This window comes from Streptomyces sp. NPDC006174 (genome assembly GCF_040614075.1).
GTDB lineage: Bacteria > Actinomycetota > Actinomycetes > Streptomycetales > Streptomycetaceae > Streptomyces.
In genome coordinates this window covers 114,403-169,178 of the sequence record NZ_JBEXTJ010000007.1, presented here as the reverse complement: position 1 = coordinate 169,178, position 54,776 = coordinate 114,403, and the positions used below count along the sequence as shown (strand labels likewise).

53 protein-coding genes, 1 tRNA gene and 2 pseudogenes are annotated in these 54,776 nt (G+C 71.4%); 27 read left to right on the top strand and 29 right to left on the bottom strand.

The window, feature by feature from the left end; translation table 11 throughout:
* Nucleotides 1–6: 6 nt before the first annotated feature.
* The 5 genes from ABZ267_RS17695 (at nucleotide 7) to ABZ267_RS17675 (ending at nucleotide 4,535) form a co-directional block, all read left to right on the top strand.
* Nucleotides 7–363, top strand: a complete 357-nt coding sequence (locus ABZ267_RS17695) for a hypothetical protein (RefSeq protein ID WP_356746436.1) — start codon at nucleotides 7–9, stop codon at nucleotides 361–363.
* Nucleotides 364–457: 94 nt separating this feature from the next.
* Entirely contained in the window at nucleotides 458–1,324 is an 867-nt protein-coding gene (locus ABZ267_RS17690; protein WP_356746435.1) for a TatD family hydrolase, read from the top strand.
* A 108-nt stretch (nucleotides 1,325–1,432) separates the two neighbouring features.
* Nucleotides 1,433–2,746, top strand: a complete 1,314-nt coding sequence (locus tag ABZ267_RS17685) for a ubiquitin-like domain-containing protein (protein WP_356746434.1) — start codon at nucleotides 1,433–1,435, stop codon at nucleotides 2,744–2,746.
* Nucleotides 2,743–3,618: a 16S rRNA (adenine(1518)-N(6)/adenine(1519)-N(6))-dimethyltransferase RsmA gene (gene rsmA / locus ABZ267_RS17680; protein ID WP_356746433.1), complete on the top strand. Its 876-nt coding sequence runs from the start codon at nucleotides 2,743–2,745 to the stop codon at nucleotides 3,616–3,618. Before ABZ267_RS17685 ends, rsmA begins: the two co-directional genes overlap by 4 nt.
* On the top strand, nucleotides 3,615–4,535 hold the full coding sequence (locus ABZ267_RS17675; RefSeq protein WP_356746432.1) for a 4-(cytidine 5'-diphospho)-2-C-methyl-D-erythritol kinase: 921 nt from the start codon (nucleotides 3,615–3,617) through the stop codon (nucleotides 4,533–4,535). The genes rsmA and ABZ267_RS17675 overlap by 4 nt, the downstream gene beginning before the upstream one ends.
* 14 nt (nucleotides 4,536–4,549) lie before the next feature.
* Here ABZ267_RS17675 and ABZ267_RS17670 read toward each other — a convergent pair whose 3' ends face one another.
* From ABZ267_RS17670 to ABZ267_RS17660, 3 genes are all read right to left on the bottom strand, one after another.
* Nucleotides 4,550–5,029, bottom strand: coding sequence for a DinB family protein (locus ABZ267_RS17670; protein WP_356746431.1), 480 nt, complete (start codon nucleotides 5,027–5,029; stop codon nucleotides 4,550–4,552).
* Nucleotides 5,030–5,055: 26 nt separating this feature from the next.
* Nucleotides 5,056–5,703 carry a class I SAM-dependent methyltransferase gene (locus ABZ267_RS17665; RefSeq protein ID WP_356746430.1) on the bottom strand — a complete coding sequence of 216 codons (648 nt, stop codon included), beginning with the start codon at nucleotides 5,701–5,703 and terminating at the stop codon, nucleotides 5,056–5,058.
* 112 nt (nucleotides 5,704–5,815) lie between these two features.
* Nucleotides 5,816–6,322, bottom strand: a complete 507-nt coding sequence (locus tag ABZ267_RS17660; protein WP_356363493.1) for a PASTA domain-containing protein — start codon at nucleotides 6,320–6,322, stop codon at nucleotides 5,816–5,818.
* A gap of 203 nt (nucleotides 6,323–6,525) precedes the next feature.
* Between ABZ267_RS17660 and ABZ267_RS17655 the strand changes: the two genes are divergently transcribed.
* Nucleotides 6,526–7,887: an acyltransferase gene (locus ABZ267_RS17655; RefSeq protein WP_356746429.1), complete on the top strand. Its 1,362-nt coding sequence runs from the start codon at nucleotides 6,526–6,528 to the stop codon at nucleotides 7,885–7,887.
* Here the strand turns inward: ABZ267_RS17655 and ABZ267_RS17650 are convergent.
* Together ABZ267_RS17650 and ABZ267_RS17645 are read right to left on the bottom strand one after the other, a co-directional pair.
* Nucleotides 7,875–8,135 (bottom strand): Txe/YoeB family addiction module toxin, encoded by a 261-nt coding sequence (locus ABZ267_RS17650; RefSeq protein ID WP_356746428.1) that lies wholly within the window; start codon nucleotides 8,133–8,135, stop codon nucleotides 7,875–7,877. The two genes, ABZ267_RS17655 and ABZ267_RS17650, sit on opposite strands and share 13 nt — an antisense overlap.
* Complete coding sequence (locus ABZ267_RS17645) at nucleotides 8,132–8,383, bottom strand: type II toxin-antitoxin system prevent-host-death family antitoxin (RefSeq protein ID WP_255239871.1); 252 nt, start codon at nucleotides 8,381–8,383, stop codon at nucleotides 8,132–8,134. The genes ABZ267_RS17650 and ABZ267_RS17645 overlap by 4 nt, the downstream gene beginning before the upstream one ends.
* 136 nt (nucleotides 8,384–8,519) lie before the next feature.
* On the opposite strand from ABZ267_RS17645, the gene ABZ267_RS17640 reads away from it, so the two are divergent.
* The 5 genes from ABZ267_RS17640 (at nucleotide 8,520) to ABZ267_RS17620 (ending at nucleotide 16,641) form a co-directional block, all read left to right on the top strand.
* Nucleotides 8,520–10,340: an ABC-F family ATP-binding cassette domain-containing protein gene (locus tag ABZ267_RS17640; protein WP_356746427.1), complete on the top strand. Its 1,821-nt coding sequence runs from the start codon at nucleotides 8,520–8,522 to the stop codon at nucleotides 10,338–10,340.
* Nucleotides 10,341–10,385: 45 nt separating this feature from the next.
* Nucleotides 10,386–11,702: a PQQ-binding-like beta-propeller repeat protein gene (locus tag ABZ267_RS17635; protein ID WP_356746426.1), complete on the top strand. Its 1,317-nt coding sequence runs from the start codon at nucleotides 10,386–10,388 to the stop codon at nucleotides 11,700–11,702.
* 63 nt (nucleotides 11,703–11,765) lie between these two features.
* Entirely contained in the window at nucleotides 11,766–13,721 is a 1,956-nt protein-coding gene (locus ABZ267_RS17630) for a PQQ-binding-like beta-propeller repeat protein (RefSeq protein WP_356746425.1), read from the top strand.
* Between the two features lie 61 nt (nucleotides 13,722–13,782).
* The gene (locus tag ABZ267_RS17625) at nucleotides 13,783–15,690 is read left to right on the top strand and encodes a PQQ-binding-like beta-propeller repeat protein (protein WP_356746424.1); all 1,908 of its coding nucleotides are present in this window, start codon (nucleotides 13,783–13,785) and stop codon (nucleotides 15,688–15,690) included.
* Between the two features lie 228 nt (nucleotides 15,691–15,918).
* Nucleotides 15,919–16,641 carry a LuxR C-terminal-related transcriptional regulator gene (locus tag ABZ267_RS17620; protein ID WP_356746423.1) on the top strand — a complete coding sequence of 241 codons (723 nt, stop codon included), beginning with the start codon at nucleotides 15,919–15,921 and terminating at the stop codon, nucleotides 16,639–16,641.
* Nucleotides 16,642–16,672: 31 nt separating this feature from the next.
* Here the strand turns inward: ABZ267_RS17620 and ABZ267_RS17615 are convergent, their stop codons facing one another.
* A complete protein-coding gene (locus ABZ267_RS17615; RefSeq protein WP_356746422.1) occupies nucleotides 16,673–16,963 on the bottom strand; it encodes a hypothetical protein in 291 nt (96 codons plus the stop codon).
* Between the two features lie 14 nt (nucleotides 16,964–16,977).
* The gene (locus ABZ267_RS17610) at nucleotides 16,978–18,648 is read right to left on the bottom strand and encodes a sodium:solute symporter family protein (RefSeq protein ID WP_356746421.1); all 1,671 of its coding nucleotides are present in this window, start codon (nucleotides 18,646–18,648) and stop codon (nucleotides 16,978–16,980) included.
* A 239-nt stretch (nucleotides 18,649–18,887) separates the two neighbouring features.
* Between ABZ267_RS17610 and galT the strand changes: the two genes are divergently transcribed.
* From galT to galK, 3 genes are read left to right on the top strand one after another with little or no spacing between them, the layout of a single operon-like run.
* The gene (galT, locus tag ABZ267_RS17605) at nucleotides 18,888–19,931 is read left to right on the top strand and encodes a galactose-1-phosphate uridylyltransferase (RefSeq protein WP_356746420.1); all 1,044 of its coding nucleotides are present in this window, start codon (nucleotides 18,888–18,890) and stop codon (nucleotides 19,929–19,931) included.
* Nucleotides 19,928–20,905 carry a UDP-glucose 4-epimerase GalE gene (galE, locus tag ABZ267_RS17600; protein ID WP_356746419.1) on the top strand — a complete coding sequence of 326 codons (978 nt, stop codon included), beginning with the start codon at nucleotides 19,928–19,930 and terminating at the stop codon, nucleotides 20,903–20,905. Before galT ends, galE begins: the two co-directional genes overlap by 4 nt.
* On the top strand, nucleotides 20,902–22,083 hold the full coding sequence (galK, locus tag ABZ267_RS17595) for a galactokinase (RefSeq protein ID WP_356746418.1): 1,182 nt from the start codon (nucleotides 20,902–20,904) through the stop codon (nucleotides 22,081–22,083). The genes galE and galK overlap by 4 nt, the downstream gene beginning before the upstream one ends.
* A 23-nt stretch (nucleotides 22,084–22,106) precedes the next feature.
* Here galK and ABZ267_RS17590 read toward each other — a convergent pair whose 3' ends face one another.
* On the bottom strand, nucleotides 22,107–22,547 hold the full coding sequence (locus ABZ267_RS17590) for a GNAT family N-acetyltransferase (RefSeq protein WP_356746417.1): 441 nt from the start codon (nucleotides 22,545–22,547) through the stop codon (nucleotides 22,107–22,109).
* Nucleotides 22,548–22,829: 282 nt separating this feature from the next.
* On the opposite strand from ABZ267_RS17590, the gene ABZ267_RS17585 reads away from it, so the two are divergent.
* Nucleotides 22,830–23,615: a response regulator transcription factor gene (locus ABZ267_RS17585; protein WP_356746416.1), complete on the top strand. Its 786-nt coding sequence runs from the start codon at nucleotides 22,830–22,832 to the stop codon at nucleotides 23,613–23,615.
* Here ABZ267_RS17585 and ABZ267_RS17580 read toward each other — a convergent pair.
* The gene (locus ABZ267_RS17580; protein ID WP_356363461.1) at nucleotides 23,574–24,071 is read right to left on the bottom strand and encodes a MarR family transcriptional regulator; all 498 of its coding nucleotides are present in this window, start codon (nucleotides 24,069–24,071) and stop codon (nucleotides 23,574–23,576) included. The genes ABZ267_RS17585 and ABZ267_RS17580 overlap by 42 nt on opposite strands.
* Before the next feature lie 89 nt (nucleotides 24,072–24,160).
* Here ABZ267_RS17580 and ABZ267_RS17575 point away from each other — a divergent pair, with 89 nt between their 5' ends.
* Both ABZ267_RS17575 and ABZ267_RS17570 read left to right on the top strand, forming a co-directional pair.
* Nucleotides 24,161–24,985, top strand: a complete 825-nt coding sequence (locus ABZ267_RS17575; RefSeq protein ID WP_356363458.1) for a trans-aconitate 2-methyltransferase — start codon at nucleotides 24,161–24,163, stop codon at nucleotides 24,983–24,985.
* On the top strand, nucleotides 24,982–25,362 hold the full coding sequence (locus tag ABZ267_RS17570) for a VOC family protein (RefSeq protein ID WP_356746415.1): 381 nt from the start codon (nucleotides 24,982–24,984) through the stop codon (nucleotides 25,360–25,362). The genes ABZ267_RS17575 and ABZ267_RS17570 overlap by 4 nt, the downstream gene beginning before the upstream one ends.
* Before the next feature lie 6 nt (nucleotides 25,363–25,368).
* Here the strand turns inward: ABZ267_RS17570 and ABZ267_RS17565 are convergent, their stop codons facing one another.
* The 3 genes from ABZ267_RS17565 to ABZ267_RS17555 form a co-directional block, all read right to left on the bottom strand.
* The gene (locus tag ABZ267_RS17565) at nucleotides 25,369–25,974 is read right to left on the bottom strand and encodes a Uma2 family endonuclease (RefSeq protein WP_356746730.1); all 606 of its coding nucleotides are present in this window, start codon (nucleotides 25,972–25,974) and stop codon (nucleotides 25,369–25,371) included.
* 102 nt (nucleotides 25,975–26,076) lie between these two features.
* Complete coding sequence (locus tag ABZ267_RS17560) at nucleotides 26,077–26,757, bottom strand: TetR/AcrR family transcriptional regulator (protein ID WP_356746414.1); 681 nt, start codon at nucleotides 26,755–26,757, stop codon at nucleotides 26,077–26,079.
* Complete coding sequence (locus ABZ267_RS17555; protein WP_356746413.1) at nucleotides 26,754–27,749, bottom strand: fatty acid desaturase; 996 nt, start codon at nucleotides 27,747–27,749, stop codon at nucleotides 26,754–26,756. Before ABZ267_RS17555 ends, ABZ267_RS17560 begins: the two co-directional genes overlap by 4 nt.
* Nucleotides 27,750–28,144: 395 nt before the next feature.
* Between ABZ267_RS17555 and ppc the strand changes: the two genes are divergently transcribed.
* Nucleotides 28,145–30,874 carry a phosphoenolpyruvate carboxylase gene (gene ppc / locus ABZ267_RS17550; RefSeq protein ID WP_356746412.1) on the top strand — a complete coding sequence of 910 codons (2,730 nt, stop codon included), beginning with the start codon at nucleotides 28,145–28,147 and terminating at the stop codon, nucleotides 30,872–30,874.
* A 51-nt stretch (nucleotides 30,875–30,925) separates the two neighbouring features.
* On the opposite strand, the gene ABZ267_RS17545 is transcribed toward ppc, so the two are convergent.
* From ABZ267_RS17545 to ABZ267_RS17515, 7 genes are all read right to left on the bottom strand, one after another.
* On the bottom strand, nucleotides 30,926–31,396 hold the full coding sequence (locus tag ABZ267_RS17545) for a hypothetical protein (RefSeq protein ID WP_356746411.1): 471 nt from the start codon (nucleotides 31,394–31,396) through the stop codon (nucleotides 30,926–30,928).
* A 117-nt stretch (nucleotides 31,397–31,513) separates the two neighbouring features.
* Nucleotides 31,514–32,107: an aminoacyl-tRNA hydrolase gene (gene pth / locus ABZ267_RS17540; protein ID WP_356746410.1), complete on the bottom strand. Its 594-nt coding sequence runs from the start codon at nucleotides 32,105–32,107 to the stop codon at nucleotides 31,514–31,516.
* 133 nt (nucleotides 32,108–32,240) lie between these two features.
* Complete coding sequence (locus ABZ267_RS17535; protein WP_356746409.1) at nucleotides 32,241–32,837, bottom strand: 50S ribosomal protein L25/general stress protein Ctc; 597 nt, start codon at nucleotides 32,835–32,837, stop codon at nucleotides 32,241–32,243.
* Between the two features lie 209 nt (nucleotides 32,838–33,046).
* On the bottom strand, nucleotides 33,047–34,024 hold the full coding sequence (locus ABZ267_RS17530) for a ribose-phosphate diphosphokinase (protein WP_356746408.1): 978 nt from the start codon (nucleotides 34,022–34,024) through the stop codon (nucleotides 33,047–33,049).
* 120 nt (nucleotides 34,025–34,144) lie between these two features.
* On the bottom strand, nucleotides 34,145–35,593 hold the full coding sequence (glmU, locus tag ABZ267_RS17525; protein WP_356746407.1) for a bifunctional UDP-N-acetylglucosamine diphosphorylase/glucosamine-1-phosphate N-acetyltransferase GlmU: 1,449 nt from the start codon (nucleotides 35,591–35,593) through the stop codon (nucleotides 34,145–34,147).
* Between the two features lie 107 nt (nucleotides 35,594–35,700).
* A tRNA-Gln gene (locus ABZ267_RS17520) sits at nucleotides 35,701–35,773 on the bottom strand.
* Nucleotides 35,774–35,780: 7 nt separating this feature from the next.
* Nucleotides 35,781–36,560, bottom strand: a complete 780-nt coding sequence (locus ABZ267_RS17515; protein WP_356746406.1) for a hypothetical protein — start codon at nucleotides 36,558–36,560, stop codon at nucleotides 35,781–35,783.
* Nucleotides 36,561–36,716: 156 nt separating this feature from the next.
* Between ABZ267_RS17515 and ABZ267_RS17510 the strand changes: the two genes are divergently transcribed.
* Nucleotides 36,717–38,054, top strand: coding sequence for a histidine kinase (locus ABZ267_RS17510; protein WP_356746405.1), 1,338 nt, complete (start codon nucleotides 36,717–36,719; stop codon nucleotides 38,052–38,054).
* Nucleotides 38,055–38,216: 162 nt separating this feature from the next.
* On the opposite strand, the gene ABZ267_RS17505 is transcribed toward ABZ267_RS17510, so the two are convergent.
* Both ABZ267_RS17505 and ABZ267_RS17500 read right to left on the bottom strand, forming a co-directional pair.
* Nucleotides 38,217–38,729: an SUKH-3 domain-containing protein gene (locus tag ABZ267_RS17505; protein ID WP_356746404.1), complete on the bottom strand. Its 513-nt coding sequence runs from the start codon at nucleotides 38,727–38,729 to the stop codon at nucleotides 38,217–38,219.
* A 10-nt stretch (nucleotides 38,730–38,739) separates the two neighbouring features.
* Nucleotides 38,740–39,252, bottom strand: coding sequence for a YwqJ-related putative deaminase (locus ABZ267_RS17500; protein ID WP_356746403.1), 513 nt, complete (start codon nucleotides 39,250–39,252; stop codon nucleotides 38,740–38,742).
* A 302-nt stretch (nucleotides 39,253–39,554) separates the two neighbouring features.
* Here ABZ267_RS17500 and ABZ267_RS17495 point away from each other — a divergent pair, with 302 nt between their 5' ends.
* From ABZ267_RS17495 to ABZ267_RS17485, 3 genes are all read left to right on the top strand, one after another.
* Entirely contained in the window at nucleotides 39,555–40,532 is a 978-nt protein-coding gene (locus tag ABZ267_RS17495) for an SMI1/KNR4 family protein (RefSeq protein WP_356746402.1), read from the top strand.
* Complete coding sequence (locus tag ABZ267_RS17490; protein WP_356746401.1) at nucleotides 40,529–42,991, top strand: SUKH-4 family immunity protein; 2,463 nt, start codon at nucleotides 40,529–40,531, stop codon at nucleotides 42,989–42,991. Before ABZ267_RS17495 ends, ABZ267_RS17490 begins: the two co-directional genes overlap by 4 nt.
* Before the next feature lie 214 nt (nucleotides 42,992–43,205).
* A complete protein-coding gene (locus tag ABZ267_RS17485; protein ID WP_356746400.1) occupies nucleotides 43,206–44,105 on the top strand; it encodes a cellulose-binding protein in 900 nt (299 codons plus the stop codon).
* Here the strand turns inward: ABZ267_RS17485 and ABZ267_RS17480 are convergent.
* From ABZ267_RS17480 to ABZ267_RS17465, 4 genes and pseudogenes are all read right to left on the bottom strand, one after another.
* Nucleotides 44,055–44,519 carry a toxin-antitoxin system, toxin component, PIN family protein gene (locus tag ABZ267_RS17480; protein WP_356746399.1) on the bottom strand — a complete coding sequence of 155 codons (465 nt, stop codon included), beginning with the start codon at nucleotides 44,517–44,519 and terminating at the stop codon, nucleotides 44,055–44,057. The two genes, ABZ267_RS17485 and ABZ267_RS17480, sit on opposite strands and share 51 nt — an antisense overlap.
* On the bottom strand, nucleotides 44,509–45,165 hold the full coding sequence (locus ABZ267_RS17475; protein ID WP_356746398.1) for a DUF433 domain-containing protein: 657 nt from the start codon (nucleotides 45,163–45,165) through the stop codon (nucleotides 44,509–44,511). Before ABZ267_RS17475 ends, ABZ267_RS17480 begins: the two co-directional genes overlap by 11 nt.
* A gap of 96 nt (nucleotides 45,166–45,261) precedes the next feature.
* Nucleotides 45,262–45,459: a DUF397 domain-containing protein gene (locus tag ABZ267_RS17470; RefSeq protein WP_356363849.1), complete on the bottom strand. Its 198-nt coding sequence runs from the start codon at nucleotides 45,457–45,459 to the stop codon at nucleotides 45,262–45,264.
* Nucleotides 45,442–45,627 (bottom strand): annotated as a pseudogene (locus ABZ267_RS17465) (helix-turn-helix transcriptional regulator); the annotation flags it as partial. The gene ABZ267_RS17470 and the pseudogene ABZ267_RS17465, both read right to left, overlap by 18 nt.
* Before the next feature lie 167 nt (nucleotides 45,628–45,794).
* On the opposite strand from ABZ267_RS17465, the gene ABZ267_RS17460 reads away from it, so the two are divergent.
* The gene (locus ABZ267_RS17460; RefSeq protein WP_356746397.1) at nucleotides 45,795–46,319 is read left to right on the top strand and encodes an ATP-binding protein; all 525 of its coding nucleotides are present in this window, start codon (nucleotides 45,795–45,797) and stop codon (nucleotides 46,317–46,319) included.
* Between the two features lie 187 nt (nucleotides 46,320–46,506).
* On the opposite strand, the gene ABZ267_RS17455 is transcribed toward ABZ267_RS17460, so the two are convergent.
* Nucleotides 46,507–46,740, bottom strand: coding sequence for a hypothetical protein (locus ABZ267_RS17455; RefSeq protein ID WP_356746743.1), 234 nt, complete (start codon nucleotides 46,738–46,740; stop codon nucleotides 46,507–46,509).
* Between ABZ267_RS17455 and ABZ267_RS17450 the strand changes: the two genes are divergently transcribed.
* Nucleotides 46,631–46,876, top strand: a complete 246-nt coding sequence (locus ABZ267_RS17450) for a 2Fe-2S iron-sulfur cluster binding domain-containing protein (protein WP_356746729.1) — start codon at nucleotides 46,631–46,633, stop codon at nucleotides 46,874–46,876. The two genes, ABZ267_RS17455 and ABZ267_RS17450, sit on opposite strands and share 110 nt — an antisense overlap.
* Here the strand turns inward: ABZ267_RS17450 and ABZ267_RS17445 are convergent.
* Together ABZ267_RS17445 and ABZ267_RS17440 are read right to left on the bottom strand one after the other, a co-directional pair.
* The gene (locus ABZ267_RS17445; RefSeq protein ID WP_356746728.1) at nucleotides 46,839–48,314 is read right to left on the bottom strand and encodes an MFS transporter; all 1,476 of its coding nucleotides are present in this window, start codon (nucleotides 48,312–48,314) and stop codon (nucleotides 46,839–46,841) included. The two genes, ABZ267_RS17450 and ABZ267_RS17445, sit on opposite strands and share 38 nt — an antisense overlap.
* A gap of 273 nt (nucleotides 48,315–48,587) precedes the next feature.
* Nucleotides 48,588–49,204, bottom strand: a pseudogene (locus ABZ267_RS17440) (histidine phosphatase family protein).
* A 429-nt stretch (nucleotides 49,205–49,633) separates the two neighbouring features.
* Between ABZ267_RS17440 and ABZ267_RS17435 the strand changes: the two are divergent.
* The 3 genes from ABZ267_RS17435 (at nucleotide 49,634) to ABZ267_RS17425 (ending at nucleotide 53,744) form a co-directional block, all read left to right on the top strand.
* The gene (locus ABZ267_RS17435) at nucleotides 49,634–50,422 is read left to right on the top strand and encodes an ABC transporter ATP-binding protein (protein ID WP_356746396.1); all 789 of its coding nucleotides are present in this window, start codon (nucleotides 49,634–49,636) and stop codon (nucleotides 50,420–50,422) included.
* Nucleotides 50,419–53,004 (top strand): FtsX-like permease family protein, encoded by a 2,586-nt coding sequence (locus ABZ267_RS17430; protein WP_356746395.1) that lies wholly within the window; start codon nucleotides 50,419–50,421, stop codon nucleotides 53,002–53,004. Before ABZ267_RS17435 ends, ABZ267_RS17430 begins: the two co-directional genes overlap by 4 nt.
* 476 nt (nucleotides 53,005–53,480) lie before the next feature.
* The gene (locus ABZ267_RS17425) at nucleotides 53,481–53,744 is read left to right on the top strand and encodes a hypothetical protein (RefSeq protein ID WP_356746394.1); all 264 of its coding nucleotides are present in this window, start codon (nucleotides 53,481–53,483) and stop codon (nucleotides 53,742–53,744) included.
* Between the two features lie 20 nt (nucleotides 53,745–53,764).
* On the opposite strand, the gene ABZ267_RS17420 is transcribed toward ABZ267_RS17425, so the two are convergent.
* A complete protein-coding gene (locus tag ABZ267_RS17420) occupies nucleotides 53,765–54,760 on the bottom strand; it encodes a LuxR C-terminal-related transcriptional regulator (RefSeq protein WP_356746393.1) in 996 nt (331 codons plus the stop codon).
* Nucleotides 54,761–54,776: the final 16 nt, after the last annotated feature.

The following is a 54,776-nucleotide window of genomic DNA, read 5'->3' as shown; positions in this document are numbered from 1 at the left end:
GCGGGTATGAGCGAGATCGCAGCGACCACCGTCCATGAGGCGTACGCCTTCGCCTGCATGCGGTGCGGGTACGGCTGGGAGCAGTCCTACGAGATAGAGCACCACGTGGACATCCACGGCCACGAGTTCGTCGTCTACACGGCCGACGGTGAGCGCGTGCCGTCCCCGCTCTCCACGCCCACCTGCACCAACTGCGGCGGACACGTGGTGCGCATCATGCGGGCCGGCCGGGTGGCGGGTGCGCAGCAGCTCCTGCACCCGTCGAAGAGCGCCGAGCGGGACCCGGAGAAGATCCCGGCGGCCCGCACCGCCGACCGCCACTGGCGGCTGTCCGACCTGCTGCACCCGTTCCACCGCAGGTGAGCCCCTAGGGCCCGGCGCCACCGGCGTACGCCTCCCCGCGTGAGGGCTTCGGCCCTCGTACGCCGGTGCACCGGGCCCTCGTAGAGTCGTGCGCATGAGCCGTACCGAAGCGCCTCCGCTGCCCGAACCTCTCCGGGTCCCGGTCGCCGACTCCCACACGCACCTGGACATGCAGGACGCCACCGTCGAGGAGGCCCTCGCCCGGGCCGCCGCGGTGAACGTCACGACGGTGGTCCAGGTGGGCTGCGACGTGGCCGGCTCCCGCTGGGCCGCCGAGACCGCCGCCGCCCACCCGGCCGTCCACGCCTCGGTGGCCCTGCATCCCAACGAGGCCCCGCGCATCGTCCACGGCGATCCGGACGGCACCGCGCGGCAAGGAGCCCGCGAGCCCGGCGGCAAGGCGGCGCTGGAGGACGCGCTGGCGGAGATCGACGCGCTCGCCGCGCTCGACCACGTACGCGGGGTCGGCGAGACGGGCCTGGACTTCTTCCGTACGGGCCCCGAAGGCATCGCCGCGCAGGAGGAGTCGTTCCGGGCCCACATCGAGATCGCCAAGCGGCACGGCAAGGCCCTGGTCATCCACGACCGGGACGCGCACGCCGATGTCCTGCGGGTCCTGCTCGACGCGGGAGCGCCCGAGCGGACCGTCTTCCACTGCTACTCCGGCGACGCCGAGATGGCCGCGCTCTGCGCGCGGGCCGGCTACTTCATGTCCTTCGCCGGCAACATGACCTTCAAGAACGCCCAGCCGCTGCGCGACGCGCTCGCCGTCGCTCCGACCGAGCTGGTCCTGGTCGAGACGGACGCGCCTTTCCTCACGCCGGCCCCGTACCGCGGACGGCCCAACGCTCCGTACCTCATCCCGGTCACGCTCCGCGCGATGGCCGCGGTGAAGGGGCTGGACAAGGACACACTGGCCGCCGCGATCTACGACAACACGGCACGCGCGTTCGACTTCTGAGCCCGGTCGTGCACGCTGCGTAGCCGTGTCGCTTTGGAGAGTCACCGCCGCTCCGCTATCGTCCCCGCGCACGACGGGGGCGGCAGCGGGCGGATCTTCAGGAGCGGCGTGAACGGCGTGAACACTTCGCAGGACAGGCGTCTCGACGCGTTCCACGAGCAGCTGACCCTGGCCGACAGACCGTGGTCACCGGACCCCGCCGCCCACGCCCCGACCGTCGTCGACACGCCGCTCACCGGCCCGCCGCCCGCGGTGCTCCGCCAGGGCCCCACCCGCGCCGAAGTCCGGCGGGCCGCCAAGCGCCGCCGTGTCCTCGTCGCCGGCTCCGAGAACCTGCGGCTGAGACGGCTCGTGCCGCGCGCCCTCGTCGTCGCCTTCCTGGCCGGCGGCACCACCGCGTTCGTCGCGCACGACAAGGCGGTCAGGCTGGACGTCGACGGCACGCCCCGCACCCTGCACACCTTCGCCGACGACGTCACCGAACTCCTGGCGGACGAAGGCGTCACCGTCGGCGCCCACGACCGCGTCTCCCCGGCGCCCGGCACCGACCTGGACCACGGCGACGAGGTCACCGTGCACTACGGCCGCCCGGTCGACCTCACGCTCGACGGCCACCACCGCCGGGTCTGGACGACCGCCGACACCGTGGCCGGGGCGCTGCGCGAGTTCGGGATCCGTGCCGAAGGCGCGTACCTCTCCGCCTCCCGCTCCACTCCGATCGCCCGCACCGGCCTCCTCCTCACCGTGCGCACCGAACGCACCGTGACCTTCATGGCCGACGGCCAGGAACGCACCCTGCGCACCAACGCCGCCACCGTCCACGAGGCCCTCGCCCAGGCGGGCATCACGCTGGAAGGCCTGGACGCCACCTCCGTCGACCCCGCGAGCTTCCCGCGCGACGGCCAGACGGTCTCCGTCCTGCGGATCACCGACACCCGCGAGGTGCACGAGGAGAGCGTCCCGTACGCCGTCGAACGGAGCGAGGACCCCGAGCTGTTCCGAGGCGTCGAGCGGGTGGAGCGGGCCGGGCGCAACGGCGTGCGCCGGGTCACGTACGCCGTCCGGACCGTCAACGGCGTACGGCAGACGCCGCGCAGGACCGGCGAGGAGCTGGTCCACCGGCCGGTCAGCCGCGTCGTCCGCACCGGCACCCGGCAGCGGCCCGCAGCCGTCACCGGCGCGGACGGGCTCAACTGGTCCGCGCTCGCCGCCTGCGAGTCCGGCGGCCGGGCGGGAGCGGTGGATCCGAGCGGGACGTACGGCGGGCTCTACCAGTTCGACACCCGGACCTGGCAGTCGCTCGGCGGCAGCGGCCGGCCCCAGGACGCGCCCGCCGCCGAGCAGACGTACCGGGCGAAGAAGCTCTACGTGCAGCGGGGGGCGAGTCCGTGGCCGCACTGCGGCCGTAGGCTTACCGGGTGAGCAGCACAGAGCCCGACGCCCTCCTGGGCCCCGCAGACATCCGCGACCTGGCAGCGAAGCTGGGCGTACGCCCGACCAAGCAGCGCGGTCAGAACTTCGTCATCGACGCCAACACGGTCCGCCGCATCGTGCGCACCGCCGAGGTCCGCCCGGACGACACCGTCGTCGAGGTCGGCCCCGGGCTCGGCTCGCTGACCCTGGCGCTGCTGGAGGCGGCGGACCGGGTGGTCGCGGTGGAGATCGACGACGTGCTCGCGGCCGCGCTGCCCGCCACGGTCCAGGCCCGGATGCCGGAGCGCGCCGACCGGTTCGCGCTGGTCCACTCCGACGCGATGCTGGTCACCGAGCTGCCGGGCCCCGCGCCCACCGCGCTCGTCGCCAACCTCCCGTACAACGTGGCCGTGCCCGTCCTGCTCACCATGCTGGAGCGCTTCCCGAGCATCGAGCGGACCCTGGTCATGGTCCAGGCCGAGGTGGCCGACCGGCTGGCCGCCCGGCCGGGCAACAAGGTCTACGGCGTGCCGTCGGTGAAGGCCAACTGGTACGCGGAGGTCAAGCGCGCCGGCTCGATCGGCCGTACGGTCTTCTGGCCCGCGCCGAACGTCGACTCCGGGCTCGTCTCGCTCGTCCGCCGCACGGAGCCCATCGCCACCACCGCCACCCGCGCCGAGGTCTTCGCCGTCGTCGACGCGGCCTTCGCGCAGCGCCGCAAGACGCTCCGGGCCGCGCTGTCCGGCTGGGCCGGCTCCGCGCCCGCCGCCGAGGCCGCGCTGGTCGCCGCCGGGATCTCGCCGCAGGCGCGCGGTGAGGCGCTGACGGTGGAGGAGTTCGCGGCGATCGCGGAGAACAAGCCGGAGGTGCCGTCCCTGTGAGTGCCGCGACCGCCGCAGTCACCGTCCGCGTCCCCGCCAAGGTCAACGTGCAGCTCGCCGTGGGCGCCGCCCGTGCCGACGGCTTCCACGACCTGGCCAACGTCTTCCTCGCCGTCGGCCTGTACGACGAGGTCACCGCGGTTCCCGCCGACGAGCTGCGCATCACCTGCTCCGGCCCGGACGCCGCCCAGGTCCCGCTGGACGCCACCAACCTCGCGGCCCGCGCAGCCGTGGCCCTGGCCGAGCGGTACGGCGTCACACCCGCCGTCCACCTCCACATCGCCAAGGACATCCCGGTCGCGGGCGGCATGGCGGGCGGCAGCGCCGACGGGGCCGCCGCGCTGGTCGCGTGCGACGCGCTGTGGGGGACGGGCGCGAGCCGCGACGAGCTGCTGGCCATCTGCGCGGAGCTGGGCAGCGATGTGCCGTTCAGCCTGGTCGGCGGGGCCGCGCTCGGCACCGGACGCGGTGAGAAGCTGACGCCGATCGAGGTGGGCGGAGCGTTCCACTGGGTGTTCGCGGTGGCGGACGGTGGGCTGTCGACGCCTGCGGTGTACGGGGAGTTCGACCGGCTCACGGCCGAGGCGGACATCCCCGAGCCGACCGCCTCGCCCGCGCTGCTGACCGCCTTGCGCTCCGGCGACTCCGGCGCACTCGCGGCGGCCCTGAGCAACGACCTCCAGCCCGCCGCGCTCTCCTTGCGCCCGTCCCTCGCGGAGACGCTGGCGGCGGGCACGGAGGCGGGCGCGCTGGCGGCGCTGGTCTCCGGGTCCGGGCCGACGACGGCGTTCCTGGTCGCGGACGAGCCGGCGGCGCGCAAGGTGGCCGACGCGCTGCTGGCGTCGGGGACCTGCCGGAACGCGCGGGTGGCTCCGGCTCCCGCGCGGGGCGCGCACGTGGTGACGGCGTCTTCGTGAGCCGCTGAGGCGGCTCAGCGGCCCGTCGAACCGTCGATCAGTTCGCGCAGGATGTCCGCGTGACCGGCGTGCCGGCCGGTCTCCTCGATCATGTGCGTGAGCGCCCACCGGACACCGGGCGCGGGCTTCCCGGGCTGCGGCCGGGGGACCGGTGCGGCGAGGTCGGTGCACGCGTCGAGGACCGCGTTCGCGCTCTCGACCGCCGTACGGTAGCGGGCCACGACCTCGGCCACGCTGTCCTCCGGCGCGGCCCGGAACGTCGCCTGCCAGTCGGCGACGTGCTCTCCGAGGAAGATCGCACGCTCGACGTACGTCAGGTGGTTGAGCAGGCCGAGCAGGTTCGTGCCCGAGCGCACGGCGGCCGTCCGGACCTCCGGCTCCGGAGCGCCGTCGACCTTCGCGGCGACCGAGGTCCGCAGGTAGTCGAGGAAGCCGCGCAGGGTCTCGGCCTCGCTGGTTCCGGTGCGGGGCGGCGGGGTGTCACGGGTGGCCATCGGGTCCTCCTTCGCGGGCGCGGGCGTCAGGCGGCGCGGCGGACGACGATCAGGACGTGGTCGGTGACCTCGGCGGTGGTGCCGTCCGGGCCGGTCGCGATCCGGCGAGGCGCGTCGGCGCGCTCGACCGTCCAGGTGGCCGGGTCGAGCGCGAGGCCTTCGGCGACCTCCTGCGGGCTCGGGTGGTGCACATCGGGGTCCTGGTTCCAGGACCACGGCGCGGTCGAGCCGTGGTCGACGACCAGCAGCCGGCCGCCGGGCCGCAGCGCGTGGGCGGCCCGGCGCAGGACGGCCGCGCGGTCCAAGGCGTGCGGCGTGTGCAGGTAGTGGGCGGTGACCAGGTCGAACCCGTGCTCAGAGCCGTCGCGGCTCTCCGGGAAGGTCGCGCCCAGGTCGTGCCGCTCGGCGGTGACCCGGTCGCCCAGGCCGAGCGAGCGGGCCAGGTCGGTGAGCCGCTCGACCGCCACGGCCGAGACGTCGACGGCGGTGACGCGCCACCCGCGGCGCGCGAGCCAGAGCGTGTCGCCGCCTTCGCCGCAGCCGAGCTCCAGCGCGTCGCCGGGCGGCAGGTCAAAGACCGTCTCGGTGAGCCGGACGTTCGGCCGGGGGTCGGTGGCGACGGGCCGGGCGGCGTACACGCCGTCCCAGGAGGCGGCGGCATCGGTGGTGGTCAACGAGGGCTCCTTCGGCCGGGACGCGCGCGGTGGAGCGCGCTGTCGGGTGCCCGTCCAGTGTGGTCACCGCCGGCCGCGATCCGCACGAGAAGTTGCCGTACCGGCAAACCGCTCAGGACGTGGAGGCCGGGTCGTTCTCCTCGTACAGGTAGCCGTTGAAGCTCGTCGTGCAGTCGCTGAAGTCCTGCGCGAGCTTGACGGTGACCGTGGTGGTGGCCGGGAGCGGGTCGCCTGGCCGGGGGCTGGTGTCGCAGATGTACCAGGCGTCGTGGTCGCGTGGGACGGTGACGTCCTTGTGCTGGGCGGCGGCCGTCAGGCGTGCGGGGGACAGGTCCTGGCGGGTGAACTCCGCCTGCGCCTGCTCGTAGGTCTTGCTGTGCAGGGCGGGCATGACCGGATCGGGTGTGGGCGTGGGGGCGGTCGAAGCGGTGGCCGTGGGTGTGGCTGTCGGGGGCTCGACGGTGGCCGACGGGGGCGAAGCGGTGGCCGTGGAGGGCTCAATGGTGGCGGGCGCGGTGACCGGAGTGCTGTCGTCGGTCTGCGTACCGCCCGAGCATCCGGCCAGCGCGAGCACGCCGACGAGGACCGACGGGGCGAGGCGGCGAGGATTCCGCACCATGGTGGTACTCCGATCCGGGAAAGCGATGAACGACGTCCGCACGCAACGGCGTTGACCGATCTGCGGCCTGCTCTGCCCTTATCTCCTACCCCGTACCGAGAAGGCCAACTTGGTGCACCGGCGGCGCCATCCGGCGTACTCAGGCGCCGAATTGAGTACCCGTACCCTCCCGCCGCACCACCGTCCGCCGGGAACGTATGCGCATGGGATCACCAGTTCGCGTACTCGCCGAGGCCACTCCCGCCACCAGGGACCGCTACGTCGACCTCCTCCGGGTCGCCTCGCTCGCCGCGGTCGTGCTCGGGCACTGGATGATGGCGGCCGTCACGCCGGACGGGGTCGGCAACCTGCTCGCCGTCGTGCCGGAGCTCCAGCCGCTGACCTGGCTGCTCCAGGTCATGCCGGTGTTCTTCTTCGTCGGCGGATTCGCCCACGCGCTGTCGTACCGCTCGCTGCTCCGCAAACGGCCCGAGGCCGCCACGGACTCCGTCTACGCGGCGTTCCTGCGGGCCCGGCTCCAGCGGCTGCTGCGCCCGACCATGGTCTTCGTCCTCGTCTGGGGCGCGGTCGCGCTCCTCGTCCAACTGCTCGGCGGAGGCGGCGGACTGGCCGGTGTCACGCTGCGGCTGGTGACCCAGCCGCTCTGGTTCATCGGGATCTACCTGGCGATGGTGGCGTTCACGCCGCCGCTGCTGAGGCTGCACGAGCGGTACGGGTGGGGCGCGTTCGCCGGTCTTGCGGGTGCGGCGGCGGCCGTGGACGTGCTGCGGTTCGCGGCCGGTGTCCCGTACGTCGAGTTCCTCAACTTCGCCTTCGTCTGGCTCGCGGTGCACCAGCTCGGCTTCCTGCGCGCCGACGGCCGCCTCGGCGTCGGCCCGAGCCTCGGCTCCCTCCGCCGGCCCGCGCTGCTCGCCGGCGGCGGCCTGGTCGGCGCGGTGGCCCTGGTGGCGTTCGGGCCCTATCCGCTCTCCATGGTCGGGATGCCCGGCGAGAAGGTCAGCAACATGGCCCCGCCGACCCTGGCCCTGCTCTGCCACGGCCTCTGGCTGGTCGGCGCGGTGGAGCTGCTCCGCGCCCCGGCCGCCCGGCTCCTGGCCCGCCCGCGCGCCTGGCGCACGGTGGTGGCCGCCAACGGGGTGGCGATGACCGCGTTCCTCTGGCACCTCACGGCCATGCTCGGCGTGTACGGAGCGATGCTCGTCCTGGACGTCCCGCTCCCCGAACCCGCCACCGCCGCCTGGTGGGCCCGGACCCCGCTGCGTCTGGCCGCCGCGGCCGCGCTCACCGCCGCTCTGGTCGCCACCTTCCGCACCTTCGAACGCCCGGCACCCACGGCCCTCCGCACGGGCTCCGGCCCGCTGGCGGCCCTCGGCGTGACGCTCTGCCTCCTCGGCGTCCTCGGCCTCTCCATGGTCGGCCTCGCCGGCCTGCTGGAGGGCCGCACGGCCCTGCTGATAGCGGTCCCGGTCTCCGCCCCGGCGGCCATCGCGATGACCTTGACCGGCTGGCTCCTGGTGGAGCGGGCGGGCCGGGGGCCTATGTGCGGCGGCGGTCAGCGGACGTAGTGGTAGCGGCAGGCGGCGACACGTACCTCGTCGTCGACCACCTTGTGGATGAGCCGATGCTCGTCGGTGATACGGCGGGACCAGTACCCGTTAAAGCCGTGCTTCAGAGGTTCCGGCTTGCCCATTCCTTCGTTGCCGTTCCGGGCGATGTCCTGGAGCAGTGTGTTGATCCTCTTGAGGATCTTGGGATCCTGGTTCTGCCACCAGACGTAGTCGTCCCAGGACGACTGGTCCCACACGAACTTCACTCCGCGAGCTCCCGTACCGTGCCGCCGCCGCTCTCCAGGCGTTCGATGGAGGCCAGCAGGCGGCGGGCGTTCTCCGGGCTTCGGAGCTGGTACGCGGTCTCCTTGAGGGACTCGTACTCGTCCAGCGCCACTATCACCACGGGCTCGTGGCCCGCGCGCGTGACCACGACCTCCTCACGGTCGTCCACGACCGCGCTCAGGGTCTCCGCGTACTTCGCCCGTGACTCGGTGTAGGTCATCGTCCGCATGCCGTGCTCCCTGTACGTGATTCTGTACGTACGGGAAACTGTACGCCTGTCGGTGTGCTGTGCCAAGGCCGTGCCGTCGAGCCCACTCCGCCGCCGTACCCTGGAAAGGTCGATCAACCCCCCGGACAGGAGTGAAATGGCCGTCAATCTGGTCAATGTCGAGCAGGTCAGCAAGGTGTACGGCACCCGTGCCCTGCTCGACGGTGTGTCCCTCGGGGTGTCCGAGGGCGACCGGATCGGTGTCGTGGGCCGTAACGGCGACGGCAAGACCACCCTCATCCGGATGCTCGCCAAGCTGGAGGAGGCGGACACCGGCCGCGTCACTCACAACGGCGGGCTGCGGCTCGGCGTGCTCACGCAGCACGACTCCCTCGACCCGGCGAAGACCATCCGCCAGGAGGTCATCGGCGATCTCGCCGACCACGAGTGGGCGGGCAGCGCCAAGATCCGGGACGTGCTCACCGGCCTCTTCGGCGGCCTCGCGCTCCCCGGCTTCGAGCACGGGCTCGACACCGTCATCGCCCCGCTCTCCGGTGGCGAGCGCCGCCGTATCGCGCTGGCGAAGCTCCTCATCGACGAGCAGGACCTGATCGTCCTCGACGAGCCCACCAACCACCTCGACGTCGAAGGCATCTCCTGGCTCGCCGGCCACCTGCGGACCCGGCGCTCGGCGCTCGTCTGCGTCACCCACGACCGGTGGTTCCTCGACCAGGTCTGCACCCGCATGTGGGACGTCCAGCGCGGCACGGTCCACGAGTACGAGGGCGGCTACAGCGACTACGTCTTCGCCCGCGCCGAGCGCGAGCGGATCGCCGCCACCGAGGAGTCCAAGCGGCAGAACCTCATGCGCAAGGAGCTGGCCTGGCTGCGCCGCGGCGCCCCGGCCCGTACCTCCAAGCCGCGCTACCGCATCGAGGCCGCCAACGAGCTCATCGCCGACGTGCCGCCGCCGCGCGACACCAGCGAGCTGATGAAGTTCGCCAACGCCCGCCTCGGCAAGACCGTCTTCGACCTGGAGGACGTGACCGTCCAGGCCGGGCCCAAGACCCTCCTCACCCACCTCACCTGGCAGCTCGGCCCCGGCGACCGCGTCGGCCTGGTCGGCGTCAACGGCGCCGGCAAGACCTCGCTGCTGCGCGCGCTGGCCGAGGCCGCCCGTACGCAGGGCGAGGAGCAGCCCGCAGCCGGGAAGGTCGTCGTCGGCAGGACCGTCAAGCTCGCCTACCTCTCCCAGGAGGTCTCCGAGCTGAACCCGAACCTCCGGGTCCTGGAGGCCGTCCAGCAGGTCCGTGACCGGGTCGACCTCGGCAAGGGCCGCGAGATGACGGCCGGCCAGCTCTGCGAGCAGTTCGGCTTCACCAAGGAGAAGCAGTGGACGCCCGTCGGCGACCTCTCCGGCGGTGAGCGCCGCCGGCTCCAGATCCTGCGGCTGCTGATGGACGAGCCCAACGTCCTCTTCCTCGACGAGCCGACCAACGACCTGGACATCGAGACCCTCACCCAGCTGGAGGACCTCCTCGACGGCTGGCCCGGATCGATGATCGTGATCTCCCACGACCGGTTCTTCATCGAGCGGACCACGGACAAGGTCATGGCCCTCCTCGGCGACCGCGCGCTGCGCATGCTGCCGCGCGGCATCGACGAGTACCTGGAGCGCAGGCAGCGCATGGAGGAGCAGGCCACGCCGTCCGCCGCTCCCGCACCCCGCTCGTCCGGAGTCACCGCCGCCGTCCCGGCCGTCTCCGCGCAGGAGGCCCGCGCCGCGAAGAAGGAGCTCCAGAAGGTCGAGCGCCAGCTCGACAAGCTCTCGACCCGGGAGACCGCGCTGCACAAGCAGATCGCGGAGAACGCCACCGACTTCGAGAAGGTCGCGAAGCTCGACGCCGAGCTCCGCGAACTCGTCACCGAGCGCGACGAGCTGGAGATGCGCTGGCTGGAACTGGCCGAGGACGCCTGAGGGCCCGGCCGAGAACGTAGGACTTCACGGGGGAGAGACGTACCGATGTCACAGCCACCCGGCCGGATACCGCACCAGGACGGCCAGGCGTCCCCGGACGTCTTCGGCGCGCCTTTCGAGCCGCGACCCGGCGTGTACGGGGAGCCGTACGCCGCTCCGTACGGTCCGCCCGCGCCGAATGTCCCGTACGGCCGCGGCCACGGCCACCCGCAGCCTCCCGGTGGTGGCCGGAAGGCCCGGCGGCGTACCGGCGTCATCGTCGCCGCCGTGCTCGCCGGGGTCCTCGTGATCGGTTCCGGCGTCTGGTACGCCACCGGTGACGGCGGCAGCGACGACAGCAGGACGCCCGTCGCCGAGGGCAGTGAGAGCGCCGTCCCGAAGCAGACCGACGACCCCGTGCCCGGCCGGACCCACACCGCCGCCCCGAGGCCCGGCGAACTCAACGCCGCACGCGAGGACGGCGAGAACAAGGTCCTCTGGGTCCAGGAGAACACCGTCGACCTGCCGGGCCGCGGCGGCTCGCAGTTCGGGCCCTGGTTCGCCGGGGACATCGTGGCCAAGGCCATGTACCGCACGGTGTACGGCTACTCGGCCGCGGACGGGACGCAGAAGTGGAGCCTCGACCTCCGGTCCAGGGTCTGTGCGACGCCCACCCTGCCCAGCCCGGACGGGAAGATCGTCGTCGCGATGGAGAGCGGACCGTCGGACTCGGGGGTGTGCGACCGGCTCCAGACGGTCGACCTGCGGACCGGCAAGGCGGGCTGGAACGCCACGTTCGAGCGGGTGGGCGTCTGGGACGGGCTCTCGGACGTCACCATGGCCATCAACGGTGACGTGGTCACCGTCGGCCGGACCGGCCGCACCGACGCCTACCGCATCAGCGACGGCAAGCACCTCTGGGACAGGCTGCCCGGCAACTGCCAGCCGTACGGCTTCGCCAGTGGCGCCGTACCCCTCGCCGCCACCAGCTGCCAGACCTCGGCCGACGACCACGCCATCCAGCACGTACGGCGCATCGACCCGGCCACCGGCAAGGAGCTCTGGGCCTACCCGGTCAAGAAGGGAGCACCTTCTCCGGCGCGCAGGTCGCCTACTCCGGCGGACGCGCGGTGCTCATGCAGCCGTACATCAGCGGGGGCGACGACGAGGAGGAGAAGGACATCGTGTCGATGCTCGTTCTCGGTGACTGACCGTCACGTTCCGCCGGTCGTAACGAGGGCATCACGACCCGGTTCTCCCTTGGGAACAGCGGGTGGACCGATCCGGTGTTCGATGGCTGGTGGGTGGTACAAAGAAGCCCCGCCCGACTGTCGTAACACCGCGGAAGCCATGCCCGATTCGCTCCTTTCCGGGGGGAATTGAACCGTCCCGGAATCGCGGGGGAGACCGGATCGGGCACCGGACCGCACGAAGGGGGACGTGCTGATGAGCCAGCCGCCCAGCCAGCAACCGCCGCAGGGGGGCTTCGGGGCTCCGCAGGAGCCGCCGCAGGGAACTCCTCAGCCGCCGCAGGACCAGCCGCAGCAGCCGCAGGACCAGCCGCCGTCCCTGGCCGAGCAGCCGGCGCAGCCGCCGCAGACGCCGCCGGGCGACCAGGCGTACGGCTACCCGCAGACGCCCCCGGCCCAGCAGCCCGGCTACGGCTACCCGCAGGCACCGGGCCAGGCACCTGGCCAGGCCCCGAACCAGGCCCCCGGCCCGTTCGGCCAGGCGCCCGGTCCTTACGGCCAGCAGCCCTCCGGTCCGTACGGTCAGCAGTCCGGCCCCTACGGCCGGCCGGCCACCGGTGGCTACGGTCAGCCCGCTCCCGGTCCCTACGGCCAGCCCGCGCAGCCCGGTCACGGCTACCCGCAGCATCAGTACCCCGGCGCACCGGCCCCGGGCGGACCCACCGGGAGCGGCGGTTCCGGTGGTCCCTTCAACGGCAAGACCGGCATCCTCGCCGCGGCGGCCGTCGCCGTCGTGCTGCTCGTCGGCGCGGGCGCCTGGTACGTGGTGAGCGACAGCGGCGACGACCCCAAGAAGCCGGTCGCGGGCCCCAGCAACGGCACCGACGACCCCAAGGCGCCCGAGACGCCCAGCGCGTCGCCCTCGGTCGACGAGGGCGACGGCACCGGCGGCGGGCGGGAGGGGAACGACGACCTCAACGCCGGGCGCAAGCCGGGTGAGGCCAAGGTCGCCTGGCTCCAGAAGAACGACGTCGACCTCCCGCGTAACGGTGGCGAGATCCGCGGCCCCTGGTTCGTCGGCGACACGATGATCACGGCCCTGTACCGCGGCGTCTCCGGCTACTCGGTCGCCGACGGCAAGAAGAAGTGGACCGTGGAACTCCCCGCGGACGTCTGCGCCACGCCCAACACGGCCTCTCCCGACGGCAAGCTCGTGATCGCCATCGAGAACGGCACCACGGACCGGTCCACCTGCTCCGTGATGCAGATGATCGACCTCAACACCGGCAAGGCCGGCTGGAAGTCCGAGGTCAAGAAGGCCGGCGCCTTCGACCTGATCTCCGACATCAGCGTCGCGATCAGCGGGAACACGGTCACCGCCGGCCGGACCAGCTACTCCAGCGCGTACCGCGTGAGCGACGGCAAGGAGCTGTTCGGCACCCCGACGGACAACTGCCGGACCTTCTCCTTCGCCGGCGGCCCGAAGCTGATCGCCGCCGCCAACTGCCGTAACGACGACGTCGACAACCCGCAGCACCAGCTGCAGGAGCTGGACCCGGCCACCGGCAAGGCCAGGTGGACCTACCGGCCGCCGCGCGGCTGGGAGATCACGAAGGTCTACTCGGTGAGCCCGCTCGTGGTCTCGCTCGACAACAAGAAGAAGAAGCAGTGGTCGATCGCCGCGTTCACCGACAGCGGCAAGCTCCGCTCGCAGATGAGCCCGGCCAAGGGTGACACGGTCGTCGCCAACTGCGGTGGCACGTTCGCCATCTTCGGCCAGAACCTCGAAGGCTGCTCCGGTGTCGTCGCCGACGCCGACACTCTCTACATGGCCACCAAGGCCGACTCGACCGGCTCCGCGCGGACGAACAAGGTCGTCGCCTTCGACCTGAACACGGGCAAGCCCAAGTGGACGGCGCCCGCCCCGGCCGAGCGCACCGTGACCCCGGTCCGCATGGACGGCGGCAAGCTGGTGCTCTACATGGAGCCGCGGTACGACAAGGCCGGCGCCATGCTCACGCTTCCGCCGACGGGTGGCTCCACCAGCGTCCTGCTCCAGCACCCGGAGGGCACGAACCGGATCGAGAACAGCCTCTTCGGCGGGCTGTCCGTCCGGTACGAGGACGGCCGCTCCTACATCCTCCCCAAGCGGCTCAGCGGCCGTGACGACGGGGAGATGGAGCAGGCGAAGGCGCTGGTGTTCTCCAAGTGACCGCCGTCCCGACGGCATCCGAAACCCCCACACAACTCCAGTCTTCCGAGGTACGAACGCGATGACCCAGCCGCCGCAGCCACCCAACGAGCCCCCGAACCAGCCGTCACAGGGCCAGCCTCCGGCCCAGGCTCCCGCCACCCCGCCCGCCGGCGGATTCGGCGCCCCGCAGGACCCGCCGCCCGGTGGGTTCGGTGAGCCGACCCCGCCGCCCGTGGACCCCTTCGCCAAGCAGCCCCCGCCCGCGAGCCCGCCGACCCCGCCCACACCCCCCGGCGGCTACGGCACCCCGCAGCCCGGCTATCCCACCCCGCCGGCCCCGCAGCCCAACGGCTACGGCTACCCGCAGGGACCGCAGCCCGGCTACGGCTACCCGCAGGGCGCACCCGGCCAGCCCGGCTACCCGGGCGGCCGGCCCGGTATGCCGCAGCAGGGCTACGGCTACCCCACCCAGCCGATGTACGGCGCTCCGCAGCCCGGCCCGGGCGGCAACGGCGGCGGCAAGAAGTTCTCCACCCAGCTGCAGATCATCGTCGCCGCGGCCGTCGCCGTGGTGCTGATCATCGGCGCGGCCGTCGTCTACTCCGCCACCAAGGACGACGGCGACACGGGCAACCAGGCGTCCACGTCCGGCTCCACCGGCGGCGGCGAAGGCGGCGAGGGCAAGGACGGTGAGGGCGACGGTCTGGCCGGCGGCGACGAGAAGGCGCCCGGCAACACCGCCTCCAAGGTCGCCTTCCAGCTCCCGCAGCCCGAGGTCACCGACGTCACCTCGGTCAAGGGCTCCTGGCTCACCGACAAGGCGTACGTGAAGTCCGGCGTCAACGAGGTCGTCGCCCACGACCGCGACAAGGGCACCAAGCTCTGGTCCGTGCCGGTCCCCGGCGAGGTCTGCGGCGCCTCCCGTCACATGACGAAGGACTTCAGGACGGCGATCCTCTTCAAGGAGAGCAAGCCGACCAAGGAGAACAAGTACCCGGCGTGCAACCAGGTCGGCGCCGTCGACCTGGCCGCCGGCAAGCTGCTCTGGAGCAAGTCCGTCACCTCCGCCACCGGCGGCGACCGGCCGGTCCAGTTCGACGAGGTCACGCTCAGCGGGACCACCGTGGCGGCGGGCGGCACCTCGGGCGGCGCGGCCTTCCAGCTTGCGAGCGGCGCCGAGCTCTGGAAGCCGAAGGTCAGCGCCGACCGCTGCTACGACACCGGGTACGCCGGCGGTGAGGCCCTCGCCGTGGTGCGCAAGTGCGGTTCGTACGACAGCCCGCAGCTCACCATCCAGTCGCTCAACCCCGCGACCGGCGCGCCGCTCTCCTCGTTCGAGATGCCCGCGGGCGTCGACTACGCGTCCATCGTCTCCACCAAGCCGCTGGTGGTCGCGGCCAACGTCGGCGACACCGCCGGTGACGGCAGCGGCATCTCCGACTTCTTCTCGGTCGACGCGGCGACCGGCAAGCTGATCGTGCGGATCTCCGCCGACGCCGAGAAGTACGCGGCGCGCTGCGGCTCCACCGACGTGGAGAGCTGCCGGGCGGCGGTCGTCGGCAACAACCGGCTCTACCTGCCGACCGAGGACCACGACGGTACGAGCGAGTACGGCGACACCAACGAGGTCGTCGCCTTCGACCTCACCACCGGCAAGCTGCTCGGCGGCCGGGCGGACGCGGGCGACCGCTACAGCCTGGTCCCGCTCCGGATGGACGGCACCAGCGTCATCGCGTACAAGCGGCCTCCGTACGACAAGGGCGGCCAGATCGTCTCGATCGACGGCGAGACCTTCAAGCAGACGCTGCTGATGGAGAACCCGAGCGACGAGTCGGTACGGGAGGCGGAGACCCGGTTCACCGTCGACCACTCCGAAGTCCTGTACGCCGAGGGCCGCTTCTTCCTCTCGAAGCAGCTGATCAGCGAGCGCCGCGACAGCCAGGCGGACGAGAAGCTCTACCTCGCGGTGGGCTTCCGCACCGACTGACGGTCCAACCCGCCGACCAGCCCTGCCAGTTGATCACCAACTGGCAGGGCTGATCGTTTTCCGTACCGTGTGCGGTCCTCAAGTGGCCCCGAATGCAGCAGAATTCGGCATTCCGGGCAGCTTCTGCCTCGTAAGGGGCCCACGGCGTCGAACAAGCGTGTACGTTGCCGGGTCAGGAGCGCGGGTGTCCGGTATCCATCGCGCAGACGGGCACTTGGAGCTTGATCGATGAGCGTGCGGCTCATGGTGGTCGATGACCACCGCCTGCTCGCCGAGGCACTCGCCTCGGCGCTGAAACTGCGCGGGCACCGGGTGCTCGCCGCGGCCGCTCCGACGTCCGGGTCGGCGGAGCTGGTGGTCGGCAGGGCTCCTGAGGTCTGCCTCTTCGGTACCGCCTCGCCCGCCGCGCCCGGCGTCTTCGACCCGATCGTGCGCATCGGCCAGGAGCGGCCGCAGGTGGCGGTGGTGGTGCTGGGGCCGGTGCCCAGTCCGCGCGGGATCGCCGCGGCCTTCGCGGCCGGCGCGGCGGGGTACGTCCGGCACGACGAGCGCATCGAGGGCGTGGAGCGGGCCATGCTGAAGGCGCGGGCCGGTGAGTGCGCCGTGGCGCCGCAGTTGTTGCGCGGCGCCTTCGCCGAACTGCTCAACCCGGCGGCCCAGCCCGACGACGAGGGCCGCCGCCTGCTCCAGATGCTGACCCCGCGCGAGGCGGAGGTCCTGGTCCGGGTCGCCGAGGGTGAGGACACCCGGCTGATCGCGGCCGGGATGCGGATCGCGCCGAGCACCGCCCGTACGCACGTCCAGCGGGTCCTGATGAAGCTCGGCGTCGGCTCCCGGCTGGAGGCGGCCGCACTCGCGGCCCGTACCGGACTGCTGGACCGCGCGGCGGACGGCCGGAGCGGCAACGGCAGTACGGCGCAGGGGCCGTACGCACCCGGGCTGAGCGGATGACGTACGGCCCCTACGGGCACGGCGGCCGGCCTCAGCCCGCGTCGGTCTCCTCGACCGGCGCGGCCGGAGCCTCGGCCGGGCGGAGCTTCATCCAGACCAGGAAGAACAGGCCGAGCGCCAGCATCGCCAGGCCGGTCCACAGGTTGATGTGGACGCCCTCGGCCTTCTTCAGGTCGGCGTCGGACGGGCTGATCCCGGCGATGGTGACGATCACGCCGTAGACGACGAACAGGCCGCCGATGATCCGCCGGATGTCGAAGAGCCGGGCCGCGGTCGCGGACTTGCGCTCCAGTTCGGAGACTTCCTTGTGCAGGTCGGACATGGTGGTTCCTCCGATCAGAACGAGTAGGGGATGTAGCACGCGGCGGCGAGCACGATCGCGCCCCAGCCGAGCAGCGCGGGCTTGCGGTACCAGGCCTTGTCGGCCTCCTCCAGCGCCTCGTCGGGGTCCGGCGACTCGGTCCCGTACACCAGGCCGGCCAGCTCCGCCTCGGGCTTCGGCGCGGTGAAGAGCGTGACGACGACCATGACGACCGCTCCGGCGACGAAGCCGACGATCGCGGAGACGAAGTTGGCGCCCTGGTCGGACGGGATGTCGATGACGCCGCCCTTGTAGATCCAGAAGTAGTTGACCATCGCGGCGCCGGTACCCGCGATCAGACCCCAGACACCGGACTTCATCGAAGCCCGCTTCCAGAACATACCGATGATGAAGACGACAAACATGGGCACATTGAAGAACGAGAACAGCGTCTGCAGGTAGCTCATGATGTTCGAGAAGCTCGCCGCGATGAACGCCGTACCGATCGAGGCCAGCACGCCGATCGCCGTGATCAGCCGGCCGAACTTCAGGTAGTACGTGTCCGGCTTGCCCTTCACCACGTACCGCTGCCAGATGTCCGTCGTGAACACCGTGTTGAACGAGGACACGTTGGCCGCCATGCCCGCCATGAACGCGGCGAGCAGACCGGTCACCGCGATGCCGAGCACGCCGTTGGGCAGCAGTTCCTGCATCAGGAGCGGGATCGCGTCGTTGTAGGTGAGGTCCGAGTCCGGCGTGCCGATCTGCGGCACGATCACGGCGGCGACCAGGCCCGGGATCATCACCGCGAAGACGATGAAGATCTTCGGGAAGGCGGCGATCAGCGGCGTGCGCTTGGCGGCGGAGAGGTTCTTCGCGGAGAGCGCGCGCTGCACCTCGGCGAAGTTCGTCGTCCAGTAGCCGAAGGAGAGCACGAAGCCGAGGCCGAGGATGATCGTCAGCCAGTTGGCGCCGAGCGGGTTGGCGTCGCCGATGCCGGTGCCGCCCCACGCCGTCATGAAGTCGCCGCCGTGCTGCTTGGTCAGCGAGTCGCTCATGGCGTCCCAGCCGCCGACCCGCTTGAGGCCGAGCACGGTGATCGGGATCAGCGCGGCGAGGATGACGAAGAACTGGAGCACCTCGTTGTAGATCGCCGAGGAGAGGCCGCCGATGGTGATGTAGACCAGCACGAAGAGGCCCGCGACGACGATCGCGACCCACTGCGGCCAGCCGAGGAGCGCCTCCACGACGATCGAGAGGGCGTAGAGGTTGACGCCCGCGATCAGGATCGCCGCGAAGGCGAAGAGTACGGAGCTCAGCAGGTGCGCGGACCGGTCGAACCGCTGGAGCAGGAACTCCGGTACGGAGCGCACCTTGGACCGGTAGTAGAACGGCATCATCACCAGGCCGAGGAAGACCATGGCCGGAATGGCGCCGATCCAGTACCAGTGGACCACCGCGACGCCGTACTGCGCGCCGGTCGCCGCCATGCCGAGGATCTCGGTGGCCCCGAGATTCGCCGCGACGAAGGCGAGACCGGTCACCCAGGCGGGCAGGGACCGTCCGGAGAGGAAGAAGTCGAGGCTCGTCTTCACACTCGCACGGGCCGCGAAGCCGATGCCGAGGACGACGACGAAGTAGATCGCCAGGATGGCGTAGTCGAGCCCGTTCGTGGGGAGACGGAGCCCTTCGGCCAGTGTCTGCATGGGGGTACTCGCTTCGTTGCGCGAACTGAACCTGAGGGAACTTACGCCTCTGTGTTCGTTAAATGAACAGTTTCCTTGGTGTTCTTTGTTCGATCGTGATCGGCTGCGATGAAGTGTGACGTAATGTCCGGGTCTGCCGTGCGTCCGCTGTGTAAGGGTGGCGGCCATTGACTGACGTGTTCGCTTGTGATTTGTTATGTGCGTTTATGTTGGTTGGAGGGAACGGGTGGAGGACCCTGGTGAAGAAGACGGTTACGCGCCTGGCCGACGGCCGTGAGCTGATCTACTACGACTCCGTCGACGGCACCGTCCGCGACGCCGTCGACCGGCGCCCGCTGGACGCCGTGTCCACCTCGTCCGAGATCCGCCGCGATCCGCTGCTCGGTGACGCGGTCGCCATCGCCTCGCACCGCCAGGCCCGCACCTACCACCCGCCGGCCGACGCCTGCCCGCTCTGCCCCACCCGCGAGGGCCGCCTCAGCGAGATCCCGGACAGCCACTACGACGTCGCCGTCTTCGAGAACCGCTTCCCGTCCCTCGCCGGCGACTCCGGCCGCTGCGAGGTGGTCTGCTTCACCTCCGACCACGACGCGTCCTTCGCCGACCTCACCGAGGAGCAGGCCGCGCTCGTCCTCGCCGCCTGGACCGACCGCACCGCCGCACTCTCCGTCCTCGACCAGGTCACCCAGGTCTTCTGCTTCGAGAACCGCGGCGCCGAGATCGGCGTCACCCTCGGCCACCCGCACGGCCAGATCTACGGCTATCCCTTCGTCACCCCGCGCACCGAGCTCATGCTCGCCTCGGCCGCCCGCCGCCGCGAGGAGACCGGCTCCAACCTCTTCGACGACGTGGTCGCCGGCGAGGAGAAGGACGGCACCCGGATCGTCCTCGCCACCGGTCACTGGATCGCCTACGTCCCGTACGCGGCGCACTGGCCCTACGAGGTCCACCTCCACCCACGCCGCCGCGTCCCCGACCTGACCGCGCTCGACGAGGCGGCACGGACAGAGTTCCCACAGGTCTATCTGGAACTCTTGAGGCGCTTCGACCGGATCTTCGGACCCGGTGAGCCGCCGACCCCGTACATCTCCGCCTGGCACCAGGCGCCGTTCGGGGTCGACGGCCGGGACGAGTTCGCGCTGCATCTGGAGCTTTTCACCATTCGCCGTACCTCCGGCAAGCTGAAGTTCCTCGCGGGTTCCGAATCCGGCATGAGTGTGTTCATCAACGACGTGCCGCCGGAAGCCGCGGCCCAGCGACTGCGAGAGGTAGCGAGCGAATGAGCGAGCCGAAGAAGTACCTGGTCACCGGCGGTGCCGGATACGTCGGCAGTGTCGTGGCCCAGCACCTGCTGGAGGCCGGCCACACCGTGACCGTCCTGGACGACCTCTCCACCGGCTTCCGCGTCGGCGTCCCGGCCGGCGCCACCTTCATCGAGGGCCGGATCCAGGACGCCGCCCGCCACCTGGACCCGTCCTACGACGGCGTCCTCCACTTCGCCGCGTACTCCCAGGTCGGCGAGTCCGTCGTGGACCCGGAGAAGTACTGGGTCAACAACGTCGGCGGCACCACCGCCCTCCTCGCCGCCATGCGCGAACACGGCGTCCGCACCCTGGTCTTCTCCTCCACCGCCGCCACCTACGGCGAACCGGTCTCCACTCCCATCACCGAGACCGACCCGACCGCTCCCACCAGCCCGTACGGTGCCTCCAAGCTCGCCGTCGACCACATGATCAGCGGCGAGGCGACGGCCCACGGCCTGGCCGCCGTCTCACTGCGGTACTTCAACGTGGCCGGTGCGTACGGCAGTTGCGGCGAGCGCCACACGCCCGAGTCCCACCTCATCCCGCTCGTCCTCCAAGTGGCCCTGGGCAAGCGGGAGTCGATCTCCGTCTACGGCGACGACTACCCGACCCCCGACGGCACCTGCGTCCGCGACTACATCCACGTCGCCGACCTCGCCGAGGCCCACCTCCTCGCTCTGGACGCGGCCGTCTCCGGCGAGCACCTCATCTGCAACCTCGGCAACGGCAACGGGTTCTCGGTCCGCGAGGTCATCGAGACCGTCCGCAAGGTCACCGGCCACGCGGTCCCCGAGACCCCGGCCCCGCGCCGCGGCGGCGACCCGGCCGTCCTCGTCGCCTCCGCCGCCACCGCCATCGAACGCCTCGGCTGGCAGCCGTCCCGCGCCGACCTGGCCGGAATCGTCGCCGACGCCTGGGAGTTCGCCCGCCGAGAGGAGACCACCACCCCATGACCGACACCGACGAGCGGACCGGACCCGACCCCGCCGCCACCTTCACCGAGCTGTACGGGGCCGAGCCCCACGGCGTATGGGCGGCACCCGGACGGGTGAACCTCATCGGCGAGTACACCGACTTCAACGACGGCTTCGTCATGCCGCTCGCCCTCCCGCACACCGCCGTCGCCGCCGTCTCGCCGCGCACCGACGGCGTCCTGCGGCTGCACTCCTCCGACGTACCCGGAGGCGTCGTCTCGCTCCGCGTGGAGGAGCTGACCCCGCACTCCGGCCACGGCTGGGCCGCCTACCCGGCGGGCGTGGTCTGGGCGCTGCGCGAGGCCGGCCATCCGGTCACCGGCGCCGACATCGCGCTGACCTCCACCGTCCCCACCGGCGCCGGGCTCTCCTCCTCCGCCGCCCTGGAGACCGTCACCGCACTCGCGCTCGACGACCTGTTCCAGCTCGGCCTGACCGGTCCCGAACTGGCCGTCATCGGCCGCCGGGCCGAGAACGACTTCGTCGGCGTGCCCTGCGGGATCATGGACCAGATGGCCTCGGCCTGCTGCACCGAGGGCCACGCCCTCCACCTGGACACCCGCGACCTCACCCTGCGCCAGGTCCCGTTCGACCTGGCCGCCCAGGGCCTCACGCTCCTGGTCGTCGACACCCGGGTCAAGCACGCGCTCGGCGACGGTGCGTACGCGGAGCGCCGGGCCGGCTGCGAGGAGGGCGCCCGGCTGCTGGGGATACCCACGCTGCGCGACCTTCCGTACGACGGTCTCGACGCGGCCCTGACCACGCTCGCGGACGCCGGGGCGGACGAGTCCGTGATCCGGTACGTCCGCCATGTCGTCGGCGACAACCGCCGGGTCGAGCAGGTCATCGCGCTGCTGGACGCGGGCGACGTACGGGCGGCGGGCCCGGTCCTGGACGAGGGACACCGTTCGCTCCGCGACGATCTGCGGGTCTCCTGCCCGGAGTTGGACCTCGCGGTCGCGGCCGCGCGGGAGGCCGGTGCGCTCGGGGCGCGGATGACCGGTGGCGGCTTCGGCGGCTCGGCGATCGTGCTGGCAAAGGCGGCGGAGGCCGACACGGTCGCGGAGGCCGTCACGAAGGCGTTCGCCGGCGCGGGCCACGCGGCGCCGGGCATCTTCGCGGCGGTCCCGTCGGCGGGAGCGCGTCGGCTGAGCTGAAATCCGTTACGGGCAGGGCTCGTTCAGAGTCTCTTGGTGAGGATGAACTCGGTGACGCCGGGCGGGTAGTCCTCGACCCGGCCGATCTCCTCGTACCCCTGCTTCCGGTAGAAGTCCGGGGCCTGGAAGTCCCAGGTCTCCAGCCGGGAGCGGGTGCAGGCCCGCTCCGTGCGGGCCACCCGCTCGGCCTCGGCGAGGAGTTGAGAGCCGAGGCCGGAGCCGCGGTGGCGCGCGTCGACCCAGAGCAGGTCGACATGGAGCCAGTACGCCCAGGTCCGCCCGGTCAGCCCGCCGGCGACCGCGCCCTGCTCGTCCAACGCCCAGACCTCCAGCGGGACTTCGTGCTCGGCGGAGGTGGAGAGCAGAGCGCGCAGGGCGGGCGAGACCGCCCTGTTGTCATCGCGCAGACGCCCACTCAGCAGAGTGCGACGTTCTCTGTCTACTTCTGTCTCAAGACGGAACATGAACCCCACCATAAACACCCTGGTATCCACCCCGGGCCACCAGTTCCGGGAATCGCCTTCCCGCTCCGGCCCCCGCCCGTACGCTGATCCCAGCACCGGTGGGGGCCGGTGCCGAATCAGGGGGCGAGAGAGTCGGGTACGGCGCTCGGAGCGGGGCGGCAGGCGGTGCATACGACGGCGGTCGGAGCACCGGAGGCCACCTGTGAAGGCGGGCCACGGGCCGGCCGGACGTTCCGGACGCCGTACCCGCAGCTGTCCGCCCCCGCCGATGGGGGTCTCTCTGTGGCTCGAATCCGGGTTCTGGTGGTCGACGACCACCGCATCTTCGCCGAATCGCTCGCGGCGGCCCTCGCGGCCGAACCGGACGTGGACGTGGCGGCGGCGGGCAGCGGCCCGGCCGCGCTGCGCGCACTGGAGCGCGCGGCCGCCGAGGCGCGCCCGTACGACGTGATCCTGGTCGACGCCGAGCTCGGCGCCCTCGCCGCCGGCGGCGGTGCCGCCGCGCTCCCGGCGCAGCGGCCGGAGGAACCGGCGGCCGTCGACGGCATCGCGCTGGTCGCCGGGGTCCGCGCGGCCCGGCCCGGCGTCCGCTCGGTGGTGCTCGCGGAGAAGGACGACCCGCGGTCCGCCGCCCGGGCGCTCCAGGCGGGCGCCTCGGGATGGGTGGCGAAGGACTGCTCGCTGCAGCGGCTGCTCACGGTGATCCGCGGTGTGCTGCGCGACGAGACGCATCTGCCGCCGGCGCTGCTGACCGGGGTCCTGCGGGAGCTGACGGCGACCCGTAAGCACCGCACCGAGAGCGAGCAGCTGGTGGAGTCGCTGACGCCGCGCGAGCGCGAGGTACTGCGCTGCATGGTGGCGGGTCTGGGCCGGAAGGCGGTGGCGGAGCGGCTGTTCCTCTCGCCGCACACGGTCCGTACGCACATGCAGAACGTGCTCGGCAAGCTCGGAGTGCACTCGACGCTGGCCGCCGTGGCGCTCGCCCGCCGGGCCGGGGTCGGCCCGGCGGAGCCCGTAACGCCTCGGTCAGCCGGGGATGTTGTCGAACGGGGCAGTCAACTGGCGTAGCAGATCGGCCAGTTCACCGCGCTGGTGACGGGAGAGCTCGCCGAGGATGGCCCGCTCCTGGTAGAGCAGTCCGGCCAGCGACTGGTCCGCCTTGTCACGGCCCTCGGCGGTGAGGCGGACGAGGACACCGCGTCGGTCGCTGGGGTCGGGAAGGCGCTCGACGAGGTTCTTCTTGGTGAGCCGGTCGATGCGGTTGGTCATCGTGCCCGAGGTGACCAGGGTCTGCGTCAGCAGCTGTCCGGGCGAGAGCTGGTACGGAGGGCCGGCCCGGCGCAGCGAGGTGAGCACGTCGAACTCCCACGGCTCCAGGTGGTGCTCGGCGAACGCTATGCGGCGGGCCCGGTCGAGGTGGCGTGCCAGGCGGGAGACGCGACTGAGCACCTCGAGTGGTTCCACGTCGAGGTCGGGGCGCTCTCGGCGCCATGCAGCGACCAGTCGGTCGACCTCGTCCTCCATGTGGATCAGTGTAGAGGGTCTGTCGACATGAAGTCTCTTGAATTCAAGTGTCTTGACATCAAGATATCGCGAGCGTGATCCTGTCTCCCATGACACCGACCACGCCGCCCACGACCGAACCCACCTGGGATCCGCAGCAGTACCTGCGCCACGCGGACCATCGCACCCGCCCGTTCCAGGACCTCCTGGCCCGGATCGGCGACCTCCCCGGCCACCCCGCACCTCGCCTCGCCGACCTCGGCTGCGGCGCCGGCAACGTCACCGCGCTCCTCGCCGACCGCTGGCCGCAGGCCCGCATCACCGGCTACGACACCTCGCCGCAGATGCTCGCCGAAGCCGCCGCCCACGCCCGCCCGCCCCTGCTCGACTTCGCCGAGGCCGACGCCGCCACCTGGACGCCCACCGAGACGTACGGCCTCATCGTCTCCACCTCCGCGCTCCAGTGGATCCCCGGCCACACCGCGTACTTCCCGCGCTGGATCGACGCCCTCGCCCCAGGCGGCACCTTCGCCTTCCAGGTCCCCGGCAACTTCACCGCGCCCAGCCACACGCTCCTGGCCGGCCTCCGCGACTCCGACCGCTGGCGTGCCCGCCTCCACTCCACCGGCGACCGCACCGCCTCGGTCCTGGAGCCCACGGACTACCTCACCCGCCTCCGCGACCTGGGCTGCACGGCGGACGTCTGGGAGACCACCTACCTCCAGACCCTGCACGGCGACGACGCCGTCCTCGACTGGGTCAAGGGCACCGCACTGCGCCCGGTCCTCACCGCGCTGGCCGACGACCCCGAGGCCCGCGACGCCTTCCTCACCGAATACCGCGACCTGCTCCGCGAGGCGTACCCGCCCGGCCCGTACGGCACGGTCTTCCCGTTCCGCCGCATCTTCGCCGTAGCGACCAAGGAGAACCGATGACCGCTTCTGTGGGCCTCGCCGCCGTCGACCACGTCCAGCTCGCCGCCCCGCCCGGCTCCGAGGACGCGCTGCGCGCCTTCTACGCCGACGCGCTCGGCATGGCCGAGATCCCGAAGCCTCCGGTGCTGGCGGCCCGCGGCGGCTGCTGGTTCGCCGCCGGTCCCGTCCAGCTCCACCTCGGCATCGAGAAGGACTTCCACCCGGCGAGGAAGGCGCACCCGGGCCTGCGCGTGACGGGGATCGTGGAGTACGCGGCCCGTCTGGAGGCCCACGGAGTGCGCACGGAATGGGACGACAACCTCCCGGGCCACCGCCGCTTCTACGCCCACGACCCGGCAGGCAACCGCCTGGAGTTCCTGGAGCCGGACGCGGCTTGAGGCGCCCTACAGCTCCTTGAGCGCGTCCGCCGAGACGTCGATGTCCACCGGGAACGGCACACCCGTCTTCAGCCGGTCGTGATGGATCCCGGTCAGCGCGTACGCCTTCGTCACCGGGTCCAGCTCGTAGACCCGTACGACGGGGTGCTGGTCGGTGCCGGTCATCTCCACCAGCCAGAAGTGCGGGATGCCGGCGGTCGCGTACTTGTGCGGCTTGGCCTCACGGTCGCGGGCCTCGGAGTCGGGGGAGACGACTTCTACGGCGAGGAGGACGTCGGCGGCGGCGTACGACGTCTGCTCCATCCCCTTGGTGTCAGCCTCGCTGCGAATGACGGAGACGTCGGGCTCCGGTCCATTGCGCCGGTCCAGCACCACGGTCATCTCCCGACGGATCTTCACCTCCGGCGGTGCTGTACTGCGCAGCCCCGCCACCAGCAGATCGATCACTGTGCTGTGGAACTTGCGCTGCGGACTCACGAAAACCAGGCTCCCGTCGATCAGCTCGGTGTGCGGCGGGAGATCGGGCAGTGTGAACAGATCGTCCACGGTGTATCCGTCCTGCGGGGGCACCGGCCAGCGGGAGCTGTGCGCGGTGGTCGGCTCGGCGGTCATGGTTCCTCCCATGGACGAATCCTCTGCCCTCCCGACCACACTACGGCGGGAAATCCGCACGCGTCATCACAACGGGTGACGGCGTGCGGAAGGGTTACGCGATCAGCTCTTCCGGTGCCCTATCAGCCGAGGCTTCGACTCCAGGTTCTCCAGCCCGTGCCAGCACAGGTTCACCAGGTGCGCCGCGACCTCCGCCTTCTTCGGCCTGCGGACGTCCAGCCACCACTGGCCGGTCAGCGCCACCATGCCCACCAGCGCCTGCGCGTACAGCGGGGCCAGCTTCGGGTCGAAGCCGCGGGCCTTGAACTCCAGGCCCAGGATGTCCTCCACCTGCGTGGCGATATCGCTGATCAGCGAGGCGAACGTGCCCGTCGACTGCGCGACCGGCGAGTCCCGGACCAGGATCCGGAAACCGTCCGTGTACGACTCGATGTAGTCCAGCAGCGCGAACGCCGCCTGTTCCAGCAGCTCGCGCGGATGGCCCGCCGTGAGCGCCCCCTGCACCATGTCCAGCAACCGGCGCATCTCGCGGTCGACCACCACCGCGTACAGGCCCTCCTTGCCGCCGAAGTGCTCGTACACCACCGGCTTGGAGACCCCGGCGCGGGCCGCGATCTCCTCCACCGACGTGCCTTCGAACCCCTTGTCGGCGAAGAGGGCCCGGCCGATGTCCAGCAGCTGCTCGCGGCGTTCCTTGCCGGTCATCCGGACCCGCCGGGCCCGCCGGGAGGACGGAGGTCTGCTCTTCTCGCTGCTGGAGTCGGTCGCCACGTCGTCAATCATGCCGGGTCGGCCGGTACGGACGTGCGCCGGGAGTCGATACGGGCCGCGTCCGGCCACCGCACGTCGTACGCCCAGCCGAGCTTCTCGAACCAGCGGATCAGCCGCGCGCTGGAGTCGACCTGGCCCCGCATCACACCGTGCCGCGCGCTCGTCGGGTCCGCGTGGTGCAGGTTGTGCCACGACTCGCCGCACGACAGCACCGCCAGCCACCACACGTTCCCCGAACGGTCACGGGACTTGAACGGGCGCTTGCCGACCGCGTGGCAGATCGAGTTGATCGACCACGTCACGTGGTGCAGCAGAGCGACCCGTACCAGCGAACCCCAGAAGAACGCCGTCGCCGCGCCCCACCACGACATCGTCACCAGGCCGCCCACCAGCGGCGGGATCGCCAGCGAGACGATCGTGAAGGTCAGGAAGTGGCGCGAGATACCGCGGATCGCCGGGTCCTTGATCAGATCGGGGGCGTACTTCTGCTGCGGGGTCTGCTCCTCGTCGAACATCCACGCGATGTGCGCCCACCACAGGCCCTTCATCAGCGCCGGCACCGTCTCACCGAACCGCCACGGCGAATGCGGGTCACCCTCCGCGTCCGAGAACCGGTGGTGCTTGCGGTGATCGGCCACCCACCGCACCAGCGGCCCCTCCACCGCCAGTGACCCCATCACGGCCAGCGCGATCCGCAGCGGACGCTTCGCCTTGAACGAGCCGTGCGTGAAGTACCGGTGGAAACCGATCGTGATGCCGTGGCAGCCGATGAAGTACATCGCCACCATCAGCCCGACGTCCAGCCAGCTCACCCCCCAGCCCCACACCAGCGGCACCGCCGCCAGCAGCGCCACGAACGGCACCACGATGAACGCCAGCAGCGCGAACTGCTCGATCGACCGCTTCTTGTCCCCACCCAGGGTGGCCTGGGGGAGGGGGGAGGTGGTGGTGGCGTCGGCGGCGGATGGACCGGTCTCGTCGATCACGTCAGGCGTGGACGGCATAGGGGAGTCCCCCGGAGGGTGAGGAAGCGGTGCTCGGACGGCCGTGGCTACGGTTCCGTAACCTACGGCTTGGTAAGTATGACAGTGACGGGCCCCACAACACGAGAACCCGGTCCAGCCCGTCGTACGCGGTAGTCCGCCTGCCCGAGGGGTAGGGCACTCGGTGCCGACGCTGTTCTCGCCCCCGCCAGGGCTGCGGACACGCCGAAGGCGACGACACCTATCCTGGGAGGGTCGGACAGCGCGGTCCGCACCCGCTCGTCGGGGCGTGGCGACAGCACCGCTGCCTGCCGCAGGGCCCCGTCCCCCGCCAAGCTCTCCCACCGCCGTCACCACCGTCACCGGGAGACGCCGAAGCGACGCACCTCCTCATTCACTGCAAGGAGCCGCACACTGTGAGCAGTGCCGACCAGACCCCCGCCGCCAGCCCCGAGCTGCGCGCCGACATCCGCCGCCTCGGCGACCTCCTCGGCGAGACCCTCGTACGCCAGGAAGGCCAGGAACTCCTCGACCTCGTCGAGCGGGTACGCGCCCTGACCCGCACCGACGGCGAAGCGGCGGCCGACCTCCTCGGCGACACCGACCTGGAGACCGCCGCACAGCTCGTGCGCGCCTTCTCCACCTACTTCCACCTCGCCAACGTCACCGAGCAGGTCCACCGCGCCCACGAGATGCGCGACCGCCGCGCCGCCGAGGGCGGGCTCCTGGCCCGCACCGCCGACCGGCTCAAGGACGCCGACCCCGAGCACCTGCGCGCCACCGTCAAGAACCTCAACGTCCGGCCGGTCTTCACCGCCCACCCCACCGAGGCCGCCCGCCGCTCGGTCCTCAACAAGCTCCGCCGCATCGCCGAGCTCCTGGAGACCCCGGTCATCGAGGCCGACCGCCGCCGCCACGACCTCCGGCTCGCCGAGAACATCGACCTCATCTGGCAGACCGACGAACTCCGCGTCGTCCGCCCGGAGCCCGCCGACGAGGCCCGCAACGCCATCTACTACCTCGACGAGCTGCACGCCAACGCCGTCGGGGACGTCCTCGAAGACCTCGCCGCCGAGCTGGAGCGCGTCGGCGTCGAACTCCCCGCCGGCACCCGCCCGCTCACCTTCGGCACCTGGATCGGCGGCGACCGCGACGGCAATCCCAACGTGACGCCCGCCGTCACCTGGGACGTCCTGATCCTCCAGCACGAGCACGGCATCACCGACGCACTCGAACTCATCGACTACCTGCGCGGCCTGCTCTCCAACTCGATCCGCTACACCGGAGCCACCGACGAGCTCCTCACCTCCCTCCAGGCCGACCTGGAGCGCCTCCCCGAGATCAGCCCCCGCTACAAGCGGCTGAACGCCGAGGAGCCCTACCGCCTCAAGGCCACCTGCATCCGGCAGAAGCTCGTCAACACCCGCGAGCGCCTCGCCAAGGGCACCCCCCACCGCCCCGGCTGCGACTACCTCGGCACCTCCGAGCTCCTCGCCGACCTGGCCCTCATCCAGACCTCGCTGCGCGAGCACCGCGGCGGCCTCTTCGCCGACGGCCGCATGGACCGCACCATCCGCACGCTCGCCGCGTTCGGCCTCCAGCTCGCCACCATGGACGTACGCGAACACGCCGACGCCCACCACCACGCGCTCGGCCAGCTCTTCGACCGCCTCGGCGAGGAGTCCTGGCGCTACGCCGACATGCCCCGCGACTACCGGCAGAAGCTCCTCGCCAAGGAGCTCCGCTCCCGCCGGCCCCTCGCACCCACCCCGGCCCCGCTCGACGCGGCCGGCGAGAGGACCCTCGGCGTCTTCCACACCATCAAGGAAGCCTTCGAGCGCTTCGGCCCCGAAGTCATCGAGTCCTACATCATCTCCATGTGCCAGGGCGCCGACGACGTCTTCGCCGCCGCCGTCCTCGCCCGCGAGGCCGGACTCATCGACCTCCACGCCGGCTGGGCCAAGATCGGCATCGTCCCGCTCCTGGAGACCACCGACGAGCTCAAGGCCGCCGACGTCATCCTCGACGCGATGCTCGCCGACCCCTCCTACCGCCGCCTCGTCTCCCTCCGCGGCGACGTCCAGGAGGTCATGCTCGGCTACAGCGACTCCTCCAAGTTCGGCGGCATCACCACCAGCCAGTGGGAGATCCACCGCGCCCAGCGCCGCCTCCGCGACGTCGCCCACCGCTACGGCGTACGCCTGCGCCTCTTCCACGGCCGCGGCGGCACCGTCGGCCGCGGCGGCGGCCCCTCCCACGACGCGATCCTCGCCCAGCCGTGGGGCACGCTGGAGGGCGAGATCAAGGTGACCGAGCAGGGCGAGGTCATCTCCGACAAGTACCTCATCCCGGCCCTCGCCCGCGAGAACCTGGAACTGACCGTCGCGGCCACCCTCCAGGCCTCCGCCCTGCACACCGCACCCCGCCAGTCCGACGAGGCGCTCGCCCGCTGGGACGCGGCCATGGACACCGTCTCCGACGCCGCCCACAACGCCTACCGCAAGCTCGTCGAAGACCCCGACCTGCCCGCCTACTTCCTCGCCTCCACCCCGGTCGACCAGCTCGCCGACCTGCACCTCGGCTCGCGGCCCTCCCGCCGCCCCGGCTCCGGCGTCTCGCTCGACGGACTCCGCGCCATCCCGTGGGTCTTCGGCTGGACCCAGTCCCGCCAGATCGTCCCCGGCTGGTTCGGCGTCGGCTCCGGCCTCAAGGCCCTGCGCGAAGCCGGACTCGACACCGTCCTCGACGAGATGCACGAGCACTGGCACTTCTTCCGGAACTTCCTCTCCAACGTGGAGATGACGCTCGCCAAGACCGACCTGCGCATCGCCCGCCACTACGTCGACACGCTCGTCCCCGACGAGCTCAAGCACGTCTTCGACGCCATCGAGGCCGAGCACGCGCTGACCGTCAAGGAAGTCCTGCGGGTCACCGGCTCCACCGAACTCCTCGGCACCAGCCCGGCGCTCCAGCAGACCTTCGCCATCCGCGACGCGTACCTGGACCCGATCTCCTACCTCCAGGTCTCGCTGCTCGCCCGCCAGCGCCAGGCCGTCGAGCGCGGCGAAGAGCCCGACCCGCTCCTCGCGCGCGCGCTGCTCCTCACCGTCAACGGTGTCGCGGCAGGCCTGCGCAACACCGGCTGAGTACGCCGTACGTACGAATAATCCGTACGTACGAATAAACGGGCGGCCCTGCTACAGCGCGACGAACGTCGCCACCAGCAGGGCCGCCCCGGCCGTTCCGACGCCCACCGCCGTACGCGGCATCCGCACCCCGCCGCCGATCACGAACCCGGCCAGCACCATCGCCCCGCCGAGCGGCATCCACGCATGCAGAAAGCCCGGCACCCCCGTGCGGACCACCGCATCGGTACCGGGCTTCACCACCACCGGAAACCGGTCGCCCTTCTCCGCCGCGACCGACCGCTCCACCACCACCCGCGCCCGAGCCGACGACGTCGCGTCCGGCTCGTACCGGCCGGTGCAGGTCTCCTCACCGCACTCCGTCACCGTCAGCATCCCGTGCTCCCGCCCCTTGGCCAGCACCACATGGTGCGCCGCATCCCATGACGACCACACACCCGCGACCAGCAGCACCAGGGCCACCAACCCCATCGCGGTCCGACGGCCGACGAGCGCCGCACGCTGGGAAGAGCTCCGCTTCATGGGGGCAGATCCTTGGCCAGAGCACAGCCCCCGGTCAACCTGTGGCCGAAAAACGCCCCAGGAGCGGCAGGAATGTCAGGAGTTGTACGCACCCGCCAGGCAACTGCGCGAAGCCTCTCAGGAGTTGTACGCGCTCTGCGCCCGCTCCAGCCCCTCCGCCAGCAGACACTCCACCGAGTCCGCCGCCCGGTCCACCAGGAACGCCAGCTCCTTGCGCTCCACCGACCCGAAATCCTTCAGCACGAAATCCGCGACCTGCATCCGCCCCGGCGGCCGCCCGATCCCGAACCGCACCCGGTGATACTCCGGACCCATCGACTTCGTCATCGACTTCAGCCCGTTGTGCCCGTTGTCACCGCCGCCCAGCTTCAGCCGCAGCGACCCGTAATCGACGTCCAGCTCGTCATGGATCGCCACGACATGATCCGTCGGCACCTTGTAGAAGTCCCGCAACGCCGTCACCGGCCCGCCCGACAGATTCATGTACGACATCGGCTTCGCCAGCACCACCCGCCGGCTCGCCGGACCCGGCGGACCGATCCGCCCCTCCACCACCTGCGCCTGCGCCTTCTGCGCCCGCTTGAACTTCCCGCCGATCCGCGCCGCCAGCAGATCGGCCACCATGAACCCGACGTTGTGCCGGTTCGCCGCGTACTCGGGGCCGGGATTGCCGAGGCCCACGATGAGCCAGGGGTCGGTGGCGTCGGACATCAGCGCTCGGTCTCCTCGTACAGGCACAGGTGATGGCAGGCGAACGGGGCGGCGGCTCCCCGGAAGGGAACCACCACCCCGTCAGTCAAGCAGGTGGAACAGATGAAGCAGGTGGAACGGCGAGGGGTGAGGCTCAGGCCTCGGCACCCTCGGTCTCGGCGGCGGCGGCCTCGTCCGCGGACGGCTCCTCGGCCTGCGCGGCGACGACCTGGATCACGATGGCGTCCTCGTCACCGGCGAGCACGGAGCCCTTCGGCAGCGGAACGTCCTTGGCGATGATCGAGTCACCGGCGTCCAGGCCCTCGACGGAGACCGTCACGGACTCGGGGATGTGGGTGGCCTCGGCCTCGACGAGCAGCGTGTTCTGCACGAACTCCAGCAGGTTGGCGCCCGGCGCCAGGTCGCCCTCGGCGTGCACCGCGATCTCGACCTCGACCTTCTCGCCGCGCTTCACGGTGAGGAGGTCGACGTGCTCGATGGTGCCCTTGAGGGGGTGACGCTGGACGGCCTTCGGGATGACCAGCGCGTCCTTGCCGTCGATCTCCAGACCGATCAGCACGTTGGCCGTACGCAGCGCGAGCAGCAGCTCGTGGCCCGGAAGCGTGATGTGGACCGACTCGGCGCCGTGGCCGTAGACGACCGCGGGAACCTGGTTGGCACGACGGATACGGCGGGCGGCGCCCTTGCCGAACTCGGTACGGACCTCGGTGGCCAGCTTGATCTCGGCCATGTTGCACTCCTCGTCAGGTACGGAGAGCCGTCGGGGGTGACGGGACTCGAACGGTCACCCGGCCCACGACAGGCCTGCTACGAAGAGCGCGTCGATAACGGAGTCTCCGTACACACAGGTACGGCCTCCCTCGCCGAGCAACTCGCTGAGTCTACCCGGCGGGAAGGCCGCACCCCAAAGTGGATCAACGCAGGACCGCTCTCAGGCGGTCAGCCCTGCTCCTCGAAGAGGCTCGTCACCGAACCGTCCTCGAACACCTCACGCACCGCACGCGCGATCGTCGGCGCGATCGACAGCACCGTGATCTTGTCCAGCTCCAGCTCACCCGGCGTCGGCAGCGTGTCCGTGAACACGAACTCGCTCACCTTCGAGTTCTTCAGCCGGTCCGCCGCCGGACCCGACAGCACACCGTGCGTCGCCGTCACGATGACGTCCTCCGCACCGTGCGCGAACAGCGCGTCAGCTGCCGCACAGATCGTGCCGCCCGTGTCGATCATGTCGTCGACCAGCACACAGACCCGGCCCTCGACGTTGCCCACGACCTCGTGGACCGAGACCTGGTTCGGCACGTCCTTGTCACGGCGCTTGTGCACGATCGCCAGCGGCGCGTCCAGCCGGTCGCACCAGCGGTCAGCGACCCGCACCCGGCCCGCGTCCGGCGACACGATCGTCAGCTTGGACCGGTCGACCTTCGCACCCACGTAGTCCGCCAGGATCGGCAGCGCGAACAGGTGGTCCACCGGACCGTCGAAGAAGCCCTGGATCTGGTCCGTGTGCAGATCGACCGTGAGAATCCGGTCCGCACCGGCCGTCGCCATCAGATCCGCCACCATGCGCGCCGAGATCGGCTCACGGCCCTTGTGCTTCTTGTCCTGACGGGCATAGCCGTAGAACGGCACGATCACCGTGATCGAGCGGGCCGACGCGCGCTTCAGCGCGTCCAGCATGATCAGCTGCTCCATGATCCACTTGTTGATCGGAGCCGTGTGGCTCTGGATCAGGAAGCAGTCCGCGCCACGTGCCGACTCCTGGAAGCGCACGTAGATCTCACCGTTGGCGAAATCGAAGGCCTTCGTCGGCACGAGACCGACACCCAGTTGGTGTGCGACCTCCTCGGCCAGCTCGGGGTGGGCGCGGCCGGAGAAGAGCATCAGTTTCTTCTCGCCGGTCGTCTTGATCCCGGTCACAGCACAGTCTCCTCAGACGTGTATCTGGCGCCGCACGCATAGGTCCCGATGTGCAACGAGCCAGCCGAAATGGGGTGAGCATCTATCACGGTACGCCGTCACCGACGCACCTGTTTCCGGTCAGCTTTCGCCGTCGGCTCCCTGCGAGGACGCCTGAGCGGCCTGGGCGGCGGCGCTGCCCGGACGCTTCCGGGCCACCCAACCCTCGATATTCCGCTGCTGGCCCCGTGCCACGGCGAGCGAACCGGACGGCACATCCTTCGTGATGACCGATCCGGCGGCGGTGTAGACCCCGTCCCCGACCGTGACCGGTGCCACAAACATATTGTCCGAACCGGTACGGCAGTGAGAACCGATCGTCGTGTGGTGCTTGGCCACCCCGTCGTAGTTCACGAAGACGCTGGCCGCACCGATGTTGGTGTGGTCACCGATCGTCGCGTCACCGACGTAACTGAGATGCGGGACCTTCGTCCCCTCGCCGACCGTGGCGTTCTTCATCTCCACGTACGTACCGGCCTTGGCCTTCGTCCCCAGCCGCGTCCCCGGCCGCAGATACGCGTACGGCCCGACCGAGGCACCCGCACCGATCTCGGCCGAGTCCGTCACGGAGTTGTCGACGCGGGCACCGGCCTGCACGACGGTGTCCTTGAGCCGCGAGTTCGGCCCGACCTCGGAGTCTTCCGCGAGGTGGGTGCTGCCGAGCAACTGCGTCCCGGGATGCACGACGGCGTCCCGCTCGTACGTCACGCTCGCATCGATCAGCGTCGACGCCGGGTCCACGACCGTCACGCCCGCGAGCATCGCCCGCTCCAGCAGCCGCTCGTTCAGCAGGCGGCGCGCCTCGGCGAGCTGGAGCCGGTTGTTGATGCCGAGGATCTCGCGGTGGTCACCCGCCACGGAAGCCCCGACCCGGTGGCCGGCCTCACGGAGGATCGACAGCACGTCGGTGAGGTACTCCTCGCCCTGGCTGTTGTCGGTGCGCACCTTGCCCAGCGCGTCGGCCAGGAGCGACCCGTCGAACGCGAACACCCCGGAGTTGATCTCCAGGATCGCCCGCTGCTCGTCGGTGGCGTCCTTGTGCTCGACGATCTCGGTGACCGCGCCGGTGGCGGCGTCGCGCACGATGCGCCCGTATCCGGTGGAGTCCGGGACCTCGGCGGTCAGGACGGTGACCGCGTTGGCGTCGGCGGCGTGGGTGGCGGCGAGCGCGCCGAGTGTCTCGCCGGAGAGCAGCGGGGTGTCGCCGCAGACGACGATCACGGTGCCGTCGACGGTTCCGCCGAGCTCTTCGAGCCCCATCCGGACGGCGTGCCCGGTCCCGTTCTGCTCGGCCTGGAAGGCGGTGCGCACGGGTTCGTCGCCGGCGTTCAGATGCGCGGTGACCTGCTCACTGGCGTGCCCGACGACCACGACGAGGTGCCGGGGATCCAGCTCGCGGGCGGCGGCGACGACATGTCCGACGAGCGAGCGCCCGGAGATCTCGTGCAGGACCTTGGGGGTCTTCGACTTCATACGGGTGCCCTCACCCGCTGCGAGGACGACGACGGCTGCCGGGCTGGTTGCGCTCACGGATGTGCCCTTCGGCTTCAGGTGGTGGTCATCCGCAGGATACCGGGGGTGTTTGGCGGGGGAATGGGGGCGGGCCCCGACCGGTGTGGTCGGGGCCCGCGAAGTTGCTCCGCCGCTAGGACTCGAACCTAGACCGAACACCACCAAAGGGTGCCGTGCTGCCAATTACACTACGGCGGAACACGCGTCAGCCGGGCAGAGACAGACCTCGCGCGGAAACGCTGCCGCCTACTATGCCGCACCACGAGCCCTCGATGCGACGGTAGAGGTCGGCACTCTGCTGCACATGGATCACGAGGCAGCCGCGATAGTGCTCCCCGACGTTTTTGCGGTTGGTCCTGGGGTTGTGTTTCTTGAGCGTCGTCCTGCCGAACGTGGAGACGTCCGTACCGGTGAGATCGGCCCAGTAGCGCTCGGCCGAGCCGACATCCGCCGACTCATGGATCATCACGTGGAAGCGCAGCCTTGTGGGGGCGACGTCCATCAGGGCGAGCCAAGTCGGAAAGATCTGGATCATGCCGGGATCGCTGTTCACGAAAGCGACGCGCTCGCGGCGGGCGTGGGGCTTGTCCTTGGTCCCCTCAGCCCAGTACAACCCGACGCCCAGCAGAAAGAGCTCACGCTCGGACAAGGAGCCGATCTCGCCTTGAGCGGATCGCTTGATTTCCTGTCGTTCCTGCCCAGAGCGAGATCGACCCCTTGAGCACCCCAGCTCCACCTGGATCTGGTCGTACGTCATCCCCTGGAGGCGCAGCTCCCGGGCCTTCGCCCGTACGTCGTCCTTGGCGCGGGGCCGCTTCGTCCACTCCGGAGCCGGCTCGCCCTGGAGGAGGCGGTCCAGGAGGTCGTTGTTGTCGACGTGGAGGCGGTCGCGGATCTGGCGGCGGCTGAGGCCCTCCCGCCGCAGCGCCACCGCCTGGGCGCGGAGGCCCTCGAAGTCGGCGTACTTGCTTGTGGTTTCCGTCATACGGTGATCGTCATCCGGAATACGGACGTCCGGGTCGAATGTGCGCTCGATTCGCCATTTCGGGCGATCGGCGTGCGTTTCGTGCGCGTTCGAACGCGGAACGTGCTGATGCCGGTCACCGGAAAAGCAGATGCGCCCGCCCGTAGGCTGGATGCCATGACCGCAACGGGGGCAGACCAGGAGGCGGCGGGATCGACCACCCGCGGCTACTGGTGGTGGGAGCGGCGGCGCAGTGTCGCCCTGGACGTGGGGCTGGCGCTGCTTTCGGCGCTGGAGTGTGGCCTGGAGGGGGTGGAGTTCGCCGGGAACACCGGGCTGCCGGTGCCGGTGGCGGTGGTGTTCGGGCTGCTGGCGGGTTCGGTGCTGGTGGTGCGGCGGCGGTGGCCGATCGTCGTGGTGCTGGTGTCGATCGGGATGACGCCGGCCGAGATGGGCTTCCTGATGGCCTTGGTGGGCCTGTACACGCTGGCCGCGTCCGAGGTGCCGCGCCGGATCACCGTCGTGCTGGCGGGGATGGCGCTGGTGGGGACGTTCATCGTCACCTATGTGCGGCTGCGGCAGAGCGTGGCCGAGCAGGACGATTTTGGGCCGGGGGACTGGTATGTGCCCCTGATGTCGGTGTTCATGGCGGTGGGGCTGACGGCTCCCTCCGTGCTGTTCGGTCTCTACATAGGGGCGCGGCGGCGGTTGATGGAGAGTCTGCGGGAGCGGGCGGATTCGCTGGAGCGGGAGCTGTCGCTGCTGGCGGACCGGGCGGAGGAGCGGGCCGAGTGGGCGCGTACGGAGGAGCGGACGCGGATCGCGCGGGAGATGCATGACGTGGTGGCCCACCGGGTGAGTCTGATGGTGGTGCACGCTGCGGCTCTGCAGGCGGTGGCTCCGAAGGATCCGGCGAAGGCGGTGCGGAACGCGGCGCTGGTGGGGGAGATGGGGCGGCAGGCGCTGACGGAGCTGCGGGAGATGCTGGGCGTGCTGCGGAGCGGAGACGCGTTGGTCGCGCCGGCTGCCGGAGGTGGCGGTGCGGTTCCGCTGGCGGCGGTGGGGCAGGCGGCTGCGGCGGCGGCCGCTGCGGCGGCGTCGGAGGACGGGCCTCGGCTGAGCGAGCTGGAGGCGTTGGTGGCGCAGTCGCGGCAGGCGGGGATGGTGGTGGAGCTGTCGGTGGACGGTGAGCTGCGTCCGTACGCGCCGGAGGTGGAGCAGACGGCGTTCCGGGTGGTGCAGGAGGCGTTGACGAACGTGCACAAGCATGCGGCTGGGGCGAAGACGTGGGTGCGGTTGGCGCACCGGGGTTCCGAGGTCGCGATGCAGGTGGAGAACGGTCCGTCGGACGCGGCGGTGGCGGATGCGGGGCTGCCGAGCGGGGGGAACGGGTTGGTGGGGATGCGGGAGCGGGTGCTGGGGCTGGGGGGTGTGTTCGTGTCCGGTCCTACGGACGCGGGCGGGTTCCGGGTGTCGGCGGTGCTACCGGACACCTCCGGCCCGTCCGGCGTTTGAGGCTGACCCGTGGCACCCCCAGCCCGTCCGGCGTTTGAGGACGGAACCCTTGCTGAGGGGAACGGCGACCTCTCCGTGTCCGGGGACGTGATCGTTCTTGGTTCGTCCCGAGCGACGCTTCCGTCCTCAAGCGCCGGACGGGCTGAAGGGTGCTCGAACTGGCTAGGCGCCCCTCAAGCGCGTCGGCTGGGCTCCCGTGATCAGTGTCGCCAGCGCCTCATCGATGTCCCGGCCCAGGAACCAGTCCCCCGTGTGGTCGATGCTGTACACCCGCCCCTCCGTGTCGATCGCGAGAACCGCCCGCTCCTCGCCCTCCGCCCCCAGCGGCGCCACCTCCGTCTCCAGCGCGCGGCCCAGGTCGCCGAGCGTCCGGGCGAGGTGCAGTCCGTGCAGCGGGTCCACGCGGACGGCGGCGGGCGCGATCTGCCGGCCCGGTGCGGTCGCCGTGATGTGGAGCGCGCCGAACTCCGCCCAGGCCTCCACCGCCGCCGGAAAGACCGCGTGCCGGTGCCCGGCGGGTGAGGTGTGGGCGCGCAGGGCGTCGGCCCACTCCTCGGCCTGCCGGATGTCCCACCGCCCGGGCTGCCACCCCGCCTCGCGCAGGGCGGCGTCGACGGCGACGGGAAAGCGGGTGGAGTTGTGCTGCTGCGGAAGGTACGGGTGCTGGTCGTGCATCGGTGGGCGGTCAGCCCTTCTCGGCGGTGGTCGCGGCGCCGGTGGTGGTGAGGTCGACGGGGCGTACGCCGAAGTGGGAGAGGAGCGCCGAACAGGACCGGCACGGTGGTGCGTAGCTGCCGTGCAGCGGGTCGCCGTCCTCACGGATGCGGCGTGCGGTGATGCGGGAGTGCTTGAGCGCGCGCCGGGCTTCCCCGTTGGTCAGGGGTTTTCGCTGGGCGCGTTTGGAGCGGCCGCTCTCGGCGGCGGTGAGCTGGCGCGAGAGCAGTATGGCCTCGGGGCAGCGGCCGGTGAAGCGTTCGCGCTGGCCGCTGGTGAGGGTGTCGAGGAAGTCCTGGACGAGCGGGTGCAGGACCGGCGGCTGGTCGCCTTTGCCGGCGGTGCAGGTCAGCGTCTCTCCGCGTACGGAGAGCGCGGCGGCCACGGCGGGGAGGATCCCGTCGCGGCGGTGGAGCAGGTGAGGCGTGTGGCTGGTCTCGGTGCTGCTCCAGTTGAGTCGCGGGTCCCCGGATGTTCCGGACACTCCGGGTGCGCCGGACGTACCGGGCGTACCGGATGTGCTGGTTGTGACTGTTTGTGCCGAGTGCATGGTGCGGTCGTCCCTCCCTGCAATCCCCCGAGTTGCGGGGACAGCCTGCCAAATGTGCGGGGTGGTGGGGAAGCTGGGTGGGGGAAACGTGTGCGCGTGTCGCCGGAAGGTGCTAAAACCTCGCCTCACCGTCACACGGATGTGACCGTTGGTGACGGAACCGGCGGGGCGGGACCCCCTGTTGCCCCACCGCTTAGGCTGTGCGGAACCACCAGACGCAGCAGGGGGCAACCGCCATGACGACAGGTCGGCTCGGGCAGCAAGCCGCGCCACCGAACGCGGCCTACGCCGGTCAGGTCGTGCACTTCCCGGACCCGGTCCGGGCGTCCCGTCACCCCAGGGGTGTGCGCGTGGACGGCAGCGGCCATCCGGACTTCTCGCCGTACGCGCGCGCCGCCGCCGAGATCGCCGACCCGCCGCAGGGGTTCGGTGTCGACGAGCTGCGGCTGACCGACTACGTGTCGGCGAACGCGGCGATGGCGGCGGCCGGTCATGAGCTGTGGGACACGATTCCCACGGTGGCGACGCCGCACGGCTGGACCTGGCACCACGTGGCGGGCGGCCGGCGGATGGAGCTGGTGCCGGTCGAGGTGAAGGCGCTGCTGCGCCACCACGGCGGTCTGGCGACGACCGAGGTGGACCAGGACCGGCGCGGTACGCGGCCGTTGCAGGAGACGCGTCCGGCGCACTTCCGGCTGCCCAAGGGCGCGGTCGCGGTGAGCGAGCAGCAGATCCAGGGCGTCGAGGAGGATCTCGGCTACCGGCTGCCGGGCGCCTACCGCTCGTTCCTCAAAGCGGCGGGCGGTTCGGCGCCCGTCGGGGCCGCGCTGGACGCCGAGTTGGGGCTGCTGGTGGACCAGCCGTTCTTCACGGTGCGTGACGAGGCGGCCGTCAACGACCTGGTGTACGTGAACAAGTGTCTGCGGGATCACTTCACCAAGGACTACCTGGGCGTCGGCTTCGTCCAGGGCGGGATCCTGGCGGTGAAGGTGCGGGGACAGGACGTCGGTTCGGTGTGGTTCTGTCCGTACGACGACGCCCGGGACCAGGACGGCTGGAGCGTGCAGGAGCGCGTGGAGCGGCTGTTGCTGCCGTGCGGTGCGGACTTCGACGCCTTCCTCCAGCGGCTGGCGGGCAATCCGCCGGAGCTGGAGACGGTGGCGAACCTGATGGTGGACGGCGGCTTCGCGCGCGCCGTCCCGGTGGAGGGGTGAGCGCGGTGGTGACTTTCGCGCAGGCGCAGGAGCGGGCGGACGAGTGGGTCAACGGTGACGTGCCCGCGTACCAGCACCGTGAGGTCCGGGTCCGTGAGTTCGAGCTGGGTTTCGTGGTGTGGGCCGAGGACCGCGCGGAGGGCCCGGTCTCGGACGGCGGCCGTCAGCGGCTGGTCATCGCCCGGGACAGCGGCGAGGCGACGTTGTGGCCGGGGCTGCCGGTGGGTGAGGTGATCCGGCGGTACGAGGAGGAGTACGGGACTCCGGCGGGCGCGCCGGCCCCTGCTCCGGAGCCGCCGCAGCGCGTGGACCTGAACCAGACGTCGTTCCTGCTGACGCCGCCGGAGTGGCTCCAGGAGGCGGCGGACAAGCTCGGCATCCCGGACCACCGTGCGGAGCGCCGGGCGGCGGCGGAGGAGGCGGCTTCGGCTGGTTCCGCGTCGGGCCAGGCGTCCGGCGGAACGCCCGTATCCACGCCCGTGGATGAGCCCACGGACACTCCGCCCTCCTGGCACGCGGCAGGCGGCAGTACGGGTGCGGCGGCCTACGAGCCCACCGCCGACGACGGCGTGCCCGCCGACGCGACCCCGTGGGCCGGTACGGACACCAACTCGTCCGACTCCGACGACGGGGCCGTTCCGCTGCCGGCGACGGTGTTCGCGCCGCCGCTGTCCGGGACGGACGACGAGGAGGCCCCGCCGCCGGTGGTGCCGGCCGAGGCGCCGACCGCGCTGATGTCCGGCGGCAGCCAGCTGCCGCGTACGCAGGTGGCTCCCGCGCTCAAGCCCGCCGACCAGCCGTCTCCGCCGTCCCAGGACGCCGGTGACATCGCGGACGCGGCCACCAGCAAGGCCGTGGTGCCACCGCGCGGTTCGCGTGGGGCCGGCCCGACGACCCCGCCGCCGCCCGGTGCGCCCGGCATCCCCGGCGTACGTCCCGGCGCGACGCCGCCGCCGTCCGGCCCGGGTGCGCCCGGCGCTCCGGCGGGCGGGTACATCCCGACGCAGCTCGTCTCCCAGCTCGGCCCGCCCGGCGCCACTCCGCCGCCCGGCCCGCCCGCTCCTCCCGGTCCTCCGCCGGGCTCCACGCCGCCTCCCGGTGGCGTCCACCACGCGGCGACGATGCTCGCCGACGGCAGCAGCCTCGGCGCAGGCGTCCCGACTCCCGGCGCGCCCCGCCCGCCAGGCCCTCCCGGCACCCCGGGCGCCCCGCTGCCCCCGGGCCCTCCCGGCGTCCCCGGCGCCCCGCAGCCTCCCGGCCCGCCCGGTCCTCCGCCCGGCTCCACACCGCCTCCCGGCGGTGTGCACCACGCCGAGACGATGTTCGCGAACTCCGGCCCGATCCCGGTCCCCGGCCCGCCCGGTCCTCCGGGACCTCCGCCCGGCGCTCCGCAGGCCGCCGCTCACGGTCCCGTACCGCAGGCGCCCGGTCCGCACACTCCGCCGCCGCCTCCGGCGTACGGCTATCCGCAGCAGCCGAGCGGTCTGCCGACCGTGGGTCCGGGCTACCAGGCGGTGCTGCGGTTCCGGGCGCCGGACGGCAGTGAGCAGCAGCTGATCCGGCGTTCGGCGCCGGGCACTCCGCACCCGGAGTGGCAGATGCTGCACGAGCTGCGGGCGATGAACGTGCCGCCGCAGCAGGTCATCGAGCTGCACACGGAGCTGGAGTCCTGCGAGCTGCCGGGCGGGTACTGCGCGCGGATGATCCGGGAGACCTGGCCGCAGGTGCGGATCACCAGCGTCGCTCCGTACGGCACCGATCACGCGAGCCGTCAGCAGGGCATGCGGCATCTGCTGACGCACCAGGGTGAGCTGCACCAGGTGGCGGACGGTCCGGCGCGGCCGGCGCCGGTGCGGGCGCCGCTGCCGCAGCTGCCGCCCGCGCCCGCGCTGCCGCCGGAGGCGGTGGCCGATGAGCTGCTGCAGGCGTTCGGTCCGCAGGGAATTCTCCGGTTCGACCAGCGTGCGGTGTCGCGTCAGGGTGTGCCGGAGATCGTGGCGCGGACCCTGGTGTGGGCCGGTCTGCCGGCCGATTTCGGGCCGTTCTTCTGGGCACAGCCGGGTCAGCCGGTGGTGCCGACGCTGGGTGAGCTGGCGGCGCAGCGGCAGGTGCGGGCGGCGCCGGACGCGGGGTCGTACCTGGTGATGGGTACGGACTTCGGGCGCGCGATCTGTGTCCAGTACGGGACGGCGAACATCGTGGCCGTGCCGGTGGAGGCGGGTCCTGGCGGTCAGCCGATTCCGCCGCAGTTCGTGAACACGGGGCTGCCGGAGTTCGTGCGGTCGATGGCGCTGCTGGGCCGGATGTGGCGGCTCCGGTTCGGGCTGACGCCGGAGCAGGCGGGCCGGTGGACCGTCGATTTCCAGGCACAGCTGGTGGCGCTCGATCCGGCGGCGCTGGCGTCGCCGGAGAGCTGGTGGTCGGTGCTGCTGGAGCAGATGTGGGACGGTCTGCTCTGATCCGTACCGCTGGCTGAGACGCGTTGTCCGTCCCATCCGGTCCGGGACGGATCGGGTGGGTCGTGGCGTACCGGACGTGTGACGCCGGTCGCTTTCCGTCCGGAAAGCGTCTGATCGATTCCGACTTCCGGCCCCAATTGCCGCATCCTTGACGTATCGCGGGGAGACCCGTGTGCGTCCGCGTGTCCGTAGGTCGGTAGAGGGGCTTCAGGCTATGAGTGCTGGACCGGTGTCCGCGTTCGACGTCGTCGGCGTACGGGGACGTGGTTACCGTCCGGAGCAGGTGGACCGCGCGGTGGCGGCCAGGACGGCCGAGCGGGAGACGGCGCTCGCGGAGGTCGCACGGCTGGAGCGGCAGGCGCAGGAGCTGGCGGCGGAGGCGGCCCGGCTGGCCGAGACCGTGGCGGCGCTGCCGAAGCAGGATTACGCGGAGCTGGGCGAGCGGGCGCAGCACCTTCTGGCGCTCGCCGAGGAGCAGGCCGAGGCGCTGCGCGTGGACGCGGAGACGGCGGGCCAGGAGCTGGCGGACGCGGCCGACGCGGAGGCGCGAGCGTTGGCGGACGCGGCGCGTGAGGCGGCGGACGCGGTACGGGCCGCTGCCGTGGCGGCGGCGGAGGAGCGGGTCGCGGAGGCGCTCCGGGAGGCGGAGTCCGTGCTCGCCGCGGCCCGCAAGGAGGCCGGCGAGGTACGCGGCGCGGCCGAGGAGGCCATGGCGCAGACCCGGAGCCGTACGGCGAGCGTGCTGGCCCGCCAGGAGCAGGAGCACACGGAGCGCCAGCAAGCGGCCGAGGCCGAGATCGCCGCGGCCGAGGCCGAGTCGGAGGCCCGCCACCAGGAGCTGACCGAGCGCGCGGAGGCCCTCCTCGCGGAGGCCGGCCGCATCCTGTCGGAGGCCCAGGAGGCGGCCCGCCACGGCCAGGAGGACGCGGAGGCCCGAGCGGCGGAGATCCTCTCGGAGGCCCGGGTGCGCGAGGAGCGGATCGTACGGGAGACGGAGCGCGTGCTGCGCGAGCACGAGGAGGGCCGCGAGGAGGCCCAGGCGCACATGGCCCACGTCCGCAGCTCACTGGCGGCGCTGACGGGCCGGGTGACGGCGGGGCCGGCGGAGGACTGATCCCGCGCTGGGGGGCCGGTCGTGGGGCCTACGGCCAGGTACGTTCGACGCGGTCGTGCCGCACGGCGTAGGCGGACGGCCGCCCTTGGCGATCGTCTGATGGATCGCTGTGCGGTGGGTGTCGAGCCGTTCGACCATCTGGATGCTGGGCAGCTGCTGGCTGTCGAGGTAGAAGGAGACGGCCTTGTGGTCCAGGACAGGCTGAATCTCGGCGTCACGGGTCTTGATGCGGCCGTCCTTGGACAGAGGAACCCAAGCCCGGCGGAGACCGTGGTCGATCCACTCCTCGTCCGCGATGCGCTGTCCGTCCTCCGGAAACGCGTCCCCGATGTGGTGGCCGATCCATCCGCGGTCCCGCAGTCCGTCGGCTACGCGGCGCCCGAGGTTGCGGTCGAGGAAGAATTCAGGCGGCAAGCTGCACCACGGCTTCGCAGAGAGCGCCCACCTGCTCCGGGGCCATATCGAAGTCGTACGCGATGTCCTCGACGGTCTCGCCGGCTTCCCACAGGTCGGTGATGGCCTGGACCGGGACACGATCGGCCGCGACCACGGGCAGCCCGCGCCCGAAGCGCGGATCGATCACGACGGGCACGGCCTCCCCGTACTGACTCAGCTGGAGGCTGGACGGGAAGTCGGCGTCCGCCTCCCACGTCAGATGGCGGAGGTACTGGGCCACGACCTCCTGGATCGGCGCCTGGCCGTCCCTGGCCCGGCGCAGGTCGCCGAGGCCGTGCTCGACGAAGATGTCCACGCCGTCCGTGGCGATGCGCTTCGAGACGAGACCGTACGGAGTGTCGAAGGCGTCCCGTACGGCTGCCGCAGCCTCCCTGATCTCGCTCATCCGCAGGCCGAGGGTGCGCAGGGAGCGCAGGACGTGGGCTTCGGCCACGGCGATGAAGGGGATGGACGGCTGCCCTTTGCGCGTGGGTTCGACGGCGTGGACCAGCGGGGCGCCTGCGGCCTTTCCGTTCAGCCAGCTCGTGAGCGTCGAATACGGGATCTCCAGGTAGGACGAGGTCTCGGTGGGCGTCAGGAGCCCGTCCGTGAATCTGTCGACCATGATCCACCTCCCGTAGACGATTCCGCGTCGTCGCACACCAGCCTGCCGGCGCCGGCCACGGACACATCCCGGACCGGAGCGCACGGCGAGCAGCGGTCAGCGGGTGGCGATCCCGCTGATGAACGCGGTCCAGGCCGTGGCGGAGAGAACGAGGGCCGGACCGCCCGGGTTCTTGCTGTCACGGACGGGGACGACGCCGGAGAATCCGTCCGCCACCTGCACGCAGTTGCCGCCCTCCTGGTTGCTGTGGCTGCTGCTGCGCCAGGCGGCGGCGGTCAGGTCGTCCGCCACCAGTTCACGGTCCAGGTGCCGCGTCAGCTCCAGCGTCGGTTTCGCGCCGGTCGCCCGCTCGATCTGGTTGATGCGGCTGCCGACCACGTGCGTGAGGACGCCCACTTCGGTCTGGGTGAGTCCGGCCGCCTCGCGGAGCTTGCGCACACGGGTGCCGAAGAGGGCGGCCATCGAGGACTGCGGGTCAATTGCTCTGGCCACGGCGTCACTTCCGTTCCTTACGGCCTGCGAGGTAAGGCGCTGTCACCTTCCGAGGCTAGGGCGGACGGCCGACTCTTGAGTACGGAACGTCACGGAACCCGCTCGTGTGGGTGACGTGAGGAGCGTCGAGCGAGCGGATGACCGGCATGAGCGGCAAGAGGACGACGGCGGCGACGGAGACCGACGGGCGACAGGAGGACCCGCCGATCCCGCGCGGCTTCGGGCTGAACGGCAACGGGTACGGCTCGCTGTCCCGGCAGTTCCCGTCCACGCCGCAGGGCGCGCAGGAGGCGCGGCACGCCGTGGTGCGGCAGTTGGGGCAGTGGGGGTTCGGGCCGATGGCGGACGTGTCGTGCACCGTGGCGCTGGTGGTGGCGGAGCTGGCCGCCAACGCGGTGCGGCACGGTAGGCTGCCGGGTCGGCAGTTCGCGGTGCGGGTGGACTACGAGGGGGCGGCGAGCCGGTTCCGTATCGAGGTCTCGGACGCGCGGCTCGGCCGGACGCCCGAGGAGGCGGTGCTGCCGCCGGCCGACCGGGAGTCGGGTCGCGGGCTGTTCCTGGTGGAGTGCCTGGCGTCGCGGTGGGGCTGGGAGCCGCGGCAGCCGATCGGGAAGACGGTGTGGGCGGAGGTGGCGGCTCCGGAGCGGTCCAGCGGCCTGTGAGGCGCGGGGGTTGCGACGTGGTTGGAGACGACGGTCGGCCGACGGCATGAGGGGCCTCCTGCGGGACGCGAAATCCTCCGGCCCGGGACGCCCACTACTACGTCTGCGGGCCGGAGGCGCTGACGGCCCTCGTCCGGGAGGTCCTTGCCGGGCTCGCGGTGCCGGACGGGCAGGTGCACCACGAGCGCTACACCGGCGGTACGGAGACCGGTCCCGGGACCACCGTGCCGCGGCGGATGACGGTCGAGCGGGACGGCGAGCCCGTCGGCACGGCGGTCGTGGAGCCGGGCCAGACGCTCCTGGACGCGGGCCTGGCCGCCGGGCTGCCGATGCCGTACTCCTGCACCGTGGGGAACTGCGGCGACTGCATGGTGCGGCTGAGGCGCGGCGAGGTCGCACAGAGCGGGCCGAACCGCCTCACGGAGCGGCAGAAGGCCGACGGTTACGTACTGGCGTGCACGGGTGTCCGCTGTCGGAGGTCACGCTCGACATCGCGGACTCCTGACCACCCGCCAGGGCTCAGGCGGCGGTGTCCTGCTTGCCGTCCGCCTCGGTGATGACCGGGAAGCGGCGCGGCGCGAGGACGACGAGGGCGAGCAGGGCCAGCGCGGCGGCTCCGGCCGCGCCGATGTAGACGTAGTCCACCGCCGCGTCCACCGCCCGCCGCAGGTGGTCCGTGGCCGCCGCCGAGAGCGCGCCGGGATCCTCCAGCGTACGAGCGACCGCGTCCAGGTCGTCGGGGAGGCCGGGTACGGGGGCGTCGAGGAGGCGGGCGGCCAGCACGCTGTTCGCCACCGCGCCGAAGACGGCCGCGCCGATGCTCTGGCCGACCTGGCGGCAGAAGAGGACGGATGCCGTCGTCGTACCGCGCTCCGCCCATCCCACCGTCGACTGCACGCCCACGATCAGCGGCAGTTGGAAGAGGCCGAGCGCCGCGCCGAGGAGCAGCATGATCAGCGCGGGCTGCCAGGGTTCGCCGGGGTAGGGGAGCAGCGGGAAGGCCAGCAGGATCAACAGCGCGGCGCTCATGCCGATGATGGCGGTGAGGCGGAAGCCGATGCGGTTGTAGACCCGGTCGGAGAGGGCCGCCGAGACCGGCCAGCTCAGGGTCATGACGGAGAGCACGAAACCGGCGGCGATCGGACCGAGGCCGAGGACCGACTGCGCGTACGTCGGCAGGAAGACGGTCGGCGCGACCATCAGCAGACCCATCGCGCCGAGCGCCAGGTTGACCGAGGCGATGGTGCGGCGGCGCCAGACCCAGCCAGGGATGATCGGTTCGGCCGCGCGTCGCTCGATGACGACGGTCAGAGCCGCCAGCGCCGCGCTCGCCGCGAACAGGCCGAGCGAGGGCGCCGAGAGCCACGGCCAGGCGACGCCGCCCTGCACGAGCGCGGTGAGCAGCAGCGCGCCGGTCGCGAAGACGGCCAGCGCGCCTGCCCAGTCGATACGGGGACGGGTCTTCGGGCGCGGACGTGTGGGCTCGTGGAGGTGGCGGACGACCAGCCAGAGCGCGATCGCGCCGACCGGCAGGTTGATGAGGAAGATCCACCGCCAGTCGGCGTATCCGGCGAGCAGCCCGCCGACCACCGGCCCGGCCACCGCCGAGGTGGCCCAGACGGTGGACAACCTGGCCTGGATGCGCGGGCGTTCCTCCAGTGGGTAGAGGTCGGCGGCGATGGTCTGGACGGTGCCTTGGAGAGCGCCGCCGCCGAGACCTTGGACGATACGGAAGGCGATGAGCGCGCCCATGTTCCAGGCGGCGGCGCAGAGCAGCGAGCCGACGAGGAAGAGGATGATCCCGGCGATCAGGACCGGCTTGCGGCCGAAGGTGTCGGAGAGCTTGCCGTACACCGGAAGCGTGACGGTGACGGCGAGCAGGTAGCCGGAGAAGAGCCAGGAGAAGACGGTGAACCCGCCGAGGTCGCCGACGATCTGCGGTACGGCGGTGGAGACGATGGTGCCGTCGATGGCGGCCAGCGCCATGCCGAGCATGAGGGCCGCGACGACGGGACGGCGGCCGCGCGGGGTGGTGAGAGCGGCGGATGCGCCCGGTTCGGCCGTTCCTTGCGTATCGGGCTCAGTGCCGCCCATGCCGCCCGTGCCGCTCCTGGCCCCCGTACCGTCCGTACCGCTCGTATCGTCCCTGGCCTCCGTGCCGCCCACCGGTTTTCCTTCCCTATGCACGTATCTCCCGGGGCACTGTCTCATCCCGGGCGGTGGCGTGGGGGCGTTCGGGCGAGGTCGTGGCTGCGGAGGCGGCCGGGCTCAGAGGTGCGGCACGGGTGGGAGGCCGGTCCAGCGCAGGTCGGCGGGGAGGTGGCGCATGTCGTTGGTCAACAGGACGGAGGCGGGCCGGTCGGGCGGATACCGGATGACGGTCAGGGCCGCGTTGGCGTGGTTGAGGCCGAGCCAGCGCCACTTGGGGGCGTACATGGCGTCGCGGACGAGCCGGGCGACCAGGAAGTTGTGAGTGACGACCAGTTCGTGGCGGTCCTCCTCGCCGTCGACCGGGCCGGTGAACCGCTCCAGTGCCCGGCGGGCCAGGGCGGGGCTTGCTCCCGCTGCTCCTCGCCGGCTCCTTCGAGGAAGCGGAGGAAGAAGTCGGCGGACTCCGGCGGGAGTTCGTCCCGGCTCGGTAGGTGCGGCACGTAGTCGCCGGCGAGTTCGGTGCGGTGGAGCGGGACGTCCGTCAGTTCGTCGCCGATCAGGCGCGCGGTCTCCTCGGCTCGGGGGAGCGGGCCGTGGTGGACGGCCGTGAAAGGGACGTCCGTGAGGCGGTGGCCGAGCAGGGTGGCCTGGCGGCGGCCGTTCTCCGTCAGGCCGCTCTCGTCGGGTGTCGCCTCGCCGTGGCGGACGAGGTGGAGGTAGCGGGTGACGGTCATGTCCTGGTCCTTTCGGGCGCGTCGGTGATCTTGTCCCGGGTGGACGCACCGCCTCCGGTCGTGGTTCCCGGAGGCGGACCCTGAGGCCGCCTCCCTCCGGAGGACGACTCCCCCTAGGGGTCACCCCCTCATAGTGGCCAGGGCCACTTCCTCCCGGCGGAGGACGTGGACGGTGAGGGGCTTTCCTTAACCTGTTCTTACGTCGCACCTGCGGCCCGCAGCAGGGGGAAAGGTGGGGAAAACCCCACCTCAAGACTGCGCTGGGCACCATCGCGCCGGACAGCTTGTTGAACCCAGACTTGGCACGTGCTCGACGACCGACGGCGTCCAGTCGTCCGCCGACGCGGACGCCCAGTCATCCGCCGACACAGACGTCCAGTCATCCGCCGACATGGACGTCCAGTCATCAACCGACGTAGGAGACATACCGTGACAACGGCTGTAACCATTCCCAGGCACGGGGGCACTGGAGGGCGTACGGCCGTCGCGGCGCGAGCGCGGCAGGTCGTCAAGGCATACGGCAGCGGGGAGACCCGGGTCGTCGCGCTCGACCATGTCGATGTGGACATCGCCCGTGGGCAGTTCACGGCGATCATGGGTCCGTCCGGCTCCGGCAAGTCGACGCTGATGCACTGCCTGGCCGGTCTCGACACGGTGACGTCGGGCGAGATCTTCCTCGACGAGACCGAGATCACCAAGCTCAAGGACAAGAAGCTGACCCAGCTCCGGCGCGACCGGATCGGCTTCATCTTCCAGGCGTTCAACCTGCTCCCGACGCTCAACGCGCTGGAGAACATCACGCTGCCGATGGACATCGCGGGCCGCAAGCCGGACGCCGCCTGGCTCCAGCAGGTCGTGGAGACCGTCGGGCTCGCCGATCGCCTCAAGCACCGGCCCACCCAGCTCTCCGGCGGCCAGCAGCAGCGCGTCGCGGTCGCCAGGGCGCTCGCCGCCCGGCCGGAGATCATCTTCGGTGACGAGCCGACCGGAAACCTGGACTCACGGGCCGGCGCCGAAGTCCTCTCCTTCCTCCGCAAGTCGGTTGACGAGCTGGGCCAGACCATCGTCATGGTCACGCACGACCCCGTCGCCGCCTCCTACGCGGACCGGGTGCTCTACCTCGCCGACGGCTCCATCGTCGACGAGATGCTCAACCCGACCGCGGAGCAGGTCCTCGACCGCATGAAGAACTTCGACGCACGTGGGCGGACGTCATGACTGTCTGGAAGACCTCGATGCGCAACTTCTTCGCGCACAAGGGCCGGATGGCCCTCTCCGCGGTGGCGGTGCTGCTCTCCGTGGCGTTCGTCTGCGGCACGCTCGTCTTCACCGACACGATGAACACCACCTTCGACAAGCTCTTCGCCATCTCCTCGCCGGACGTCACGGTCAGCCCGAAGGCCGCCGAGGAGGCCGACGAGCAGTCCGCCGACGGCAAGCCCGCCTCGCTGCCGGCCTCGCTCGTCCAGCGGGTCGAGCAGGCCGACGGGGTGAAGAAGGCCGAGGGCGCCGCCTTCTCCATGGCGGTCACCGTCGTCGACAGCAAGAACAAGAACATGGGCTCCGAGACCGGCGCGCCCACCATCGCGAGCAACTGGACGCAGAACGACCTGCGGTCGATGGAGATCACCTCCGGACACGCACCCCGTGGCCCCACCGAGGTGATGATCGACGGCGACACCGCGAAGAAGCACAAGCTCAAGCTCGGCGACGAGCTGCGCACCATCGCCGCCACCGGTGACATCAAGGCGAAGATCAGCGGCATCGCGTCCTTCACCGTCACCAACCCGGGTGCGGCCGTCGTCTACCTCGACACCGCCACCGCCCAGACCCACCTTCTCGGCGGCCCCGACGTCTTCACGCAGATCCTGGTGACCGCCGAGGACGGCGTCAGCGACACGCAGCTCAAGAAGAACGTGGCCGCCGTTCTCGACGGCTCCGCCGCCTACAAGCTGCAGACCCAGCAGGAGGCCGCCGACGCCAACAAGAACGAGATGGGCGCCTTCCTGGACGTCATGAAGTACGCGATGCTCGGCTTCGCCGGGATCGCCTTCCTCGTCGGCATCTTCCTCATCGTCAACACCTTCTCGATGCTGGTCGCCCAGCGGACCCGCGAGATCGGCCTGATGCGGGCCATCGGCTCCAGCCGCAAGCAGGTCAACCGGTCCGTGCTGCTGGAGGCGGTCCTGCTCGGCATCGTCGGCTCGGTCCTCGGTGTCGCCGCCGGTATCGGTCTCGCCGTCGGGCTGATGAAGCTGATGGGCGCCGTGGGCATGGAGCTCTCCACCAGGGACCTCACCGTCGCCTGGACGACGCCGGTCATCGGCCTCGCGCTCGGTGTCGTCGTCACCGTCCTCGCCGCGTACATCCCGGCCCGCCGGGCCGGCAAGGTCTCTCCGATGGCCGCGCTCCGCGACGCCGGGACACCGGCCGACGGCAGCTCCGGCTGGGTCAGGGCCGGGATCGGCCTGGTCCTCACCGGCGCCGGCGCCGCCGCTCTCTGGGCGACGACGCAGGCCGACAAGGCCACCGAAGGCTCGGGGCTCCTCGCCGTCGGTGTGCTGCTGACCCTGATCGGCTTCATCGTGATCGGCCCGCTGCTGGCCGGTGTCGTCGTCCGGGCCCTCAGCGTGGTCGTCCTGCGGCTCTTCGGCCCGGTCGGCCGGCTGGCCGAGCGCAACGCGCTGCGCAACCCACGGCGTACGGGAGCGACCGGCGCGGCCCTGATGATCGGCCTCGCTCTGGTCGCCTGCCTCTCCGTCGTCGGGTCCTCCATGGTGGCCTCGGCCACCGAGGAGCTCGACAAGTCGGTCGGCGCGGACTTCATCGTCCAGGACAGCGGCGCGGGCCGGCCGATCGTGCCCCAGGCCGCCAAGGCGCTGCACGCCGTGCCCGGCCTGGAGCACATGACGGACTACACCTACCTCAAGGCGAAGATCACCGCTCCGAACGGCAGGACGGTCGACGAGGGCATCACCGCCACCGACCCGACGTACCAGCAGGACGTCCGCCGCACCGCCCTCTCCGGCGACCTCGCGAAGGCCTACGACAAGAACGCCATGTCCGTAGGCGAGGACTACGCCGAGAAGCACGGGGTCAAGGTCGGCGACACGCTCACCGTGGCGTTCACGTCCGGGCAGAGCGCGAAGCTGAAGGTCGCGGCCATCACCTCCGACGACACCAACATCGACCGCGGCGCGATGTACACCAACATGACCACGGCGACCTCCTACATCCCGGCCGACCGGATGCCGCAGAACGTGGCGATGTTCGGCAAGGCCGAGGAGGGCAAGGAGAAGGAGGCGTACGCGGCCCTCAAGAGCGCGCTCGTCGAGTATCCGGTCTACAAGGTGCAGAACCAGGCCGACTTCAAGGAGGACCTGAAGAGCCAGGTCGGCCAGCTCCTCAACATCGTCTACGGTCTGCTCGCGCTCGCGATCATCGTCGCGGTGCTCGGTGTGGTGAACACCCTGGCCCTCTCCGTGGTCGAGCGGACCCGCGAGATCGGCCTGATGCGGGCCATCGGCCTCTCCCGCCGCCAGCTCCGCCGCATGATCCGCCTGGAGTCCGTGGTCATCGCGCTCTTCGGTGCTCTGCTCGGCTTGGGCCTCGGCATGGGCTGGGGCACGGCGGCGCAGAAGCTGCTGGCCCTGGAGGGCCTGGAGGTCCTGGAGATCCCGTGGCCGACGATCCTCACGGTCTTCGCCTGCTCGGCGCTGGTCGGACTCTTCGCCGCACTCGTCCCGGCCTTCCGGGCCGGCCGGATGAACGTCCTCAACGCCATCGCGACGGACGGCTGAGCCACCACGCGCCAGGCCGCTGGTCCCTGTGCAGGCCGCTGAACAGGCTCCTGAACAGGCCTCTGGCCGACCGGTGTTCACCGTAGGATGACCGGCAGGTCCCGGGGCGTTCCTCCAAACGCCCCGGGGCCGAATCCGTTCTCCGCCTCGTTCCCCGACAGGGCCCGCCGGTCACGGCGGGCCCTGTCGGCTTGGGGCACGGGCGGCCGCAGCTGTGTGCAGCAAGCTGACACGGCTGCACCTCTGCGTCCCCGCTCCGCGCCGGCATCGTCGTCCCTACCGGGACCCACCCCGGCATGGACCCATCGCCGAAAGGGGACAACGTGTACAGGACTTCGCCCCACCCGAAGCCGCGTCGCTCGCCCCGCACCGCCATCGTCCTCGTCAATCACGGCACTGGCGGCGGCGGCCCGGCAGGTGCTGGGCGGCGGCCGGCGTAGGGACACCGGGCATGGCGGCGGCCGGGAGGCGGGGTCGTGACGCCGGGTCCGCCCGGCCCCGGCGGGGTCGCCGCCGTCGTCCTCGTACGCCGCGACCGGGCCGCTCCGACCGGCTGGACCACCGTCGTACGGCTCCTCGGGCTGCTCCCAGGACACTGGTCCTGCCATCCGGAGGTGGGCCAGGACCGGGTGGTGCTGCGGGTCGAGCTGGCCGGGTCGACGGACGCGCCGGCGGTGCGGCGGGCGGTCTCCTGCGTACTGGCGGACGCGGCGCTGCGAGGGTGGACGCAGGAGTTCTGACCGGACCCGGGCTCCGTACGTCAGATCCAGCCGCGCTCACGGGCCAGCAGCGCGGCCTGGGCGCGGCTGGCCGCGCCGAGGGTCTGCATCAGCTCGGCGACGTGCCGCCGGTAGGTCCGTACGGACACACCCAGCTCACGGGCCCCGGCCTCGTCCTTGCCGACCGTGCACATCGCCAGCAGGACGCGCCGCTCCATGGCGGAGAGGCCTTCGCGCTCCGCGCCGCGGCCGCCGTCGACGGTGGGCAGCTCCTCGGCCTGGTCCCAGATCTTCTCGAACAGCGCGATGATGTTGGTGACCAGACCGCTGCGGTGGGCGAGTAACGCGCCGCGGGAGGTGTCGCGCGGGTCCAGCGGTACGAGGGCGGCGCGGCGGTCGTAGACCAGGAGCCGTTCCGTGGTGTCCGCCGTGACCCGGATCGACGCGCCGTGCTCGGACAGCTCGCGCAGGTAGGCGGCGGTCGGCGGGTCCTTGAGAGCGACGGCGGAGACGACGTTGCGGATCCGGACGCCGCGTCTGAGGCAGCGCAGGTCCAGCGGTCGGGAGCGGGCGATGTTCTCCGGTGAGAGCCGGGTGTACGGCTCCACGGAGAGGATCTCGTCCCGGGCGAAGAAGGCGAGGTCGTCGATCCGGTTACGTATCTGGGCGAGCCCTTCCAGCTGCTCGATGCCCTGCGGAGGCGGCGTACGCGCGCCCTGCTCCGCGCGTAGACCATCAATGACGTGCCGCGATCGGGTGACGCGCTGGAGCTCCTGGTGGAGTGCGTGGAGCCGCAGGTCGACCAGGCGGGAGAGGGCGGTCTCGGGGTCCACGGGCGCGATCAGGCGGCCGTCGTCCTCCACCCGGAGCAGACCCAGCTCCCGGAGCCGGTCGATCCTGGCGCGGGCCTGGCCGGGCTCGGTGTGGAGGAGGAGGTGGAGGTCGTCGGCGGCGGCGGAGGGGTTGCGCAGGAAGTGGCGGTAGATCTCTTCCTCGGCCTCGGAGACACCGAAAACCGCCATCTCGTTCTCGCCCACGTACGCCCCCGATACC

Excerpts from the sequence above, each read along its gene's own strand:
- ABZ267_RS17695 (WP_356746436.1), top strand. The coding sequence starts at position 7 with ATGAGCGAGATCGCAGCGACCACCGTCCATGAGGCGTACGCCTTCGCC.
- ABZ267_RS17690 (WP_356746435.1), top strand. The coding sequence starts at position 458 with ATGAGCCGTACCGAAGCGCCTCCGCTGCCCGAACCTCTCCGGGTCCCG.
- ABZ267_RS17670 (WP_356746431.1), bottom strand. The coding sequence starts at position 5,029 with ATGGCCACCCGTGACACCCCGCCGCCCCGCACCGGAACCAGCGAGGCC.
- ABZ267_RS17660 (WP_356363493.1), bottom strand. The coding sequence starts at position 6,322 with ATGGTGCGGAATCCTCGCCGCCTCGCCCCGTCGGTCCTCGTCGGCGTG.
- ABZ267_RS17655 (WP_356746429.1), top strand. The coding sequence starts at position 6,526 with ATGGGATCACCAGTTCGCGTACTCGCCGAGGCCACTCCCGCCACCAGG.
- ABZ267_RS17645 (WP_255239871.1), bottom strand. The coding sequence starts at position 8,383 with ATGCGGACGATGACCTACACCGAGTCACGGGCGAAGTACGCGGAGACC.
- ABZ267_RS17640 (WP_356746427.1), top strand. The coding sequence starts at position 8,520 with ATGGCCGTCAATCTGGTCAATGTCGAGCAGGTCAGCAAGGTGTACGGC.
- ABZ267_RS17635 (WP_356746426.1), top strand. The coding sequence starts at position 10,386 with ATGTCACAGCCACCCGGCCGGATACCGCACCAGGACGGCCAGGCGTCC.
- ABZ267_RS17630 (WP_356746425.1), top strand. The coding sequence starts at position 11,766 with ATGAGCCAGCCGCCCAGCCAGCAACCGCCGCAGGGGGGCTTCGGGGCT.
- ABZ267_RS17625 (WP_356746424.1), top strand. The coding sequence starts at position 13,783 with ATGACCCAGCCGCCGCAGCCACCCAACGAGCCCCCGAACCAGCCGTCA.
- ABZ267_RS17620 (WP_356746423.1), top strand. The coding sequence starts at position 15,919 with ATGAGCGTGCGGCTCATGGTGGTCGATGACCACCGCCTGCTCGCCGAG.
- ABZ267_RS17615 (WP_356746422.1), bottom strand. The coding sequence starts at position 16,963 with ATGTCCGACCTGCACAAGGAAGTCTCCGAACTGGAGCGCAAGTCCGCG.
- ABZ267_RS17610 (WP_356746421.1), bottom strand. The coding sequence starts at position 18,648 with ATGCAGACACTGGCCGAAGGGCTCCGTCTCCCCACGAACGGGCTCGAC.
- galE (WP_356746419.1), top strand. The coding sequence starts at position 19,928 with ATGAGCGAGCCGAAGAAGTACCTGGTCACCGGCGGTGCCGGATACGTC.
- galK (WP_356746418.1), top strand. The coding sequence starts at position 20,902 with ATGACCGACACCGACGAGCGGACCGGACCCGACCCCGCCGCCACCTTC.
- ABZ267_RS17590 (WP_356746417.1), bottom strand. The coding sequence starts at position 22,547 with ATGTTCCGTCTTGAGACAGAAGTAGACAGAGAACGTCGCACTCTGCTG.
- ABZ267_RS17580 (WP_356363461.1), bottom strand. The coding sequence starts at position 24,071 with ATGGAGGACGAGGTCGACCGACTGGTCGCTGCATGGCGCCGAGAGCGC.
- ABZ267_RS17575 (WP_356363458.1), top strand. The coding sequence starts at position 24,161 with ATGACACCGACCACGCCGCCCACGACCGAACCCACCTGGGATCCGCAG.
- ABZ267_RS17570 (WP_356746415.1), top strand. The coding sequence starts at position 24,982 with ATGACCGCTTCTGTGGGCCTCGCCGCCGTCGACCACGTCCAGCTCGCC.
- ABZ267_RS17565 (WP_356746730.1), bottom strand. The coding sequence starts at position 25,974 with ATGACCGCCGAGCCGACCACCGCGCACAGCTCCCGCTGGCCGGTGCCC.
- ABZ267_RS17560 (WP_356746414.1), bottom strand. The coding sequence starts at position 26,757 with ATGATTGACGACGTGGCGACCGACTCCAGCAGCGAGAAGAGCAGACCT.
- ABZ267_RS17555 (WP_356746413.1), bottom strand. The coding sequence starts at position 27,749 with ATGCCGTCCACGCCTGACGTGATCGACGAGACCGGTCCATCCGCCGCC.
- ABZ267_RS17545 (WP_356746411.1), bottom strand. The coding sequence starts at position 31,396 with ATGAAGCGGAGCTCTTCCCAGCGTGCGGCGCTCGTCGGCCGTCGGACC.
- pth (WP_356746410.1), bottom strand. The coding sequence starts at position 32,107 with ATGTCCGACGCCACCGACCCCTGGCTCATCGTGGGCCTCGGCAATCCC.
- ABZ267_RS17535 (WP_356746409.1), bottom strand. The coding sequence starts at position 32,837 with ATGGCCGAGATCAAGCTGGCCACCGAGGTCCGTACCGAGTTCGGCAAG.
- ABZ267_RS17515 (WP_356746406.1), bottom strand. The coding sequence starts at position 36,560 with ATGACGGAAACCACAAGCAAGTACGCCGACTTCGAGGGCCTCCGCGCC.
- ABZ267_RS17510 (WP_356746405.1), top strand. The coding sequence starts at position 36,717 with ATGACCGCAACGGGGGCAGACCAGGAGGCGGCGGGATCGACCACCCGC.
- ABZ267_RS17505 (WP_356746404.1), bottom strand. The coding sequence starts at position 38,729 with ATGCACGACCAGCACCCGTACCTTCCGCAGCAGCACAACTCCACCCGC.
- ABZ267_RS17495 (WP_356746402.1), top strand. The coding sequence starts at position 39,555 with ATGACGACAGGTCGGCTCGGGCAGCAAGCCGCGCCACCGAACGCGGCC.
- ABZ267_RS17485 (WP_356746400.1), top strand. The coding sequence starts at position 43,206 with ATGAGTGCTGGACCGGTGTCCGCGTTCGACGTCGTCGGCGTACGGGGA.
- ABZ267_RS17475 (WP_356746398.1), bottom strand. The coding sequence starts at position 45,165 with ATGGTCGACAGATTCACGGACGGGCTCCTGACGCCCACCGAGACCTCG.
- ABZ267_RS17460 (WP_356746397.1), top strand. The coding sequence starts at position 45,795 with ATGACCGGCATGAGCGGCAAGAGGACGACGGCGGCGACGGAGACCGAC.
- ABZ267_RS17445 (WP_356746728.1), bottom strand. The coding sequence starts at position 48,314 with ATGCTCGGCATGGCGCTGGCCGCCATCGACGGCACCATCGTCTCCACC.
- ABZ267_RS17430 (WP_356746395.1), top strand. The coding sequence starts at position 50,419 with ATGACTGTCTGGAAGACCTCGATGCGCAACTTCTTCGCGCACAAGGGC.